Genomic DNA, 56076 nt, shown 5'->3' with positions numbered 1-56076 from the left:
CGATCCCCGGCGGGGCGCTGCGCACGGCGTCGGCGACGGCGGCGACCGCCGCGGCGAGGCTCGACCTCGAGTGGAGGTCGAGACCGGTGAGGGCCAGGCCGGTGGCCGTGGCGTGCACGTGCGCGTCCACGAACGCCGGGGTGAGCAGCGCACCCTCCCCCGCCAGCGCCCGGCCGGCGGTCGGGGCGTCGGCGGCGTCCCCGAGCCAGGCGATCCGGCCGCCGACGGCGTGCACCGCCCGGCCGCGGCGGTCCCCGACGGTGACGTCGGTGATCAGCAGGTCGGGCGCGGCGCTCATGCGGCGAGCATGACGGCGGCGCGTGAGGCCCCCGGCCCCGGGTAGGCAGCGACCGTGCCGGACGGTGACGGGCAGCTGCGCACCGCGCGGTTGCGCCTGCGCCCGTGGACCACCCGCCGCGACGACCTGGCGCGGCTCACCGACCTCTACGGCCGCGAGGAGGTCACCCGCTGGCTGGGCGGGCCCCCCTCGGTCGGCCCGGTGGAGCTGGTGGCCCGCTGGGCGCAGGTGTCCCGCGCCGACCCGCGCTGCGGCGTCTGGGCGGTCGAGCCGCGCGAGGACCCCACCCGGGTCGCCGGCACGCTGCTGCTCAAGCCGCTGCCCGGCGGCGTCGGCGAGGTCGAGGTCGGCTGGCACCTGCACCCCGACAGCTGGGGCCGCGGGTACGCCACCGAGGCCGCCCGGGCGGTCGTGCAGGAGGCCTTCGGCGGGGGCCTGCCGGAGGTCTACGCGGTGGTGCGGCCCGGCAACGAGGCGTCACTGGCGGTCTGCCGGCGGCTGGGCATGGCGCCCCTGGGGCGGCTGCGCCGCTGGTACGACGTCGAGCTCGAGGCCTTCCGGCTGATGGCGCCCGCCGTCGTCGACTAGGCCGCGCGCCCCCCCCGGCCCAGCCGGGCCCGCAGCCGCGCCCGGCGGGAGGTGCGCGCCCTGCGCCGCTGCCCGGCGGCGTCGGCGCGGTCGCGGGCCGCGGCCTCCTCGAGGGTGGGCGCGGTGCCGCCCAGGTGCAGCGGCAGCCACCACGTGTCCTCGGGTCCGGCGGGCTGCTGGGGGTAGGTGCGCTGCGCCTCGTCGAGCAGGGCCTCCATCGCCGTCCGGGTGCGGGCCAGCAGCGCCGCCGGCGTCTCCCCCGGCTGCGGCCAGAGCGGCTCGCCCAGCAGCACGGTCACCGCCTTGCCGCCCCGGAGGTCGACCGGGTGCTTCTTGGTGGCCACCCGGTGCCCGCCCCACACCGCCGCCGGCAGGATCGGCACCCCGGCGTCGATCGCCATCCGCGCGGCGCCGGCCTTGAGGTCCTTGAGGGTGAAGCTCTGGCTGATCGTCGCCTCGGGGAACACGCCCACGAGCTCGCCGTCCTTCAGCGCGCGGACGGCGGCGTCGAACGCCGCGGCGCCGGCCTTGCGTTCGACCGGGATGTGCCGCATGGCCCGCATGAACGGCCCGGCGAACCAGTGGCCGAACACCGCGGCCTTGGCCATGAACCGCACCAGGCGGTGCTGCGGCAGCGCGGCCAGACCGAGGAAGGTGAAGTCCAGGTAGCTCACGTGGTTGCTGCAGACCACCGCCCCTCCGGTCGCCGGCACGTGCTCGGAGCCCCGGACGTCGAAGCGCAGCCGCAGCAGGCGGAACACCACCAGGGCCAGCCGGACGACCAGCCGGTAGGGCCGGTCCCGCCGGTCGGGGCGGGAGCCGAACAGGTCGCGGCGGACGACGTCACGCCAGCTCGCGGTGTACACGGCGGGGACGATAACCGGCGCAGGCCGCTGTCACCCGCCGGGCGGTCCGCCGGTGAGCTCCACGGCCGCCCGCACGACGGCGGCCAGGTCGCCGGTCCCGGCAAACACGCGGCGCTGCAGGTCCGCGCCGGTGCCGCGGGCCAGGACCGCCGCCACACCGTCGGCCACCCGCGCCCCGTCCCCCGCGTCCGCCAGCGCCGGCCCGACGTGCTCGAGCAGCACGGCGACGACGTCCGCGGCGGGGGCCGGACGGCCGGTGAGCGGGTGCAGGAGGTCGCGGCCGGTGCCCGACCGCCCGGCCCGCCAGGCGGCCACCCGCAGCACGTCGGCGCGCACGTCGGGCGCCGGGACGCCGTCGCGCCACTCCCGCGCGGCGGTCTCCACCAGACCGCGCACCAGGCCGGCGTGGGTGACGGCGTCCTCGACGTGCAGGCAGACGTCGGCGGTGCGCACCTCGACGGTGGGCCAGGTCTGCGACAGGCGGGCGTCGAAGTAGACCATCCCGGCGTCGACGATCGTCCCGGTCGCCACCAGGTCGGCGACCACCCGGTGGTAGCCCGCGGCGTCCCCGAAGGGCTCCGTGGCACCCGAGGAGGGCCACCGGTTCCACGCCTGGGAGCGGAAGCTCGCGTAGCCGCTGTCGCGGCCCAGCCAGAACGGCGAGTTCACGGTCAGCGCGGTGAGCACCGGCAGCCACACCCGGATCCGGTCGAGGACGGCCACGCCCTCCTCGTCGTCGGCCACCGACACGTGCACGTGGCAGCCGCAGGTCAGCTGCTCCAGCGCGGTGAGGCCGAAGGTCCGCGCCATGAGCTCGTAGCGCTCCCCCGGCGTGGTCACCGGCTGCACCGACACCGGGGAGCTGGCCAGCGCCGCCACCCGGGCGCCCACGGCCCGCGCCGCGGCGTCGGCCCGGCCGCGCCAGTGGCGCAGCTCCCCGGTCACCTCGGCCAGGTCCGTGCACACCCGGGTGCCGAGCTCGAGCTGCTGCTGCATGAGCTCGGGTACCAGGTGGCCCGGCGATCCGGTGGGCCCGTCCTCGGCGCGGTCGTGCTCCTCCGGGGTCTCCCCCTCCCCACGCCGGGAGGCCACCTCGAGCGCCTCCGGACCCAGTGGCACGGGAACACCCGACGGGTCGACGACCAGCAGCTCCTCCTCGACCCCCACCGTGCGCACCGGGTCATCGTCGGCGCGACCGGGAGGCGCCGCACAGCGGAGGTCGGACCGGCCCGACACGGGGGTTGTGGTGTTGTTGTGTTCTTTTGCGATGTCTCCACTGGCTTTTCGTTGTACTGTTGGGGATAACGGGTAAGGTGGGTGCGTGGACAAGGGTTGGCAGCACCCCCTCCCGGAGATGCCGGCGCCCCCGGCGGCCCGGGCCTGGCAGCGCCTGACACCCCCGGAGGGCTACGCCGTCCAGTGGCGGCGGCTGGTCGACGCCGCGCTCGAACTGGGGCTCGGCCCCGAGGAACTCGCCGCCGGCGGGATGGACGACGTCGCCGCGGCCCGCGGCTGGAAGCCGGCCACCGTCACCCTCTACAGCAAGGTGGCCCGCTACGGCGGCGTCCCCCTGCCCGTGCCCCCCACCCCCGAGCCCGACCCGCGCACGCTGGACCTCCGGCCGCTGACCGAGGTCCGCAGCGAGGACCCCGAGCACCTGCGCACGGTCGTGTGGTGCGCCATCGCGCTCGCGTGGCCGGCGCCCGTGGGCACCTTCCGCGACCTGCGCCGCGAGCAGGTCCACCCCACCGCGCGCCGGCTGGTGGTGCACACCGACGACGGCGAGTGGTCGGTGCCCGGCGCCCTGCTGGCCTGGCACGCCTGGGAGGAGGTCCGCAGCCGCTTCCCCGCCCTCGCCGACAGCCCGTGGGTGCTACCGGCGCTCCGGCGCGGCCCCGGGTACACCTCGACGGTGGGCGGACGGCTGTCCAGCCAGGCACTGCAGGTCACCTTCACCAAGCACGCCGTCCGGACGGCGCTGCACCTGCGCGCCACCTCCACCGGGGCCCGGCGTGCCCGGGCCGAGGCCCTGGCGGCCGTGTACGAGACGCTGTCCTACGACTCCTACCGCCGCCTGGCCCTCGCGGGCGGCGTCGAGCCGGTGGCCGAGCGCGGCGCGGTGCGGGCCGAGCGCGCCGCCCGGGCCAACCGCGCGTCCGCCGCCCCGCCGGCCGGCTGAGCCCCTCCCCTCCCCCACCGGGTCACAGCAACACGAGCTGGTCGGGCGCGGCCTCCTCCCGCGCCGCCCGCGCACGGCCCCGCCGGGGCGCCGCGGCCGGCACGGGCGCACTGCCGGCCGGTGGGAGGCTGCCGGCCGGGAACGCCGCCTGGTCGTCGCCGGGGACGCCGGCGGGCGCCTCGCCGTCGACGCCGCGCGCGCCGCCGCCCCGCTGCGCGTCGAGACCGTGCCGGTGCAGCAGCGGCGTGACCCGCGCGGCCAGCCACGACCGGTACTCCGCCGTCACGTAGGCGCCGCCGCGGTAGAGCTGCCGGTACCGGCCGACGAGGGAGGGGTGTTCGCGCGCCAGCCAGGCGGAGAACCACTCCCGCGCACCCGGCCGCAGGTGCAGCGGGACGACGGTGACGCCGGTCGCGCCCGCGGCCGCGATGGCCTCCAGCGCCGTGTCGAGGTCGGCCAGCCGGTCGGTGAGGCCGGGCAGCACCGGGGCGAGGAAGACGCCGCACGGCAGGCCGGCGTCGGTCACCGCGCGCACGAGGTCGAGCCGCGCCCGCGGCGACGGGACACCGGACTCCAGGCTCGCGTGCAGCTCCTCGTCCCAGATCGCAAGCGAGACGCCGAAGCCGACCGGCACCTCCTGCGCGGCCGAGGCCAGCAGCGGGACGTCCCGCCGCGCGAGGTTGCCCTTGGTGAGGACGGAGAACGGCGTCCCCGAGTCGGCCAGCGCGCGGATGACGCCGGGCATCAGCCGGTAGCGGCCCTCGGCCCGCTGGTAGGGGTCGGTGTTCGTGCCCAGCGCCACGTTCTCGCGCCGCCACGAGGGCTTCGCCAGCTCGCGGCGCAGCACCTCGACGAGGTTGGTCTTGACCACGATCTGGGTGTCGAAGTCCCGCCCCGCGTCCAGGTCGAGGTACTCGTGCGTCGACCGGGCATAGCAGTAGAGGCAGGCGTGGAGGCAGCCCCGGTAGGGGTTGATCGTGTAGGAGAACGGGACCCGCGAACCGTCGGGCACCTTGTTGAGCGCCGAGCGGGCCAGCACCTCGTGCAGCGTCACACCCGGGAACTCGGGCACCTCGACGCTGCGCAGCAGGCCTCGAGCGCTCGGCATGCCGGGCAGCAGCGTCCCGTCGCCGTCGTCGAGCCGCTGGCCGTCCCACCGCACGGTGCCCATGCGAACACACGTTCGACCGCGTGTCCAGCCGCACCAGGCTGCGTCATTGCTCTCGTCGGTGGAGTGCCCACGAATCTTTGAAAGTTGAGTTGGGGATAACGGTCGGGTAGAGGGTGGGCCGGGGGTGCTCCCGCAGTGCGGGCGCTGCAGGACCGGCGACGGACGACGAACCCCGGCACCGCGGCCCGGGACGGCGGGCCTCCCGGGCCGCAGTGGTGGACCTCAGAGCGGCGGGCGGTCCTCGTAGAAGGTCGAGAGGACGACGGTCGTGCGGGTGTTCACGTTCGCCGTCGCCCGGATCTCGCGCAGCAGCGCCTCCAGGGCCTCCGGCGAGGCCACCCGCACCTTCAGCAGGTAGCTCTCCACCCCGGCCACCGAGTGGCAGGCCTCGATCGCGTCGAGGTGGGCGAGCTTGGCCGGGGCGTCGTCGGCCTCGGCCAGGTCCAGCGGGGTGATCGACACGAACGCCGTCATCCCGAGGCCGAGCTTGCGCGCGTCGACACTGGCCCGGTAGCCGATGATCAGCCCCCGCTGCTCGAGGCGCCGCACCCGCTGGTGCACCGCCGACACCGACAGGCCCACCCGCTCGGCGAGGTCGGTGTAGCTGGCGCGGCCGTCACGGGCCAGGGCGGCCAGCAGCGCCCGGTCGACGTCGAGGGCGGCCGCCCCCGGCTCAGCCGGGGAGGACGACGAGCTCACGGGGACCCCGGTTCAGCGCGCGCACGCCCTCGTCGGTGCAGACGACGATGTCCTCGATCCGCGCGCCGCAGCGCCCGGCCAGGTAGATGCCCGGCTCGACCGAGAAGGCCATCCCGGCCTCCAGTGGCAGGTCGTTGCCCGCGACGATGTAGGGCGCCTCGTGGGTGTCCAGGCCGATGCCGTGCCCGGTGCGGTGGATGAAGTGCTCGCCCCAACCGGCGGCGGCGATCCGGTCGCGCGCCACGGCGTCGACCTGCTCGGCGGTCACCCCGGGGCGGACGGCGGCCACCGCGGCCTCCTGCGCGTCCTGCAGGACGGCGTACCACTCGGCCACCTCCGCGCCCGGCTCGCTGCCGACGGCGTAGGTGCGGGTGCAGTCGGACCGGTAGCCCGTGGCGGTCTCCCCACCGATGTCGACGACGACGAGGTCGCCGGCCTGCACCACCCGGTCGGAGAGCTCGTGGTGCGGGCTGGCGCCGTTGGGCCCGGAGCCGACGATGGTGAAGTCCACCCCGACGTGCCCCTCGGCCAGGATCGCCGCGGCGATGTCGGCGCCGACCTCGGCCTCGGTGCGGCCCACCCGCAGCCACTCCCCCATCCGCGCGTGCACCCGGTCGATCGCCGCGCCGGCGGCCGCCAGCTCCTCGACCTCGGGCGCGGTCTTGACCATGCGCAGCCGGTCGACCACCGGGGTCGCCAGCTCCAGCGCGGAGCCCGGCAGCGCGCGGTGCACGCCGAGTGCGTGCTCGGCCCAGGTGCGGGCGCCGACCGCCACCCGGGTGGGCGCGGCGCCGAGCCGGGCGGTGACCTCCGCCGCGAGCAGCGCGAAGGGGTCGTCGGTCTCGTCCCAGGCGCGCAGCTCCAGGCCCAGCGCGCCGGCCGGGCCGGCGTCGACCATCGGCGCCTCCAGCCGCGGGACGACCAGCAGCGGGTCGCCGACGCGGGGCACGACCAGGGCGGTCAGCCGCTCCATCGCGTGGGCGTCGTAGCCGCACAGGTAGCGCAGGTCCGACCCCGGCGTGAGCACGAGGACGTCGACGCCGAGCTCCGCGGCGACGGCCCGCGCGGCGTGCACGCGGTCGATGCTGACGAGGGCCCCCGTGCTGTCTGCCACGCCCGGACCCTAGCCCCGGGCACCGACCGCACCCGCCGGGGTTTCCCGGACCGTTACCGTCCCCGCCCGTGACGACGATGCTGCTCGACGCCGCGAGCCTCTACTTCCGGGCCTTCTACGGCGTCCCGACCAGCGTGACCGCCCCCGACGGCCGGCCGGTCAACGCCGTCCGCGGGTTCCTCGACATGACCGCCCGGCTGCTCACCGCGCACACCCCCACCCGGCTGGTGGCCTGCTGGGACGACGACTGGCGTCCCGCCTTCCGGGTGGAGGCCCTGCCGTCGTACAAGGCGCACCGGCTCTCCCCCGACGGCGGGGAGGAGACGCCGGCGGAGCTCGGCCCGCAGGTGCCGGTGCTGGTCGACGTCCTGGCCGCGGCCGGCATCGCCCGGGTCGGGGCGCCGGGCTACGAGGCCGACGACGTCATCGGCACGCTGGCCACCCGCGCCCACGGCCCGGTCGACGTCGTCACCGGCGACCGCGACCTCTTCCAGCTGGTCGACGACGCGCGCGGCGTCCGGGTGCTCTACACCAACCGCGGCATCGCCGACATCGAGGTGGTCGACGAGGCGGCGGTGGCGGCGAGGTACGGCATCCCCGGGCGGGCCTACGCCGACTTCGCCGTGCTGCGCGGGGACCCGAGCGACGGGCTGCCGGGGGTGGCCGGCATCGGCGCCAAGACCGCGGCCGCGCTGGTCACCGAGTTCGGCGACCTGGCCGGGATCCGCGCGGCCGCGACGCGCACCGCGGTGCCGAGGGCGCCGCTGACGGCGGCGGTGCTCAAGCGGCTGCACGCGGGGGCGGACTACCTCGACGCCGCGCCGGTGGTGGTGGCCGTGGCACGCGACATCGACCTGCCGCCGGTCGAGGGGGCGCTGCCCTCCCGGCCGGCCGACGCCGGCGCGCTGGCCGCGCTGGCCGACGCGCACGGGCTGCGGTCGTCGCTGGGCCGGCTGGGCGCGGCGCTGGGCTGGCGGGCCGACGTCCTGGACCGGTGAGGCCCGGCCGGTCGGGTCAGACGATCTCCCAGGTGTAGGCGGCGGAGTCCGCGTCGGTGATCGCGACGCGGATCGTCACGTCCTCGTCGTCCTCGGTGGTGCCCGAGCACTCGTAGGTGGCCCCGTCCTCCACGACCATCTCCTGGTCGCAGGTGACGTCGATGCCGACGCCGAAGGTCTCCTCGAACTGCGTGGCGATGTCGGCCTCGGCCCGGTTGGCGTCCAGGACGTCCCGGCCGAGGAGCAGCGCCAGGAGGATCGCGACGCCGATGACGACCACCGCCAGCCCCGTGCCGATGAGCGGGCGGGTGCGCGACCTCCGCGGCGGCTGCCCGTAGGACCCGAACTGCTGGCCCGGCGCGCCGGGCTGCGGCGCGTGGGGGCCCGGCTGTCCGTACGGCCCGGGCTGTCCGTACGGCCCCGGCTGCTGGTAGCCGCCCGGCGGGCCCCACGGACCCGGCTGCCCGTACTGCCCGCCCGGCTGGCCGTACTGCCCCGGCTGCCCGTACTGCCCCGGCTGCCCGTACTGCCCCGGCTGGCCGTACTGCCCGCCCGGCTGGCCGAACGGGCCCGGCGGCCCGTAGGGACCCGGCTGCTGGCCGAACTGCTCCGGTTGCCCGGACCGCTCCGGCTGGCCACCCTGCGGCGGGTTGGTCATCGTCGCTCCCGTCCTCCCCGGCCCCTGCGGACCGTGCCGTGACACCGCGTCACACGAGCGGTGGCGATTGTCCCCCACGCAGGCCCACGGCCCGCTCCCCCGAGCGGCACCCTCAGCCGCTGACGGCGACCGCGACCACGCCCCGCCGCACCCGCTCGACCGCGGCGCGCGCGACCCGGGCGACCGGCTCGTCGGCGACCTTGGCCAGCTGGTCGAGCACGTCGACCAGCTGCCGCGCCCACCGCACGAAGTCGCCGCCGGAGAGCTCGGTGCCGGCCTGCTCCGCGCCGGCGAGCACCCGGTCCAGGCTCTGCCCGTCCGCCCAGCGGTAGGCCGCCCAGGCGAAGCCCAGGTCGAGGTCGCGGGTGGCCGGCAGGCCGCGGTCGAGCTCGACGTCCTGCAGCCGGGCGCGGATGCGGCGCATCTCGGCGATGGCGGTGGCGACCTGGCCCGCCGGCACCGCCGGCTGCCCCGGCATCTCGCGGCGCGCCTCGAACACCAGCGTGGAGACGGCGGCGGCCAGCTCGGCCGCGCCCAGCCCGCGCCACGCCCCGGCGCGCAGGCACTCGGCGATCAGCAGGTCGCCGTCGGACCAGATCCGCGCCAGCCGCCGTCCCTCGTCGGTGACCCGGGGGACGTCGTCGACCGGGACGTCCTCGGCGGTGTCGGCGGGCACCAGCGGCACCACCTCGGGCACCAGGTAGCCCAGCTCCTCGAGGACGTCGCAGGTGCGGTCGAACTGGCGGGTCAGCGACCCGGTGCGCTCGGCCATCCGCCGGTGGGTGGCCTCGGCCTCGGCGACCCCGCGCAGGTAGCGCTCGGCGGCCCGTACCCGGTCCTCCCGGTCGGGCAGCGCGTGCACCGGGTGGGCGCGCAGGGCGCGGCGCAGGTCGTGCAGCACCGGGTCGTCGGCGGCCGCGGAGCGCTGCCGGACCCGGCGGGCGCCCAGGTCGTTCTCCACCCGCGCGGCGCGCAGCGTCGAGGCCAGGTCGCGGCGGGCGTGCGGGCTGCGGTGGTTGAAGTTCCTCGGCACGCGGACGCGGGCCAGCGCGGAGACCGGCGTCGGGAAGTCGACGCTGCCCAGCCGGCCGGCCCACTTGTCCTCGGTGAGCACCAGCGGGCGCGGGTCGGCCAGGTCGGTGATCCCCGGGTCCAGGACGACGGCGAGCCCCTGCCGTCGTCCCGAGGGCACCCGGATGACGTCACCGGGCCGCAGCGCGGCCAGCGCGTCGGCGGCCTCCATCCGGCGCTTGGCCTGCGAGTCGCGGGACAGCTCCCGCTCGCGGTCGGCGATCTCCCGGCGCAGCCGCGCGTAGCCGGCGACGTCGCCGCCGTCGGAGTGCATCTCGGCGGCGGCCCGCTCCGCCTCCTGCTCGTGCCGGGCGGCCGCCCGGGCCAGGCCGACCACCGAGCGGTCGGCCTGGAACTGCGCGAAGGAGGAGGCCAGCAGCTCGCGGGCGCGGGCGCGGCCGAAGCTGCCCACCAGGTTGACCGCCATGTTGTAGCTGGGCCGGAACGACGAGCGCAGCGGATAGGTGCGGGTGCTGGCCAGCCCGGCCACCACCGAGGGGTCCATGCCCGGCGCCCAGACGACGACGGCGTGCCCCTCGACGTCGATGCCGCGCCGTCCGGCCCGGCCGGTGAGCTGGGTGTACTCCCCCGGCGTGACGTCGACGTGCGCCTCGCCGTTCCACTTCACCAGCCGCTCGAGGACGACGGTGCGCGCGGGCATGTTGATGCCCAGCGCCAGGGTCTCGGTGGCGAACACGGCCTTGACCAGGCCGCGGACGAAGCACTCCTCCACGGTCTCCTTGAACGCCGGCACCAGCCCGGCGTGGTGGGCGGCCAGCCCGGCGAGCAGGCCCTCGCGCCACTCCCAGAAGCCCAGCACGTGCAGGTCCTCGTCGGGCAGCGAGCCGGTGCGCTCGTCGATGATCCGGGCGATCTCGGCGCGCTCGGCCTCGTCGGTGAGGCGCAGGCCCGACTGCAGGCACTGGGCGACGGCGGCGTCGCAGCCGTTGCGGCTGAAGATGAACGTGATCGCCGGCAGCAGCCCGGCGCGGTCGAGCCGCTCGACCACCTCCGAGCGGGCCGGGGGCCGGTAGCGCGGCTTGTGCCAGTCGCGGTCGCGCCGGGCGCCGCCGGTGCCGCCGCCACCCCAGGTGTCCAGCCGGCGCTCGTACTCGCGGACGTAGCGCACCAGCTCCGGGTCGACCACGCTGCCGCCGCGGTCGCGCGTGGAGCGGCCGCGGGGGTCCTCCCCGTGCTCGGCGGCGTGCGCGGCCGGGCGCAGGCTGAACAGGTCGAACACCCGGCTGCCGACGAGCATGTGCTGCCACAGCGGGATGGGCCGCACCTCGCTGACGACCACCCGGGTGTGCCCGCGGACGGTGACCAGCCAGTCGGCGAACTCCTCGGCGTTGCTCACGGTCGCCGACAGCGACACCAGGGTCACCGACGCCGGGAGGTGGATGATCACCTCCTCCCACACCGCGCCGCGGAACCGGTCGGCGAGGTAGTGGACCTCGTCCATGACCACGTAACCGAGGCCGTCGATGGCCGGGGACTCCGCGTAGAGCATGTTGCGCAGCACCTCGGTGGTCATCACCACCACCGGGGCGTCGCCGTTGATCGCGTTGTCCCCGGTCAGCAGCCCGACCTCGGCCTCGCCGTAGCGGTCGACGAGGTCGTTGTACTTCTGGTTGGACAGCGCCTTGATCGGCGTCGTGTAGAAGGCCTTGCGGCCCTCGGCGAGCGCCTTGTGCACGGCGAACTCGCCGACGACGGTCTTGCCCGCGCCGGTGGGTGCGCAGACCAGCACGCCCGCGCCCTCGTCGAGCGCCTCGCACGCCTCGACCTGGAACGGGTCGAGCGAGAAGCCGAGCTCGGCGGTGAAGTCGGCGAGGGTGGGGTGCGCGCTGCGCCGCCGGGCAGCCGCGTACCGCTCGGCGGGGCTGGACATGGCTCCACGTTAGGCGCACCGGCGGCGGCTCTCAGATCGGCGGCGGGTGCCCCCGCGTCCTCGTGGCCCCTCCTCGTCCCGTCCCCACGGTCTGTCGGGCGACCAGTTGGGGATAACGGTCCGGTGTCCGGTGCTCACCGCCCACTCCGGGGGCGTCCTCCCCCACCGCAGCGCGTCCTCCCTCACCGCCCACCGTCAGGTCGGACGCGCGACGATCAGGTGACCTGATCGTCGCGGGGCGGCCGTGCGCTGCCCAACACGCGCAGGGCGCCGGGGACCGCCTCGGCGACGACGGGCAGCGCTGCCACCGGCTCGCCATCGGCCCAGGCGGTCAGCCCGGCCCCCGCCAGTTCGACCCGCGCGGCGCGGTGCACCGTCACCGCCGGGTGCCCGACGTGGGTGCCCGACGTCAGCCGCGGGCGGGTGCGCACCAGCTCGCGGCGCGACACCGGCCCGACGACGGTGACGTCGAGGTGCCCGTCGGCCGGGTCGGCGACCGGGCAGACCCGCAGGCCCCCGCCGTAGCAGGCGGTGTTGCCGACGGCGACCAGGGTGACCGGCAGCGTCCGCCGCACGCCGTCGAGGGTCAGCGTCACCTCGCGCGGCCGCAGCCGGGCCAGCTCGGCGAGGACGGCCACGTCGTAGCGCCGGGGACCGCGCGGCCAGCGCAGCCGGTTCGCCCGGTCGGTGACCGCCGAGTCGAACCCGCAGCACAGCACGGTGGCCCACCAGCGCCCCGCCGTCCGGCCGGCGTCGACCGTGCGGACGGCGCCCTCCCGCAGGTCGGCGGCCGCCGCGGCGGCGGCGGCCACCGGCTCCGGCGGCACCCCGAGGGCCAGGGCCAGGTCGTTGCCGGTGCCCGCGGGGACCACCGCCAGCGGCGTGGCGGTGCCGGCGACGGCCTGCAGCGCGGCGTGCGCGGCACCGTCTCCCCCGACGGCCACCACGGCCCCGGTGCCGGCGGCCACGGCGGCGGCCGCGGCCCGCTCCACCCCCGCGCGGTCGGCGGCGGGCAGCACGTGCGGCGTGAGGCCGCGGCGGCGCAGGACGTCGAGGACGGCGCCGGAGACGGCGCGCGCCCGTCCCCGCCCGGCGGCCGGGCTCACCAGCACCGCGACGTCGGTCATGGAGTCCCTCCCCGGTGCGGCCGGGCCCCGTGCGGGGACGTCGGCGCCGGCGGGCGCGTCACCCTACGGCGCGGCGGGGCCGGCGGGTCAGCCGCGGGAGGCGGTCCGCTCGTCGGCGGGGTCGCCGTCCAGGTGCGAGGGCGCGGTGTCCAGGTGCGCGGGCGCGCTGTCCAGGCGCGAGGGTGCGGCGTCCAGGGGCGAGGCCTCGTCGTCGGCGACGTCGTGGAAGTGCTCGCGGGCGTCGCGGCGGGCCCGCCGCCGGTCGACGAGCCGCGCCACCTGGATGGCCAGCTCGAACAGCAGGATCATCGGCCCGGCCATGAGCAGCATGGTGAACGGGTCCTGGGTGGGGGTGACGAAGGCGGCGAAGACGATGGTGAGGAAGAAGATCCAGCGCCGGCTGCGCCGCAGCGTCTCGTAGGAGAGCACGCCCACCGCGTTGAGCGCGACGGCCACCAGGGGCACCTCGAAGCTGACGCCGAAGGCGACCAACAGGGAGAGCACGAAGCCGATGTAGTCCTGCGCGGTCAGCGCGATGACCACGCCGTCGCCGGCCAGGCCCAGCAGCAGCTCCAGGCCCGCCGACAGCGACACGTAGGCCAGCACCGCGCCGAGGGCGAACAGCGTCGAGGAGACCAGCACGAAGGCGACGCCGTAGCGCTTCTCGTTGCGCTTGAGGCCCGGGGTGACGAACGCCCACAGCTGGTAGAGCCACACCGGCGCCGACAGCACCGCCCCGGCCAGCAGGCTCACCTTCAGCCGGATGAACACCCCGCCGAAGACGTCGGTGATCAACAGTCCGCAGCCGCCGTCGGCGTCGCCGCCGTAGCGCAGCTCGGGCTCCAGGCCGCAGTAGGGCGCCCGGATGAAGTCCCCCAGGCCGTGCTCGTACCACCAGAAGGCGACGGCGGAGGCCAGCAGGAGCGCCAGCAGTGCCGTGGCGACCCGGTTGCGCAGCTCGGTGAGGTGCGCGACGAGGGTCATCGTCGCGTCGGGGTCGCGCGGTGGCCGGCGACGCCGGCGGCGCGGGGCGGGCCCGCTCACGTCGGTGCTCCGGGGCAGGGTCAGCGCGGGTCGGCGGCGCCGGGCCGGCCGGCCCGCGCCCGCAGCTCCGCCGCGCGGGCCTCGGCGGCGGCCGCCTCGGCCTCGAGCTGGGACCGGCGGTCGGCGTCGGCCGCGTCGAGGACGGCGGGACCCGAGCGGCCCTTGTCGTCGTCCTTCATGCCCTTCATCTCGCCCTTGAAGATGCGCAGCGAGCGGCCCAGCGAGCGCGACGCGTCGGGCAGCTTCTTGTACCCGAACAGCAGCAGGATCGCGAGGACGATCAGGATGATCTCCGGCGCGCCGAGGTTCATGCGTCCTCCAGGTCGAGGGGCGACGGCGGCGATGCTACGCCGCCGGGCCGGGGATCCCCGTCCCCCGGAAGGCGGGGGCAGGGGTTCAGCCCTCGGTGCGGCGCTGTTCGATCGACGGCAACGCGGCCGCGCGGGCACCGGCGGCCTGCGCCTGCTCCAGGAGGGGCCGCACCTCGCGCTCGGCGGCCTGCAGCTCCCGGCCCAGCCGCTGCAGCGCACCAACCACGCCGTGCACCAGCGCGCCGAGCACCACCAGCGACAGCACGACGACGGCGATCCAGACCACGAGCAGCAGCACGGCGACGACCCTAGGCCCCGGCCTGCTCGCCGTAGCGCGCCAGGGCGGCCCGGGCGTCGGCGGCCACGGCCCCGGCGAGCTCGGCGGGCTCCTCCACCCCGGCCGCCCCGCCGAGGGAGGCGACCAGCCGGCGGGCCCACGCCAGGTCCCCGGTGCGCAGCGCCACGGCCAGGCCGCCGGGTGGGTCGTCGACCTCGCGGACGTCCTCGACCGGGTAGTACTCGGCCACCCAGCGGGCGGTGCGCGCCAGCCGCAGCCGCACCACCGGGGCACCGGGCTCGGGCTGGTAGATCCCGTTGTCCAGGTCGCGCAGGTGCACCCCCGGCGGCGGCGCGGCGGGCTCGTCGAGGACCTCGACGTCGTCGACCCGGTCCAGCCGGAACAGCCGCAGCCCCTCGGCGCGGCGGCACCACGCCTCCAGGTAGGAGCGGCCGTCGACCAGCAGCAGCCGCAGCGGGTCGACGGTGCGCTCGGTGCGCTCGTCGCGGGTGGGCACGTAGTAGTGCAGGTGCAGCGCCCGGCCCTGCTCCAGACCGCGGCGGACGACGGCGAGGGACTGCTCCCGGGCGTCCACCGACAGCGCCACCGGCGTGACCCGCTCCGCCGCGTGCCCGGCCGCGGCCGACACCTTGGCCAGCGCGCGGCTGACCGCCTCCTGCTCGGCCAGCCCCGGCAGCTCCAGCAGCGTGCGCAGCGCCACGACCAGCGCCACGGCCTCGTCGGTGGTCAGCCGCAGCGGGCGGACCATGCCGGCGGTGAAGGTGACCCGTACCCGGTCGCCCTCGAAGGCCAGGTCGATGAGGTCGCCGGGGCCGTAGCCGGGCAGCCCGCACATCCACAGCAGGTCCAGGTCGCGGCGCAGCTGCCGCTCCGGGACGCCGAAGTCGCGCGCGGCCTCGGCCAGCGGCACGCCCCCGGGCCGGGCGGTGAGGTACGGGACCAGGGACAGCAGCCGGGTCATCCGCTCGTTGGTGGCCGGACCGGTCATGCCTGCTCCCCCATCGCCGCCAGGCGGGTGAGCCGCTCGACGACGGCCGCGCGCACCGCCTGCGGCGACTCCACCACGACGTCGGGGCCGTAGGCGGCCAGCTGGTCGGCCAGCCGCCACGGTTCGGTGGTGCGCAGCTGCAGCCGGTCGTCGCCGTCGGGACCGGCCCCCAGCGGGGTGGCCCAGCGGCGCAGCCCGACCGCGGTGCCCGGGCGGGCGCGCACCACGACCAGGTGCTCCTCGCCGCCGGCCTGCCGGGCGACCAGCGCCGACAGGTCGACGTCGGCCGGCGGCTCGAACGCGCCCTCCGGCCCGCCGGCCCGCGGCGTGCCGACGACGCGGGAGAGCCGGAACACCCGCGGCGCCTGCCGGTCGAGGTCGAGGCCCACCAGGTACCAGCGGCCGTGCCAGGCCACCACGCCCCACGGCTGCACCCGCCGCCGGGCGGGGGCGTCCTCGTCGGGACGTCGGTAGTCGAAGGTCAGCACCCGGCGGTCGCGGGCCGCGGTGTAGCAGGGCTCGAAGGCCGGCTCGTCGGAGTCCAGCCGCGGCTGCACCGGCAGCGCCCGGGCCGGGTCGACGTCCACCCCGGCGGCGCGCAGCTTGACCAGCGCGCTCTGCGCCGCCCCGGCCAGCTGCGCGGACTCCCACAGCCGCAGCGCCAGGCCGACGGCGGCGGCCTCCTCACCGGTGAGGGTGATCTCGGGCAGCTCGTAGTCGGCGCGGGCGATGCGGTAGCCGTCCTCGGTGTCGAAGACGCTGGTGCGGCCGGTCTCCAGCGGCACGCCCATCTCGCGCAGCTCCGCCTTGTCCCGCTCGAACATCCGCTTGAACGCCTCGTCGGCGCGCGCGGTGCCGTCGTCGGGCTCGTAGCCGGGCACCGTGGCACGGATCCGCGCCGCGGTCACGTACTGCCGGGTGCCCAGCAGGGCGATGACCAGGTTCACCAGTCGCTCCGCCCGCTTCGCCGACACGCACCCCAGCCTAGACAGAGGACCTGCTGCCCCCCGCTGCTCGCACGCTCGCAGCGGGCCCCTGCAGGGGGCCACGAGGGGCGCGGGGGGCACCGGGGTCCTTACTCTCCCCTCGTGGGGGAACCGACGACGACGCACCGGATCCGCTGGCGACGCGGGCGGGTGACCGCGACCGGCCGCAGCTGGCGCGACGCCCTCGAGCTCACCGTGCAGGTGCCCGGCGACGGCGAGGTCCGGTCGCTGGCGCACCCCTCGCTGGTCGGCGTCCCCGAGGTCGGCGACGAGGTGCTGCTCAACACCACCGCCTGGGCACAGCGCCTGGGCACCGGCGGGTACGCCCTCGTCGTCGCCGTCCCCGACCGGCTGCCGCCCGACCCCGCCGGCCCCGGTCACCTGGTCAAGGCCCGCTACACCCCGATGCAGGTCAGCGTGCAGGGCGTCGACGAGCAGGACACCGAGCACCACGCCGCGATCGCCGAGGCCGACGACCTCGGCGGCATGCCGGTCGTCGTCGCCGACCTGCACTCCGCGCTGCCGGCGGCGCTGATCGGCGTCTTCGCCACCGACCCCGACCTCAGGGTCGCCTACGTCATGACCGACGGCGGGGCCCTGGTGGCCGGGTTCTCCCGCACCCTGCACACGCTGGCCCGGTCGCTGGCCGGCGTGGTCACCGTCGGCCAGGCCTTCGGCGGCGACCTCGAGGCCGTCACGCTGCACAGCGGCCTGCTCGCCGCGAAGCACGTGCTCGGCGCCGACGTCACGATCGTCACCCAGGGGCCGGGCAACCTGGGCACCGGGACGCCGTGGGGCTTCTCCGGGGTGGCCGCCGGCGAGGCGTGCAACGCGGTGTCGGTGCTCGGCGGGGAGCCGATCGGCGCGCTGCGCATCTCCGACGCCGACCCGCGCCCGCGCCACCGCGGCGTGTCCCACCACTCGCTGACCGCCTTCGGCCGCGTCGCGCTGGCCGGGGTGACGCTGGTCGCGCCGCGCGGACTGGGCTCGGAGCTGGGCAGCCAGGTCGACGAGGACCTCGCCTCCCAGCCCGAGCGCAACGAGGTCGTGTGGGTCGACACCGAGGGCCTCGACGAGGCGCTGCAGCTGTCCCCGGTGACGCTGTCGACGATGGGCCGCGGCTGGCCCGAGGAGCGCGCCTACTTCCTGGCCGCCGCGGCCGCCGGTCGCTACGCCGCCGTCCAGGTGCCGCTGCCCGACGAGACCTGACCGCGCACCCCGCGGCGGTCACATCGAGGCGATCAGCTTCTCCACGCGCTCGTCGACGCTCTTGAACGGGTCCTTGCACAGCACGGTGCGCTGGGCCTGGTCGTTGAGCTTGAGGTGCACCCAGTCGACGGTGAAGTCCCGCCGCTTCTCCTGAGCCTTGCGGATGAACTCGCCGCGCAGCTTGGCGCGGGTCGTCTGCGGCGGCACGTTCTTGGCCTCGAACACCCGCGGCTCGTGCGCCACCCGCTCCACCTGCCCGCGCCGCTCCAGCAGGTAGTACAGCCCCCGACGGCGGCTGATGTCGTGGTAGGCGAGGTCCATCTGCGCCACCCGCGGCGAGGACAGCGACAGGTCGTGCTTGGCCCGGTAGCGCTCGATGAGCGAGAGCTTGGTGGCCCAGTCGATCTCCCGGTCGATGAGCGAGAGGTCGCCGGAGTCGACCGCCTTGAGCACCCGCCCCCACAGCTCGAGCATCTGCCGGTGCACCGGCCCGAAGCCCTCGCGGTCGACGAACTCCGCGGCCCGGGCGTGGTACTCGGCCTGGATCTCCAGCGCCGACATCTCCTTGCCGTTGGCCAGGCGCACCTTGCGGCGGCCGGTGATGTCGTGGCTGATCTCGCGGATGGCGCGGATCGGGTTCTCCAGCGCCATGTCCCGGATCGGCACCCCGGCCTCGATCATCCGCAGCACCAGGTCGGTGACGGTGACCTTGAGCAGCGTCGTCGTCTCGTTCATGTTCGAGTCGCCGACGATGACGTGCAGCCGGCGGTAGCGCTCGGCGTCGGCGTGCGGCTCGTCGCGGGTGTTGATGATCGGCCGCGAGCGGGTGGTCGCCGAGGACACGCCCTCCCAGATGTGCTCGGCGCGCTGGCTCACGCAGTAGATCGCCCCGCGCGGGGTCTGCAGCACCTTGCCCGCCCCGACCACCAGCTGCCGGCTGACCAGGAACGGGATGAGCACGTCGGCCAGCCGGCTGAACTCCCCGTGCCGGCCGACCAGGTAGTTCTCGTGGCAGCCGTAGCTGTTGCCCGCCGAGTCGGTGTTGTTCTTGAACAGGTAGATGTCCCCGGTGACACCCTCCTCGGCCAGCCGCTGCTCGGCGTCGACCAGCAGGCCCTCGAGGATCCGCTCACCGGCCTTGTCGTGGACGACGAGCTCGGTGAGGTCGTCGCACTCGGCGGTGGCGTACTCGGGGTGGCTGCCGACGTCGAGGTAGAGCCGCGAGCCGTTGCGCAGGAACACGTTGGAGCTGCGCCCCCACGAGACCACCCGGCGGAACAGGTAGCGCGCGACCTCGTCCGGGGACAGTCGCCGCTGTCCCCGGAAGGTGCACGTGACGCCGTACTCGGTCTCGATCCCGAAGATCCGTCGGTCCACGGACCGAGCCTAGGCGCCGGATGCGACTCCGGCCGGATCCCGGCGCGGCCCGCCGCTCAGGACGACGTCGCGCCCTCGGTGCCGCCGTCGGTGCCCCCGTCGGTGCCCCCGTCGGTGCCACCGCCCACACCGTCGGCCGGGCCGGTCTGCGGGCCGCTGCCCTCACCCGAGCCGGCCGTGCCGCCGGCGGTGTCCGGCGCCGCCGGGTCCCCCAGGCCCGCCGGCGTGCCCGGCTGCGGCGCGCTCGGCGTGTGCGCGTGCGTGGCGCCCCCGGCCGCCTCCCCGGCAGTGCCGTCCCCGGCGGACCGGTCGCCGAGCAGGCTCCCCAGCGCGGCGCCCACGACCCGGCGGAAGGCCCGCTTGGGCCGGCGCCGGTCGAGGACGGCGACCTCGAGCTGGCTCGCCGGCAGCAGGCCGTCGCCGCCGCCGTTCGCGGTGGCGTTGCTGCTGCCCGACATCGCCGGGCTCGACGCCGACAGGGCGCGGACGCCGACCATCAGCGCCTCGCGCAGGTCCAGGCCCGACCGGAAGTCCTCCCGCAGGCGCGCGGTGACGGCGTCGGCCTGCCCGCCCATGACGATGAAGTCCGGCTCGTCGACGACCGAGCCGTCGAAGGTCAGCCGGTACAGCTGGTCGCCCTCGGCGACCTCGCCCACCTCGGCGACGCACAGCTCGACCTCGAAGGGCTTGGTCTGCTGGGTGAAGATCTCGCCGAGGGTCTGCGCGTAGGCGTTCGCGATGACCCGGCCGGTGACGTCACGGCGGTTGTAGGAGTAGCCGCGGACGTCGGCCAGCCGCACGCCGGCCACCCGCAGGCTCTCGAACTCGCTGTAGCGGCCCACCGCGGCGAAGCCGATCCGGTCGTAGATCTCGCCGACCTTGTGCAGCGTGGAGCTGGGGTTCTCGGCGATGAACAGGACGCCGTCGGCGTAGGTGAGGACGGCGACGCTGCGGCCGCGGGAGATGCCCTTGCGGGCGTACTCCGAGCGGTCGCGCATCAGCTGCTCGGGCGAGGCGTAGTACGGCATGGTCATGGCGGTCAGCCCTGCCCCTCGGCGGCGGCCCGCTCGTCGGTGATGGTCCCGGCGACGGCGGCGACGTCGTCGTCGGTCAGGCGGACCGCGCCCTCGGCGTCGACCCGGTAGACGATCGGGTACAGCCGGCGCACCGGGTCGGGGCCGCCGGTGGCGGAGTCGTCGTCGGCGGCGTCGTAGAGCGCCTCGACCAGGCTGCGGGTGGCCGTGTCGCCGTCGAGACCGGGCCGCCAGGTCTTCTTCAGCGAGTTGCGGGCGAACAGCGAGCCCGAGCCCACCGCGGAGTAGCCACGCTCCTCGTAGTTCCCGCCGGTGACGTCGTAGCTGAAGATCCGGCCCGGGGTGGTGCCGGGCGCGGCGTCGAGGTCGTAGCCGGCGAACAGCGGGACGACGGCCAGGCCCTGCAGCGCGGCACCGAGGTTGCCGCGGATCATCTGCGCCAGCCGGTTGGCCTTGCCGTCGAGGCTGAGGGTCAGGCCCTCGATCTTCTCGTAGTGCTCGAGCTCGACCTGGTAGAGCTTCACCATCTCGATGGCGATGCCCGCCGCGCCGGCGATGCCGATCACCGACCAGCTGTCGGCCGGGTACACCTTCTCGATGTCGCGGCTGGAGATCAGGTTGCCCATCGTCGCGCGCCGGTCGCCGCCCATGAGGACGCCGCCGTCGTAGGTGACCGCGACGATCGTCGTGCCGTGCGGGGTGAGGTCACCGACCGGGATCTGCGGCACCGGCCGGCGGCCGGGCAGCAGGTCGGGGGCGGTGACGCCGAGGAAGTCGGTGAAGGACGAACCCACCCGGTCCAGGTAGGCGGGCGGGAAGCCGCTCCGGCCGGTGTGCGACTGGGTCAACCCGTCCACCTCTCCGCCCCGCTCGGGGGTGCTGATCGACGTGCCGCGGGGACCCGCAGCGCCTGTCGTCGACCCTACCGGCGTGGCTGACGGCCCACCCGGGACGCCAGGGGACGCGGTGGAGGGTGCTGGCTGTGGCCTCGCGGCGGCGGCGTCGCTCGCCGTCCTCCTCGGCGTTGCCGCGGGGGACGGGCCGGGGTCACTCGGCGGCCGGCCGATCCAGGGAGGCGATCAGGGCCGCGACCCGGGCGCGCACCTCGTCGTGCACGGAGCACCCGGCGGCCCGGCGACGGACGGCCAGTCCACTGGGTCCGGCTGACCATTGCCTCGACCGGGGTGTGCGCTCGTGGGCCCCCTGATCGTCCGCCCGAGCCGGTGCAGCGCGGTGCCGCTCGACGTATCGGGCGGCGGCGCGCAGCACCGTGGGGTCGTCCTTGAACTGACCCAGGCCGCCGTTGCACCCGAAGCACAGCAACTGGCGCACTCGGCCGGTGTCGTGGTCGTGGTCGACGTGCGCGGCCGGCTGGACCTCACAGATGGCGCAGGCACCGCCCTGAGCCTCGAGCATCACGTCCGCTTCCTCTGCGGTGATGCCATACCGACGACTGAGGTGATATGACCGAGAACCGCCGACCTTCTCACGCGAGACGCGACCTCGCGTGTTGTGGCAGGGCTTGCAGTAAGCGTGGTAGCCACTTGCTGTTCGCGTGGTGCGCACGAAATCCTCCAGTGGGAGAACGCGGTCACAATCGGCGCACCACTTCGACCCGTCAGGGATCTCCAGTCCGGGTGGCGGCCGCCGGTAGACGCGAGGCGTGGTCCGCCGCGCCTCGCGACTCCGGGCTGACCGCTCAGCAGCATGCTGTCTGCAGTAGAAGGCGAGACCGTCGCGGGATCGCGCGTTCTTGGCGAACTCCGCGACGGGTCTGTGCGCCCTGCAGTCCTTGCAGAACTTCGTCTCCGACATTTTGTCGGAGATTACTCACTCGCCGCCTTTTTGTACGTAACTACGCACGAACTCCTCGGCGTTCTCCTCGAGGACGTCGTCGATCTCATCGAGGATGGCGTCGACGTCCTCGGACATCTCCTTGTGCCGCTCGGCGACCTCGGTGTCGACCGAGGCCTCGACCTCGTCGGTCTCCTCGCGCGTCCGCGTCGCCTTCTGCTGCCCGCCGGTGTCCCTGGTGGCCACGTGCCCTCCCCTGGTGCGCGCCGAGTGCGTGCTGCTGCTGAAGCTACCCGCTGGTACCGACATCCGTCGGCCGCCGACGCGGCGACGGGTCAGCGCGGCGGGGGTGCGGCGCCGAGGCGGTCGAGCAGCGCGGCCCGGATCGCCGGCCGGGTGCCGAACACCAGCAGGAACAGCGCCTCCCGCAGCGTCCGCTCGGCGTCGCTGCCCGAGCGCACCGCGCCGCTGCCCGTGGCCACCGCGAGCGCCCCGGCCGCCCGGTGCGCGAGCGCCGCGGCCTCGGCCCGGGCGGCGGGCAGGTCGTCGGGGCCCGCGGCGCCGAGGCGGGCCCGCACGGCGGCCACCTCGCCGTCCAGCGGCGAGGGACCCACCAGCCGGGTGCAGCGGCGCACCAGGCCCAGGGCCAGCGAGCCGTTGACCCGCAGCGTCGCCGCGTCCGACGCCAGCACCTCGGCGAACGGGCGGCGCCGCACCAGGCGGTCGGCCGGCACCCGGTGGCCGGCCAGCTGCAGTTCCACCGTCGCGCTGGCCTGCACGGCCACCAGCGGCTGCGCCTCCACCGCCAGGGTGGGCCCCTCGGCGGCGTCGACCAGCACGAAGGCCACGTCCGCGCCGTCGCGGGCGGCGACCAGCAGCACGTCGACGGCGCCCCAGCCGGTCACCCAGGGCACCGCGCCGTCGAGCACCAGGTCGCCGTCGTCGGCCCGCACCCTCATCGCCGGCGGGCCCGGCCGGGTGGCCGCCTGCAGCGCCACCCCGGCGCGCCGCCGGCCGGCGCACAGGTCGGCCAGCAGGTCCGCGTGGGTGCCCGCGGCGGCCAGCCTGGCGACCACGCCCAGGTGCTGCAGCCAGACGAACGTCGTCGCCAGATCACCGGCGGCGAGCTCCTCGACGACGGCGGCGACGGTGACCGCGTCGACGCCGAGTCCGCCGGCCGGGCGCGGTCCGGTCAGCCCGTAGAGCCCGGCGCCGGCCAGTGCGTCGAGGTGCCCGCGCGGCACGGTCCCGGCCGCCTCCACCGCGGCGGCCGACGGCGCCAGCAGGTCCGCGGCCAGCTGTCGCGCCGTGGCGACGAGGTCGGCCACCTAGCCGCCGGTGATCGTGTCGACCAGCTCCTGCGCCGTCGACGTCGACTCGAACAGCAGGCCGACGTGCTCGCGGGTGCCGCGCAGCGGCTCCATCGTCGGGATCCGCACCAGGTTCTCCCGGCCCAGGTCGAACACCACCGAGTCCCAGGAGGCCGCGGCCACCTGCGCGGGGAAGCGCCGCAGGCACTCGCCGCGGAAGAACGCGCGGGTGTCGACCGGCGGGCTGACCACGGCGCGGGCGACCTCCTCGTCGGTGAGCAGCCGCCGCATCGAGCCGCGCGCCACGAGCCGGTGGTAGAGCCCCTTCTCCGGGCGCACGTCGGAGTACTGCAGGTCGACCAGCTGCAGCCGCGAGTCGCCCCACTCCAGCCCGTCGCGGGAACGGTAGCCCTCGAGCAGCCGCAGCTTGGCCGGCCAGTCCAGGCGGTCGGCCAGCCGCAGGGGGTCGGTGGCGAGGTCGTCGAGCACCTCGGCCCAGCGGCGCAGCACGTCGGTGGTCTGCTCGTCGGCCTGGCCGCCGCGGTCGACGAAGCGCTCGGCCTGGTCGAGGTAGGCGCGCTGCACGTCGAGCGCGGTCATCCGGCGGCCGTCGCGCAGCCGCAGGACGTGGGTGAGGGAGGGGTCGTGGCTGACCGCCTGCAGCGCGGCGACCGGCTCCTCGACGGTGAGGTCCTGCGACAGCGCCCGCGCCTCGATCATGGCCAGCACCAGCGACGTCGTCCCGACTTTGAGGTAGGTGGACAGCTCCGCGAGGTTGGCGTCGCCGATGATGACGTGCAGCCGGCGGTACTCGTCGGGGTTGGCGTGCGGCTCGTCGCGGGTGTTGATGATCGGCCGCTTGAGCGTGGTCTCCAGGCCCACCTCGACCTCGAAGAAGTCGGCGCGCGAGGAGATCTGGAAGCCCTTGGTGCGGCCCTCGGTGCCGATGCCGACGCGGCCGGCGCCGGCGAAGACCTGCCGGGTGACGAAGAACGGGACGAGCCCGCGGATGATGTCGATGAACGGCGTCCGGCGGTCCATCAGGTAGTTCTCGTGCGCGCCGTAGCTGGCGCCCTTGCCGTCGGTGTTGTTCTTGTAGAGCTGGATGGCAGTGGTGCCGGGGATCCGCGCGGCCCGCCGGGCGGCCTCGGCCATGACCCGTTCCCCGGCCTTGTCCCACAGCACGACGTCGCGCGGGTTGGTGACCTCCGGCGTCGAGTACTCCGGGTGGGCGTGGTCGACGTAGAGGCGCGCGCCGTTGGTGAGGATGACGTTGGCCATCCCCGAGTCCTCGTCGAGGTCGGTGTGGTCGAGCGCCTGCGCCGGCGAGAGGTCGAACCCGCGGGCATCGCGCAGCGGCGACTCCTCCTCGAAGTCCCAGCGCGGACGGCGGCGGGTCGGGGCGTCGGCCACCGCCCAGGCGTTCACCACCTGGCTGGAGAGGGTGGTCGGGTTGGCCGTGGGCTGCCCGGGGACCGAGATGCCGTACTCGACCTCGGTCCCCATCACCCGCCGAACGCTCATGCGACCGAGACTAGGCGTCACCGGCGCGGCGCCCGCGGCGGCACGGGCCCCCGGCGGCACGGGGCCGGGCCGGCGCAGCCGTCCACCAGGGACCGGCGGGTCGGCTCGTCGGGGTGGGGCGCGTCCTCGGGCGGGTCGGCGACCTCGGTGCCCACCGGCTCGGCCTCGTGGGGGCGCGGAGCGCGGCACGGGTGGTCGCCGGCCGGCGCCCCGGCGGAGCGGGCGCAGCAGCGCCGTCCGGGGTGGGACGCCGTCCGGGCACCCCGCGCGGGGTGCCCGGACGGGACCTCAGAGGTACTGGCCGGTGTTGGTGGCCGTGTCGATGGCCCGGCCGGACTCGCTGCCCTTGCCGCTGATGAGCGTGCGGATGTAGACGATCCGCTCGCCCTTCTTACCCGAGATCCGCGCCCAGTCGTCGGGGTTGGTGGTGTTGGGCAGGTCCTCGTTCTCCTTGAACTCGTCGACGCAGGCCTGCATGAGGTGGCCGACCCGCAGGCCCGCCGTCCCGGTCTCCAGGTTCTCCTTGATGGCCATCTTCTTCGCGCGGTCGACGATGTTCTGCAGCATCGCGCCGGAGTTGAAGTCCTTGAAGTAGAGGACCTCCTTGTCACCGTTGGCGTAGGTGACCTCCAGGAAGCGGTTCTCCTCGCTCTCGGTGTACATCCGCTCGACGGTGCGCTGGATCATCGCCTGGATGGTGGCCTCGGCGCTGCCGTAGTTCTCGGCCAGGTCGTCGGCGTGGATGGGCAGCGTCGGCGTCAGGTACTTGCTGAAGATGTCGCGCGCGGCCTCGGCGTCCGGGCGCTCGATCTTGATCTTCACGTCGAGCCGGCCGGGGCGCAGGATCGCGGGGTCGATCATGTCCTCGCGGTTGGAGGCGCCGATGACGATCACGTTCTCCAGGCCCTCGACGCCGTCGATCTCGCTGAGCAGCTGCGGCACGATCGTCGACTCGACGTCGGAGGACACGCCCGACCCTCGGGTGCGGAAGATCGAGTCCATCTCGTCGAAGAACACGATGACCGGCGTGCCCTCGCTGGCCTTCTCCCGGGCGCGCTGGAACACCAGCCGGATGTGCCGCTCGGTCTCGCCGACGTACTTGTTGAGCAGCTCCGGGCCCTTGATGTTGAGGAAGTAGGACTTCGCCTGCCCCTCCCCCTTCACCGCGGAGACCTTCTTGGCCAGCGAGTTGGCCACCGCCTTGGCGATCAGCGTCTTGCCGCAGCCGGGCGGGCCGTAGAGCAGGATGCCCTTGGGCGGGCGCAGCTCGTACTCGCGGAACAGGTCGGCGTGCAGGAACGGCAGCTCCACGGCGTCGCGGATCTGCTCGATCTGCCGGGACAGCCCGCCGATGTCGGAGTAGTCGATGTCGGGGACCTCCTCGAGGACGAGCTCCTCGACCTCGCTCTTGGGGATCCGCTCGTACACGTAGCCCGACCGCGTCTCCAGCAGCAGCGAGTCGCCCACCCGCAGGGGCTGGTCGGTGAGCGAGTCGGCGAGGAAGACCACCCGCTCCTCGTCGGTGTGGCCGATGACCAGCGCCCGCGGGGTGAGGCCGTCGACCGGCTCGAGCAGCTCCTTGAGCATGACGACGTCGCCCTGCTTCTCGAAGCCGCGCGCCTCGACGACGTTCATCGCCTCGTTGAGCATGACCTCCTGGCCGGGCCGCAGCTGCTCGCCCTCGACGGCCGGGGAGACCGACACCCGCAGCTTGCGGCCGCCGGTGAACACGTCGACCGTGCCGTCGTCGAACCGGGTCAGGAAGACGCCGTAGCCCGACGGCGGCTGCCCGAGCCGGTCGACCTCCTCCTTGAGCGTGACCAGCTGCTCGCGCGCGTCGCGCAGGGTGCCGGCCAGCTTGTCGTTGCGCTCGGAGAGGAAGGCCGCCCGGCCCTCCGCCTCGGCGATCCGCTCCTCCAGGGCGCGCACCTGCCGGGGGCTGTCGGCCACCTTGCGACGCAGGAGACCGATCTCCTCCTCGAGGTAGGAGATCTGGGCGAGCAGCGCGGACACGTCCCGTTCACGCCGCGCCCGGAACTCGTCGGGACCACTTCCAAGGCCGGAGCCCATCGCGCACCTCCGCACACATCGGGGGGAGCCAGGAGGCAAATCTATACACGCGGACCGACAGCCCGCCGGGGGCTCGCGCAGTCCGTGACGCCCTCGTCACGTTCCCCCGACGCGGTGATCCGGCCCCGGTGCGGGGCCCCGCGCCGGGCTCGCGAGGCGTGGGGGCACCGGGGTCCTCCTACTTCGCGGCGCGGCGCTGGCGGGTCGGGGCGACGACGCCCTCGGCCAGCCGCCGGGCGGTCACCAGGAAGGCGGTGTGCGCCACCATCCGGTGCTCGGGGCGCACCGCCAGGCCCACGGCGTGCCACGGGCGCACCAGCGACTCCCAGGCGTAGGGCTCGGTCCACCCGCCCTGCGCGCGCAGCGCCTCGACGTAGGTGGACAGCTGGGTGACGGTGGCGACGTAGCCGACGAGCACGCCACCGGGGCGCAGGGCCGCGGCCACGGTGGGCAGCACCGCCCAGGGCTCGAGCATGTCGAGCACGACGCGGTCGACGACCTCCTCGGCGGGGTGGTCGGCGAGGTCGCCGAGGCGCAGGTCCCAGGTGTCGGGGACGCCGCCGAAGAAGGCGCTCACGTTGCCGCGGGCGACGTCGGCGAAGTCCTCCCGCCGCTCGTAGCTGGTGACCCGGCCGTGCTCGCCGACGGCGCGCAGCAGCGAGCAGGTCAGCGCGCCGGACCCGGCACCGGCCTCCAGCACGCGCATGCCCGGGCCGATGTCACCGCTGCCGACGATCTGGGCGGCGTCCTTGGGGTAGATCACCTGCGCGCCGCGGGGCATGGACAGCACGAAGTCGGCCAGCAGGGGGCGCAGCGCCAGGTAGCCGGTGTTCGCGGTGGAGTGCACGACCGAGCCCTCGGGGGCGCCGATGAGGTCGTCGTGGGCGATGGCGCCGCGGTGGGTGTGGAACTGCTTGCCGGGCGTGAGGACGACGGTGTGCAACCGGCCCTTGGGGTCGGTGAGCTGCACCCGGTCGCCGGCGGCGAACGCCCCGGGCGCCGGCTCGACCGTGCCCGGCCGCTCCTCGGCCGCCGGCAGGGGCCCGGCAGCCGGCGCCGGCTCGGGCTGGGGGGCGTCGGTCGGCTCGGGCTGCGGGTCCACGGGCGGCCAGCCTAGGCGAGGGCGGTCGGCGGGCTCCCCGGCGCGGGTGCCGCGGAACTGTCGGTGGCCCGGCCTAGCCTCGGGTGCGTGACTGCAGTGTTCTCCTCCGACACGGCGTCCGGCGGCGAGCGGTCCCCCGAGGGGGAGCGGGCACCGCGGCGGCCGTCGCTGTCGCCGAGCCGCGCGGCGGACTTCAAGACCTGCCCGCTGCTCTACCGCTTCCGCACCATCGACCGGCTGCCGGAGAAGAAGAGCGCGGCCGCGGTGCGCGGCACGCTGGTGCACGCCGTCCTCGAGCGGCTCTACGACCTGCCCGCCGCCGAGCGCACCGTCGACGCCGCGCGCGGCCTGGTCGGCCCGGCGTGGGAGGAGCTGCGCACCGACCCCGAGGTCGCCGCGCTGTTCACCGCCGGCGACGAGGGCATCGAGCCGCCGTCGCTGGAGACGTGGCTGGCCTCGGCCGGGAAGCTGGTGGAGACCTACTTCACCCTCGAGGACCCGACCCGCATCCAGCCCGAGGGCCGCGAGGAGCTGGTCGAGGTCACGCTGCCCGACGGGTTGCTGCTGCGCGGGTACGTCGACCGGCTCGACGTCGCCCGCAACGGCGCGCTGCGGGTGGTCGACTACAAGACCGGCTCGATGCCGCGGGAGGCGTTCGAGTCCAAGGCGCTGTTCCAGATGAAGTTCTACGCGCTGGTGCTGTGGCGCACCCGCGGCGTGGTGGCCAGCCAGCTCAAGCTCATCTACCTCGGCGACGGCGACGCGCTGACCTACGCCCCCGAGGAGGGCGAGCTGGTGCGCTTCGAGCGCACGCTGCTGGCCATCTGGGCGGCGATCGAGCGGGCGGTGTCCACCGGCGACTTCCGGCCCAACCGCACCCGGCTGTGCGACTGGTGCGACCACCAGGCGCTGTGCCCCTCCTTCGGCGGCACTCCCCCGCCGTTCCCCGCCGAGGCCGCCGCCGCGGCCGGCTGGCCGACGCTGCCCGTCGTCGAGCGGGACTGACCCCCGCTCTGCCCCGCCGTCTCACGGTCCCCCCTGTGCGAGGTGACCGGGGCCTGGACGGCTACAAGTTGGGGATAACGGTCGTCTCCCCGACCGCGGCCGCCGCACCGGAACGCGCCGGGTCCCGTCGACCCGCCGGCGGCGTGCGGCCTAGCGTCGGCGCGTCCGCCACCACCCACCGAGGGAGCCGGGATGCGGGGTTACCGCGCCGACCGCGCCTTCGACGGCGAGCGGGTGGTGCCCGGCGGCGCGCTGGTGCTGGTGGAGGGCGGCCACATCGTCGGCGTCGAGCCGGCCGGCGCGGCGGTCCCCGACGGCGTCCCGGTCACCGCCCCGCCCGGCGCCACGCTGCTGCCCGGGCTGGTCGACACCCACGTGCACCTGTGCGGCGACAGCGGCCCGCGCGCGCTCGACCAGCTGCCGGAGCTGGCTCCCGAGCAGCTCGACGCGATCGTGGCCGCCGCGCTGCAGCAGCAGCTGGCCGCCGGGGTCACCGCGGTGCGCGACCTGGGCGACGTCCGGTGGGCGGTCGTGGAGCGGGCGCCGCTCACCGGGCCGACGGTCGTCGCCGCCGGACCGCCGATCACCTCTCCCCGGGGGCACTGCTGGTCGATGGGCGGGGAGGCCGCCGGCGTGCCGGCGCTGCGCGCGGCGGTGCGGGAGCGGGCCGAGCGCGGCGCCGGCGTGGTCAAGGTCATGGCCAGCGGCGGCGCGATGACCGCGGGCACCGACCTGGCGGCCTGCCAGTTCACCGCCGCCGAGGTGCGCGCCGTGGTGGCGGAGGCGCACCGGCTGGGCCTGCCGGTGACCGTGCACGCGCACGCGCTGGCCGCCGTCCGGCAGGCCCTCGACGCGGGTGCCGACGGGATCGAGCACTGCTCGGGCCTGACCGCCACCGGGTGGGGCGTACCGCCGGCGCTGGCCGGGCAGCTGGCCCGCGCCGGCACCGTCGTCTGCCCCACCCTCGGCCTCGCGCCCGGCGTGCAGCCCCCGCCGCGGGTCCAGGAGCTCATCGACCGGCTGGGCATGACCGAGCCGGCGCGGGCCGAGGAGGCCGCCCGGCTGCACGCCGCCGGGGTGGCCGTCGTCAGCGGCGTCGACAGCGGGATCGGCCCGGGCAAGCCGCACGGCCTGCTCCCCCACGCGATCGCCTCCCTGGTCGCCGGCGGCGTGCCGCCGGCCGAGGCGCTGGCCTCGGCGACCGGCCGCGCCGCCCAGGCGTGCGGCCTCGGCGGGCGCACCGGGCGGCTGGCGGCCGGGCTGGACGCCGACCTGCTGCTCGTCGACGGCGACCCGGCCGTCGACGTCACCGCGCTGCAGCGGGTCCGGCTCGTGGTCTCCCGCGGCCGGGAGGTCGGGCCGGCGGCCTGAGCCTCAGGGGCAGCTGGCGGCCGGCTCCCGGGCGGCGAGGACGCCGGCGAGCTCGGCGAGGCCGACGCCGGTGAGGGTGTCGCGCAGCACCAGCCCGGGCGCGGGGGTCAGCGGCTGCAGCGACGGGACGCCGAGCACCGCGGCGCCGGCGGCCAGGCCCGCGGTCACGCCGGCGGCGGAGTCCTCCACGACCACGCAGCAGGACGGGTCGACGCCGAGCGCCGAAGCGGCCTGCAGGTAGGGCGAGGGGTCGGGCTTGCGGGCGGGTACCTCGTCGCCGCAGACGGTCAGGTCGAAGGGCGGGACGTCGGGGAAGGCGCGCTCGACCTGGGCGAGCACGAGGTCGGCCAGCCGGCGCGGCGTCGTCGTCACCAGGGCGGTGGGGACCGCGGCGGCGCGCAGTTCGGCGATCAGCTCGCGCGCGCCCGGCCGCCAGTGCACGTCGGTGGCCAGGAGCCCGGCGACGGCGTCCTCGACCCAGGCGGCGTCGTCCTGCCAGTGGTCCTCGCGGTCGAGGCCGAGGTCGGCGTGCAGGACCCGCATCGAGGAGCGCATCGAGGTGCCCACGGTGGCCTCGCGGGCGGGTGGGCTCAGCTCGCCGCCCAGCCGGCGGGCGAGGGCGGCCAGCGCCGTCCCCCAGTGCTGCTCGGTCTCGACGAGGGTGCCGTCCATGTCGAACAGGACGGCGGCGGGAGTGGTGGGCATCTGACCTGCGGTCTTCCTCGGTGGCTCGACCCTCCGGGTGCCCGACGGGCACACCCCGGAGCGGTCCCGGACAGGATCGCGGCCCTCACCGCACGCGCCGTGAGCTCGTCGTCGGGCTCACGAGGGGCGCACACGCGGTCGGCGGCCTCGGAGGCCAGTGTCCCAGCCGACGCGGGACGGCGACCGCTCGGCTCAGCGGGGACCGGCCCGGCCGCGCGCCCCACCCGGGTGCGCGCCGAGGGCGCCGTGGACGACCGCCCGCGCGAACTGCCGGACGGCGTCGGGTGGGACGGCTCCCGGTCCGGCGACGAGCACGAACAGCGCTCCCCCGCAGAGGGTCGTGAGGCTGCCGACCGCCTCGGGCGGGACGCGCAGGCCCAGCGCGGCGTGCCCGTCGGCGGTGGAGGCGGCCGCCACGGGCTCCAGGTGGGCCAGGGCGGCGGCCGGCGCCGGGCGCCGTCTCGCCTCGAGCTGCAGCTCGAAGATCGCCAGGTACCGGTCGTGCGACACGGTGGCGGCGTCGACGAGTGACGCGGCGAGCAACTCGGTCAGGGGGTCGGACGCCCCGCCGACGTCGACCGCGCGGTCGGTGCGCCCCGCGTCGGCCGGGTACAGGGACACGACCCGCTCGGCCGTGGCCACCAGCAGCTCCTCGCGGCTGCGGAAGTCGTTCACCGCCGTCCCCGCCGGCAGACCCGCCGCCCGCTCGACCGCGCGGTGGGTCAGGCCGGGGACGCCCTCGGCGGCCAGCAGGCCGATGCCCGCGTCGCTCGCTCGGTGGCATCCCGTCGTCAGGCGCCCTCGACCGACGTCTCCGGGCGGTCGAGCTCCTGGTCAGGCCGACGTCTCCGGCCGGGCCGGTGCCGGCGGCGGAGGGTGGCCGGCCGGTCCCCCGGATCCGGCCGGGTACTCGCGCAGCGGCACCTCGCCGGCGGCCCACGCGGCCAGCACCGGCTCGACGATGCGCCAGCTCTCCTCTGCCTCGACGTCGCTGATCGACGGGGTGGTGTCACCGTCGAGCAGCTCGCGCAGCAGCAGGGCGTAGGCGGGCAGGTCGTGCGGTGCCATCCGCGCCGCGAGCACCTCGCGCTCGAGGTCGAACGGGTCCCCGGTGCCGTTGAGGTCGACCTCCAGCGCGATGGCGTCGGGGGACAGCGAGAGCCGCAGCACGTCCGGTTCGGGCTCCGCGTCCAGGAACGGCAGGTGGGGCACCGGCCGGAACCGCACGACGATCTCCTGGCGGGCAGCACCCAGGGCCTTGCCGCTCCGCAGGCGGAACGGCACGCCGGCCCATCGCCAGTTGTCCACCGTCACGGTGAGTTCCGCGTAGGTCTCGGTCTGCCGGGCGGGGTCGACGCCGTCCTCGTCGGTGTAGGCCGGCACCGCGCGGCCGGCCACGGTGCCCGCGGTGTAACGGCCGCGCACGCTGGCGGCCCGCACGTCGGCGGGCGGCCGGACGGCCCGGAGCACGTCGGCCTTGCGGGCCGGCAGGGAGGAGGCGTCCACGGTGAGCGGGGGTTCCATGGCCACGACGGCGAGCAGTTGCAGCAGGTGGTTCTGCACCATGTCCCGCAGGGCGCCGGCCCGGTCGTAGTAGCCGGCCCGCCCCTCCAGGCCGAGGGTCTCGTCGGCGACGATGTCCACCCGCTCGACGTGGGCGGCGTTCCACACCGGCTCGAAGACCCGGTTGGCGAAGCGCAGGCCGAGGACGTCGAGCACGGTCTGCTTGGCCAGGAAGTGGTCGACGCGGAAGACCGCCTCCTCGGGCAGGAGCCGGTGCAGCAGCTCGTTGAGCACCCGCGCGTCGGCCCGGTCGGTGCCGAAGGGCTTCTCGACGACCACGCGGGCACCCTCCGGCAGCCCGACCTCGGCCAGGGCCGTCAGCGTGGGACGGAACAGCGTGTGCGGCAGGGCCAGGTAGACCACCGGCTCGCCGTCCACCCGGGACAGCGCGGCCCGCAGGTCGTCGGGGTCGGTCACGTCCCGGGCTGCGAAGTCCAGCCGGCCGACGAGCCGGTCACGGGTGGCCTCCGGCAGCTCTCCGGCGTGCGCGGCCAGCCGGCCGCGTGCCCACTCCCGGTAGGCCCGCCGGTCCCACTCGTCCCGGGCCACGGCGAGCAGGCCGCTCTCGTCGCCGAGGACGCCGGTCTCGTGCAGCCGGGCCAGCGAGGGCAGGAGCAGCCGCCCGGTGAGGTCACCGGTGCCGCCCAGCACGACGAACGAGCGGCTCACCGCGCCCGCCCCCGGGCCGCCTCGGCCCGCGCCAGCTTCGCCCCGCTGGCGATCAGCCCGAGGTGGCTGAACGCCTGCGGGAAGTTGCCCAGGAACGCGCCGGTGCCCGGGTCGATCTCCTCCGGCAGCAGGCCCAGGTGGTTGGCCCGGGCGCACAGCGAGTCGAACACGTCGTGGGCCTCCTCCAGGCGCCCCTGCCCCGTCAGGTTGTCGGCCAGCCAGGAGCTGCAGAGCAGGAACGCGCCCTCCCCGCCCGGCAGCCCGTCGTCGGACTCCTCGTGCAGGTAGCGGTAGAGCAGTCCGTCGCCGGCATCCAGGTGCCGACTCACCGCCGCGACCGTGGCCACCATCCGCGGGTCGTCGAAGGGCAGCAGACCGCGCAGGGGCAGGGTGAGCAGCGAGGCGTCCAGGCCGCCGCGCCGGCCGCCGTCGTCGTCGGCGAGCTGCTCGGTGAACGTCTCGCGCTCGGGGTCCCAGGCCCGCTCGAGCACCGCGGAGCGGATGCGGTCGAGCTCGGCCCGCCACCGGTCGCGCGGGTGGTCCAGCCCCCGCGCGTCGGCGATCCGCAGCGCCCGCTCGACGGCGACCGCGCACAGCGCCACCGAGTAGGTGAACGGCCGCCCGGGACTGCGGACCTCCCAGATGCCGTGGTCGGGGGTGGTCCAGTTCTCGATGGCGGCCTCGGTGAGGTCGCACAGCGCCGTCCACAGGTGGTCGTCGACCCGGCCTCCGGACCTGACCCATCCCCAGGCGACGTCGAGCAGCTCCCCGTGCACGTCGTGCTGGGTCTGCCCGGCCGCGTCGTTGCCCCACCGCACCGGCGCCGACCCGCGGTAGCCCGAGAGCGCGGCGTCCTCCTGCTCCGGCGGCGGCTGACCGCCGTCGAGGGCGTACATCAGGTGCGGTCGCCCGTCCCGCTCGACGTTGGTCAGCGTCCAGGCGAGGAAGGCCCGGGACTCGCCGGGCATCCCCACCTGCCGCAGGGCGTAGGTGGAGAACGCGGCGTCGCGCACCCACGTGTAGCGGTAGTCCCAGTTGCGCACGCCGCCGATCTCCTCCGGCAGGGACGACGTCGCCGCCGCCATGATCGCCCCGCTCGGTACGTGGTCGAGCATCTTCAGCGCCAGCGCCGAGCGCAGGACCAGGCCGCGCTGGGGGCCCTCGTAGTCCAGCTTCCCGGCCCACGACCGCCAGACCTGGGCGGTCTGGTGCACCAGCCGGGCCGGGTCGGCGCGGTCGAGCAGCCGCGTGGTGCCCGACCAGTGCAGGGAGGCGGTCAGCCGTTCCCCGGCGCGCAGCTGCACCGTGCCCCCGATCGACCCGTCCGGAGCGACCTCCAGGTCGTGGGAGCACCACAGCACCAGGACCAGCTCGGGACGGGCGGGCCAGTGGATGCGCCAGGCACCGCTCTCGCGGGTGACGCGCACGTCGTCGCGCGGGGCGAGTCGCACCTCCAGCTCGGCGGCGCCCGAGACGACCCTCGCGACCCGCAGCAGCTCGCTGCGGCCGGCCGGGACGAGCTCGCCCAGATCGGCTCCGGAGCGCAGCGCCAGGCAGTCGGTGAGCTCCACGACGCCGTCCGGACCGGTCAGCTCGGTGACGAGCACGTTGCTCTCGTCGAGGTAGCGCTGCCCACCGGCCCGCAGTCCGCGCGGGGCGAGGGTGAAGGCACCGCCGCGGTCGGCGTCGAGCAGGCCGGCCAGGAACGGCGGGCCGTCGAACTCGGGCAGGCACATCCACGGGATCGACCCGTCGCGGGCGACCAGGGCGCAGGTGGCGCCGTCCCCGATCAGCCCGTGGTCCTCGATGGGCAGGTACCCGTCCACACGGGACAGCGACGTCGTCAGCACGGCGGTGGTCAGCGGATGCGGCTGCGCCGGCCGGTCACGGCGACGTAGACGCCGAGCACGATGACCGCCCCGACGACGGAGCCGATCCAGCCGGCCGTGCCGAACTCGAGACCCCGGCCGCTGAGGAGCCCGCCGAGCAGGTTGCCGACGAAGGAGCCGACGATCCCCAGCACGATGGTGGCGACGATGCTCAGGTCCTGCTTGCCGGGAATGACGGCCCGGGCGATCACGCCGGCCACCAGGCCGATGACGAGCAGGACGATCAGGTCCCAGATCACGATGCCTCCTGTGTGGCGCTGTGAGCTCCCCGTCCGCGGCCGCGGACGGGGGTGGTCCTCCGGACCGCGCGGGCGCACGGACCGGGTGGTCGTGGACCACCGGCCTCGCCGCGCGGACACCTCCCTGGTCGCGCCTGGGACGGCACCGCTGAGCGCCTCCCGCGCCTCGGGGAGCCGGAGGGCATCAGGGCCGGCCGGGCCGGTGGGCGGAGCCCGCCCGGGACGACACCGCCCGCCAGGCGACGAGCCCCACCAGCGCGGAGCCGACGACCAGGAGCACGAGGGCCCACAGCGCCACCTCCAGCAGGGTGCCGAGGACGCCGGCAGCCAGGGCCAGCAGCAGGACGAGCGCGATCCAGAGCACGGGGACCTCCTCAGGGGGAACGGGACGGGCACCTGCGGTCTGCCCCCTGCGGCCCCTCCCCTCCGGTGCACTGTCGGCACGGAAGGCGCACCGGCGCCTGCCGGGACCGGGCACCGGCCGGTACCCCGGTCCCGGGCCCGACGGCCGACTCCTCGGTGAGTCGGCCGGTGGTCGCGGTGACGCGGGGGGCGTCGCCGGGCAGGCAACCGACCGGTGGGACGCGGAGCAGCGAGGCGTCCAGGGCCGGGTCGGCGTGCACCCCGGTGGAGGGCCCGGCGCGGCGCCGGGCCGCCCGTCACCGGTCGACGGGGCCGTCGTCGTCCCCGAGGTGCTCGCCGAGCCGGCTCCACGTCCCGGCCCGGCAGGCGGTCCCTCCTCCCGTGCCGCACCGCGGCAACGGACGCGGGCCCGGCGCGGCGGCCCCGGGCCTCCCCGGTGCGCGGTGTCGGCAACCTGGCCGGCCGGTTGTTCGCCGGGCGCCGTCCTGCCCCCGGGCCGGTGCCCCCTCCTAGCGTCCGGTCCGCAGCCGCAGCACCGCCGGACCCGCGCTGGTGCGACGACGCTCCGACCCGTCAGGAGGCCGGGATGACCACCCTCACGCCACGACCGACGGACCGCACGACCCGGCCGCCCGCGCCGTGGCAGCCACCGACCCAGCTGCGCGAGCTGGGGCGCACCGGCCCCGTGGCCTCCGTCTACCTCGGGACGCGCGGCGGCGTCCGCGACGGCGCCGACCGGGTGCTCGCGCGCTGGCAGGCGATGCGACGCCGGCTGCGGGACGAGGGCGCGACCGAGTCGCTGCTGGAGACGCTCGACGAGTGCGTGCGCCAGGCGCCGCCGAGCGGGCCGACCGTGGACGGGCAGACGGTGGCCGCCTTCGCCGGCGCCGACGGCCGCGGCCACGTCGAGCACCTGTCCCGGACGGTGGCCGAGCAGGCCTCCCTCGGTCCCTACCCGCACCTGTCCCCTCTGCTCGCGGCACGGCACCGGGAGGTCCCGGTGGTCGTCGTGCTCACCGAGCGGCGGGGCGCCGACCTGCTCCTCGTCGAGCCCGGGGCCCCGGACCTCCTCTGCCAGGTCGTCGGCGAGGACCTGCTCATCCGGGGCTCGGCCCCCGACGAGCTGCTCGCCCGGGCCGAGGAGCAGTGGACGTCCGACGCGCGGGCCGTCGGCGAGGCCCTGACCTGGCTGGTGGACTGCAGCCGGGCCCGGCTGGTCGTCACCGGCGGCCAGGCCGGGACGACGCCGCTCCTGCGCGCCCGGCTCGAGCCCCGGACGCGGTCGCTGCTCGTCCCCGTCCGGTCGGCCCCCGACGCCCGGTCGCTGACCGCCCGGGCGCGGCTGATGGCAGCCGACGCCGCCGCGGTCGAGGAGGCCGCCGTCGTCGACGAGGTGCTCGGCGGCCTCTCCGACGGCCGGGCCTGCGTCGGGGTCTCGGCGACGCTGCGGGCGGTCGTGCACGGCCAGGCCGAGGAGGTGCTCATCGCGCCGGACGCGGCCGACCACCACCGCGTGCGGCGGCTGGTGCTCGACCGCCCGGCCGCCCTCGGCGGGCGCCGCCGCGCCGCACCGCCGGTCGAGCGCTCCGTCCGCCTGTCCGACGTCCTCGTGCACGCGGCAGGCGCCACGTCCGCCGTCGTCCGCACCGTCCGGGACGGACGACGGCTCGACGGAGGGGTGGGCGCCCTCCTGCGCGCTCCCGTCGACGTGTCCCGACCCCCGAGGAGGCGAGTGCTGTCATGAGCTCCCCCGATCCGATCCGACCGGCCCGCGAGGGCGCACCGGCGACGGGCACCGAGCCGGCCACCGTGGCCGGCTGCCTGCGCCTGGCCGCCGGCCTCACCCAGCAGGAGCGCCAGGTCCTGGTGCGCATGCTCGCCCGCCTGGACGCCCAGCTGGCCCGCCACCCGGCGCGCGACGTGGAGCTCGAGGTCTCCCTCAAGGGCCGCGGGAGCCCGGGCCAGCGGCTCACCCTCGAGTGCTGGATCCCCGGGCGACCCCGCCTGGTGGCCAGCTCGGCGCAGCGCCACCTCGACGAGGCGGTCAGGAGGGTGTGCGAGGGCCTGCGGCGGCAGCTGGACGACACGGCCACCCGCCGGGAACCGCGCAGCAACCGGCGGCTGCGGCGCACGCTCACCGCTGCACCGGCCATCACACCGGCCATCACACCGGCCGTCGCACCTGCCGGTGCCGGCGCCGCGGACGGCGCCCCCGTCCCCACGGCGGGGAGGAGGGTCCGGTGACCGCGGTCCTGGGCGGCGCTCCGGTCCGCCGGGCAGGGCGGGCCCTCCTGCACCTGGGCACGCTGGCGGTCGGCGCGTGCTGCGTGGGCGCGGCGCTCCTCGGTGCGCTGTACGCCGGCCCCCGGGTCCTCCCCGTGGCCCTGGTGTCCGGGGCCGCCGCCTGGGCCCTGGCCCGGTCGATCCGGCGCCTGGCCGACGCGGCCAGGCCGGCCGGCGTCGCCGCGCCGCCCCCGTCCAACGGCGTGCTGGTGGCGACCGCCGCCGCGCTGGTCGTCCCGTTCGGCACCGGCATCCAGGTGCTGGGGGCCGCGGGAGCCCACCTCCTGCTGGTGGCGGTCGGCCTGCTGTCGGTCCACGGCACGGTGTGGATCCACCGGCTGGACCCGGGAGCGGTCCCGGCCGGCCGGGGAGGTCCCGCACCGCTGCGCGAGGACCCCGCCGACACCTGTCCCCCGCCCGAGCTGCTCCGGACGCTCCCCCTCGAGGACCTGGTCGCCGAGTGGCACGCCTCGGGCGATCAGGTGCACCGGTCCTCGGCCGCCCGCCGGCACGCCGTCGTCCAGTGGCGGGAGGCCGTCCTCGAGGAGATCCGGCGGCGCGACCCGGAGGGGTTCGACCACTGGCTGTGCACCGGCGCGGCGGGTGCACCGGAACGCCACCTCCGTGCGGTCGCGGACGACACGGCGCCGCGACCGGACGAGTCGGCCTGCTGACCGCCCGCCACCACCCGCACCGCAGGAGGTGCTGGTGACACGCACGCCGGTGCTCCGCGCCGTCCGGCCGCCGTCGGACCCGCGGACCGGCAGCCTGCGCGGTCGCTGCACCGGCGGCACCGTCGACGGCCGGGACCTGCCCGACTCCGCCGCCGAGGACGGCGCCGGCCCCGGCCGCGGCACCGGGACCCGCACGGAGCTCACGGTGACCGTCGACAGCTGGCGCTGGGCGGGCGTGTCGTTCCGGCTGCGCACCGGCGAGGCGCTGGGCACCGGACGCCAGGAGGCCGACCTCGACGGCAGCGGCGCCCCGTCGGGGCTGGAGCGTCACCCCCTCGGGCCGTTCCTCGCCGCGTGGCGGGCCGGCGACGTCCCCTGCTGCACCACCCGGCGAGGTCGGACGGTCCCGTCGCGCCGTGGGGGCGGATCCGGCCAGCGGCGCTCCGGACCACTCTGCCGGTCCGCGGCAGGTCCGGTACGGCCGGCTTGCCGGGACCACGCGGTGAGCCCCGGCGGCCGACCGGTATCCGATCCCCGATCCCCGTCGTCCGACCCCGGAGGCTCGCCGTCGTGACGTCCAGCGGAGTGCTCGCGTGCGGGTGAGCGGCCGGCACGCCGGTCCCGGACGGCGCTGATGCCCGCCGTCGCCCTGGTGGTCATGGCCGTGCTGGCCGCGGCCGCCCCCCTGCTCCACCGGCGCCTGGGGCGGAACACCGGCTACGTGCTCGCCGCCGGGTTCGCCGTCACCGGCGCGCTGCTGGCCACCGGGGCGCCGACCGTGCTCGACGGCGGTGCGGTGACCGCCTCCTGGTCCTGGCTGCCCTCGCTGCAGGTGTCGTTCGCCCTGCGCCTGGACGGCCTGGCCGCGCTCTTCTGCCTGATCGTCCTCGGCGTGGGCACGCTGATCATGGCCTACTGCCCGCGGTACGTGGGCGACGGCGGCCGCACCGGGACCGTCTACGGCCTGCTCACCGCCTTCGCCGGGGCCATGCTCGGGCTCGTCCTGGCCGCCGACCTGGTGCTGCTGTACGTGTTCTGGGAGCTGACGACCGTCTGCTCGTTCTTCCTCCTGGCGACGGCGGGCCGGGTGGCGGTGGCACCGGCCCGGCGGGCGCTGCTGATCACCGCGGCCGGCGGGCTGGCGCTGCTCGTCGCGGTCGTCGCGCTGTCGGTGGTCGTCGGCAGCACCGACCTGTCCACCGTCCTCGCCGCCCGCGACGAGGTGCTCGCCTCGCCGCTGGCCTGGCCGATCGGCGCGCTGATCGCCTTCGCCGCGTTCACCAAGTCCGCCCAGGTGCCACTGCACTCCTGGCTGCCCGGCGCCATGGTCGCCATGACCCCGGTGAGCGCCTACCTGCACGCGGCGACCATGGTCAAGGCCGGCATCTACCTGCTCATGCGGACCACGCCGCTGTTCGCCGGGCAGCCGGCCTGGTCGGCGCTGCTGGTCACCGTGGGACTGGCGTCGGCGGTCACCGGCGCCTTCCTGGCGCTGCGCGAGCACGACCTCAAGGCGATCCTGGCCCAGTCGACGGTCAGCCAACTGGGCCTGCTCGTCGCGGTGATCGGCGTCGGCACCCCCACCGCGCTGGCCGCGGCCATGCTGCACACCTTCGCCCACGCCCTGTTCAAGGCGACGCTGTTCATGCTCGTGGGGGTCGTCGACAAGGAGACCGGCAGCCGCGACATCCGGGAGCTGTCGGGCCTGCGCCGGGTCATGCCGGTCACCGCGACCGTCACCGCCCTGGCCGCGCTGTCGATGGCCGGCGTCCCCCCGATGCTGGGCTTCGTCAGCAAGGAGTACCTGTTCCAGTCGCTGGTCCAGGCCGACGTCGCGCCGTGGGCCGGACCGGTCGCCGGCGCCCTCGCCGTCGCGGCGTCGGCGCTGACCTTCGCCTACGGCGTGCGGATCGTCCACGGCGCCTTCGGCGGGCCGGTCCGCCAGCCCGACCTCTACGAGCCCTCCCCCGCGTTCCTGGCCCCGGCCGTGGTCGCGGCCTCGGCGGGGCTGCTGCTGGGGCCGGGGATCGCCTGGGTGCGGCCGGTGGTCACCCGCGCGGCGGCCGACGTCGTGCCCGCCGGCGAGGTGCCGCAGTTCGAGTTCTGGCACGGCCTGAGCCCCGAGGTGGTCATGTCGGCGATCACCATCGCCGTCGGCACCGCCCTGTTCCTGCGGCGCGACCCGGTCGACCGGGCACTGCAGCGGCTGCGGCTCCCCGACGGCGCGGCGGTGTTCGACCGCGCCCACGACGCGGTGCTCGACCTCGGCTCCGCCGTGGGGCGGCCCGACCGCAGCCGCGACCTGGCTCCCCACCTGGCCCGCCCGCTCGTGGCGCTGGGAGTGCTCGGCGCCGTGGGCGTGGCCGCGGTCGGCGGGCTGCCGGAGCGCGGGCCCACCGACCGGGCGCTGGACTGGCCGGTGCTCGCGCTGCTCGTCCTCACCGTCGCCGGCACGGTGCTGGCCCGGTCGGCGCTGGCCGCCCTGGGGCTGGTCGGCGTCGTCGGCCTCGTCGTCGCGGTGTGGTTCCTGCTGGCCGGCGCCGTCGACGTGGCCCTCACCCTGCTGCTGGTGGAGGTCCTCACCGCGGTCGTCGCCGTCCTGGTGCTGCGGTCCCGGCCACCGCGGCTGCCGGGCTCGGACCGCCCGCGCACCGTGCTGGCCGCCGGCCTCGCCGTCGCCGCCGGGACCGGTGCGGCGGCCGCGGTGTACGCGCTCACCGGCCGCCGCGGGATCTCCGGGGCCGGGGCGTGGTTCCTGGACAACGCCGAGCCGCAGACCGGCGGCACCAACGTCGTCAACACCGTGCTCGTCGACTTCCGCGGCATGGACACCCTGGGTGAGGCGATCGTGCTGGGTGCCGCCGCGCTCGGGCTGCTCGTGGTCGTGGCACGGCGGGCCCCCGAGGCGGCGCCGGACCGGGCGGCACGGGGCCGGCCGGACGGGACCGGCGGCGGCCTCGTGCTGCAGGTCGCCGCCCGGGTGCTCGTGCCGGGGATGGCCGCTCTCTCGCTGTGGCTGCTGTGGCGGGGTCACGACGAGCCCGGCGGCGGCTTCATCTCCGCGCTCGTCGCCGGGACCGCCGTCGGCCTGCACCAGACCGCGCACGCCTTCCCGGGCCTGCCGCGCCTGCTGCGCCCCACCTCGCTGGTCGGTGGCGGCCTGCTGCTCGCCCTCGGCACGGGCCTGTTCGCCGTCGTCCGGGGTGAGCCCCTCCTCACCCCGGTCGAGGTGCCGCTGCTGGGCGCCCTCGGCATCGGCTCGGCGCTGCTGTTCGACCTCGGGGTCTACCTGCTGGTGCTGGCCCTGCTGGTCACGGCGTTCGACCGGCTCGGCGGCGGACCGGTCCCGGCGGTCCCCGGCCCGTCCTCCGGTGACCACCGGGAGGTCGCCGCCACTCCCGACGTCCCGAGCCGACAGGGGGCACCATGACCGCAGCCGTCGCCGTCGGCGTCCTCGTCGCCGGGGGCGTCTTCCTCGTCCTGCAGCGCGGCCTGCTGCGGGTGGTCCTCGGCTTCGTGCTGCTCGGGCACGCGGTCAACGTCCTCGTGCTCTCCGCCGGGGGCATGCAGCGGCGGGACCTGCCGCTGATCGGCCAGGGCGACCCCGCCGCGGCCGCCGACCCGCTGCCCCAGGCCTTCGTGCTCACCGCGATCGTCATCACCTTCGGCATCACCGTCTACCTGCTGGCCCTGGTCCGGGCCGGGGACGGGGACGAGGACGCCGGCGGGGACGCCGGCGGGGACGCCGGCGGGGACACCGGTGGCGACGGGGAGCCCGACGTCGCCGGCCGCGTGCCGGCCGACCGCACCCGGGGCGCCCGGTGAACGGCGGCCTGCTGGCCGTCCCGGTGGTGGCCCCGCTGGCCGCCGCCGGGCTGCTCGTGCTGTTCGACCCCCCCGGACGGAGCCGGTCCCCGCTGCTGCGCCGGGCGGTCGGGACGACGGTGAGCGCCGGGGTCCTCACCGTCGCCGCGGTGCTGCTCGCCGGCACGCTCGACGGCGACCGGCCGGTGCTCCGGCTCGGCGGCTGGCCGGCGGGCATCGCCGTCACGCTGACCGGCGACGTGCTCAGCGCCCTGGTGCTGGCCGTCACCGCGCTGCTGGTGCTGGTCTCCCTCGCCTTCGCCGCGGCCACCGGGGAGGACGAGGCGCCCTTCTTCGTGCCCCTCGCCCTCGTCCTGTCCGCGGGTGTGTACGGCGCCCTGCTCACCGCCGACCTGTTCAACCTCTTCGTGTTCGTCGAGGTGATGCTGGTCCCGAGCTACGTGCTGCTGACCGCCGCCGGCGGGGGACGGCGGCTGGCCGCCGGCCGCCTGTACGTGACGGTCAACCTGCTGGCCTCCACGGTCTTCCTGGGCGGCGTGGGCCTGCTCTACGGCGTGACGGGGACGGTGGACCTCGGCGAGCTGGTCGGCGCGGCCGCGGCGAGCCCGGCCGTCGCGGTCGCGGGCGCCGTGGTGCTGCTGGCGATGGCGGTGAAGTCCGCCGTCGTCCCGCTGCACAGCTGGCTGCCGGCGACGTACTCGGCCACCGGCCCGGCCGTGACCGTGCTGTTCTCCGGGCTGCTCACCAAGGTGGGCGTCTACGCCCTGATCCGGATCCACACCGTGCTCTTCGACGGCGACCGGCGCTTCCTCTGGGTGGTCCTGGCCGCGGCGCTGCTGACGATGGTGGTCGGCGTGCTCGGCGCGGTCGGCGAGAAGGCGATGCGCCCGGTGCTGACCGCGCACATGGTCAGCCAGATCGGGTACGTGGTGCTGGGGCTGGCGCTGTCCACCCCCGCCGGGCTGGCCGCGGCCGTCTTCTTCCTCGTGCAGTACGTCCTGGTCAAGGCGGCGCTGCTGGTGTGCGCCGGCGCGGTGCGCGTGGGCCACGGCACCGAGGACCTCGCCCGGCTGGGCGGCCTGGGCCGCCGCGAGCCGGCGCTGGCCCTCGCCTTCGGCGTCTCGGCGCTGGCCCTGGTGGGCATCCCGCCGCTGTCGGGCTTCGTGGCCAAGCTGGGGCTGACGACGGCCGCCGTGGCCGAGGGGCAGTACCTGGCCGCCGCGGTCGTCGTCGGGGTCAGCCTGCTGACGCTCACCTCGATGCTCAAGGTCTGGAACACCGTGTTCTGGCAGGCGCCGCCGGAGGACGCCGGGGCCGGCGGGCACCCCCGCGACGGCGACCGGCGCGACGACGGGGGGCGGGGCACCGCCACCGCGGCGCGCACCCGGCTGCGGCCGGCCCTGACCGCCCCGGCGCTGGTGCTGGCCGGCCTGGCGGTGGTGCTCGGCGTGTGGGCCGAGCCGCTGCTCGCGGCCGCCGACGCCGCGGCCGCCGGCCTGCTGGACACCGGGGCCTACGCCGAGGCGGTGACCGGGCCGTGAGCGTCGCCGGTCCCCCGCCGCTGCCGCGCCGCGCCCTCCTGCGCGCCCGCCGCGTGGCCGCCTTCGCCGCGGCGTACGCGCTGCGGTTCCTGCGGGCCAACTACGCGGTGGCGCGCGAGATCGTCACCCCCGGGGAGGGCCTGGCCCCCGCCGTGGTGGAGGTGCCGCTGCGGTCCCGGACCCGCGTCGAGGTGGCCTCCTACGCGAGCCTGGTCACCCTCACCCCGGGGACGATGGTGCTGGCGATCAGCGAGGACCACTCGCGGCTGACCGTGCACGGCATGCACGCCGGCGACCTCGACGCCTTCCGCGCGGACCTGCGCGCCCTCGAGGACCAGATGCTGTCGGCCTGGCGGCCGGTGGGATCCGAGGACGGGGGATCCGAGGACCCCGGCGCCGGCCCCGACCTCAGGAGGAGAACGACGTGATCCTGCTGGACGCCGCCCTCGTCGTCCTGGCCCTGGCGCTGGGGGCGGCGACCCTGCGGCTGGTCGCCGGACCCACGGACGCCGACCGGGCGCTGGCCGTGGACCTCGGCTTCGCGGTGGTCGTCGCGGCGATCGCCCTGCTGGCCGTGCGGCTGGACCGCCCGGCGCTGCTGGACCTGGTCCTCGTGGCCACGCTCGTCGGCTTCCTGTCGACGGTCGCCTTCGCCCGGCTGGTCGCCGCGAGGTCGTCGTCGTGACACCGCAGACGCTGGTCGGGGACGTGTTCGTGGGACTCGGCGTGCTGCTGATCGGCATCGCCGCCGTGGGCCTGCTGCGCCTGCCCGACGTGTACAACCGGGCGAACGCCGTGGCGAAGGCGGCCAGCCTGGGCCTGGTGTCGGTGCTGCTCGGCGTCGTGGTGCTCGCACCGAGCGGCACCGCGGTGGTGGTGCTGCTGGTCGCCGCCGCCCTGCAGCTGTTCACCGTGCCGATCGCCGGCTACGCCATCGGCGAGGCGGCCTGGCTGTCGCGGGCGCCGCTGGTCCCGGGGACCCACCGCGACCGGCCGGACGGAGGCGGCGGCACGGGCGCCTGACCCGTGCCCTGGCCCCTGCGGGTCAGGGACGGGCGCCGGGCGGGGCGGCCAGCAGCACCGGGCGGCCCGCCCGGCTGCTCAGCGTCGTCGCCGCGCTGCCCAGGACGGTGCGGGACAGCCCCCGGCCGCGCCGCCCGACGACGACGAGGTCGACGTCCTCGTCCTCGGCCAGCTGCAGCAGGCAGGGACCCGGCTGCCCGGCGACGACCTCGGTCTCCACGGTCGCCGCGGTGGCCGACAGCGCTCGCGCCGACTCCTCGAGGAGCTCGCGGGCGCGCCTGCGCTGCTCCTCCCCACCGTCGCGGGCCTCGGTCACGTCGGGGTCCACCACGGTCACCAGGAGCAGCCGGCCGACGGCGGGGGCCACCAGCCGGGCGGCGTCCCGGACGGCCTGCTCGGACTCCGGGGACCCGTCCACGCCGACGAGGACGCACAACCGGTCGTCACGGGCCGGCGCCGGATCCGCGGCCCGGGCGACGCGCCGTTCCAGGCGCCGGCCGGTGCGTGCCGCGCGCTCGAGCGCGATCGGCACCACCAGGGGACCCAGGACGGCCCCGATCAGCAGCCAGGAGCCCTCGCGGTGTCCCCGCCGGTGGAGGAGCAGGACGACGGCCGTGGCGCCCGTGGCCACCCAGGCGAGCAGCAGCAGCGTCCAGGAGAGGGTGCCCATGGTCAGCGGCGGCCACCCGGCAGCGCCTGCCGGCGGGCCGTCCAGCGGTTGTGGGCCAGCAGCACCAGGACGGCGCCGGTCACCGACCCGATCAGGCCGGCCGGACCGAAGCCGCGGTCGCGCAGGCCGCCGGTGAGCAGGCCGAGCAGGAGGCCGCCGACCAGGGATCCGCTCACCCCCAGCACGAGGGTGGCCAGCAGGCTCATCGAGTCCTTGCCGGGGACGAGGGCACGTGCGAGCAGGCCGGCGACGAGGCCGACGACCAGCAGCCAGAGCAGTGAGAGCACGGGGTCCTCCGAGGTGGGTGTGTGGGCGGCCGGTCCTGGCCGACCGGTCCGGTGGGTGTGGCGGTGGGGACCGGGCGACCTGCGCGGTGCGCCGGCCTCACCGGGGCAGCGCCGGGCGCAGGGCGGGCCGACGCCGGTGCGGCCGTGCCCGCGGGGAACGGTCCCTGCCTCCTGACGGCACGGGGACGGGCACGGGCCGGGACGGTCCGGCACCGACGGCGAGGCCGAGGAGCCGCAGCAGCCGCTGGACCTGGGGTGAGGTCCGCCGGATCACCACACCGGCGCGCAGGAGGGGTGCCAGGCCGTGGGTGTCGGCGTACGCGACGCCGGTCAGGTCGACGGCCACCGGCCGGCCGTACACGGCCGCGGCGTGGTCCACCATGGCGGTGACCAGCGGCGCACAGCCGAGGTCCAGGTCGCCGTCGATCCGCAGGACCGGCCCGGGTCCCTCGCGGCGGACGGTCACCTCGAGGTCCCAACCCGAGGCGGCGGTGGTCTCACGCGTCTTCCGGTGGCTCATGTTGGGGAACGTAGGCACGCCGCCCGCAGCGGCCCACCGCCGGAACCGGACGACTGTCCCACCGCCTGGCTGCCCGGACCCTGCAACTCCGCGTCCGGACCGGCGACCGGCCGTCGCGCCGCCGGGCCAGGTGCCGGGGGGTCACCCGGTGACCAGGGCCCGCCGCGGCCAGTCGAGCAGCCGTGCACCGGTCACCGCCACCAGCAGCGAGAGGCGGTCGGAGGGATCCCCCGCCGCGTAGCCGGTGAGCTCCTGGACGCGCTGGAGCCGGTAGGTCACGGCCCGGACGCTGAGGTGCAGCCGGCGTGCCGCCTCGGTGGCGTTGCCGCCCGCGGCGAAGTAGGCGTCCAGGGTCTCGATGAGCGGTTCGGCTCCCCCGCGGGCGTGCGTCAGCGGGCCCAGGACGGCGCCGACCAGCTCGGCGAGCGCCGTCTCGTCGCGGCCCAGGACGCGGTACACCAGGAGGTCCGCGGCGTGGACGACGCGCTGGGGCAGCGCGAGGCGGGCGGCGGTGTCCAGCGCACCCAGTGCCTCCTGGTAGGAGCGCTGGACGCCGAGCGGTCCGGCGTGGGGCCGGCCGACCCCCACGCGCCAGCCCCGGCCGCCGACGGTCCGTGCCGTGAGCGGGCCGGCCAGCTGGGCCACCTGCGTGCCGAGGTGCTCGGTGCTGCCGGACTCGGGCGAGCGCGCGGCCACGCAGACCACCCGGCCCTCCTTCGCCGCCACGAGCAGGCCCCGGTTCCCGAGGTGGGTCCGGGCGGCGTCCTCCACGATCCTGCGGATCCCGCTGCCGGCGTTCACCGCGCGGTCGCACTCGACGACGACCACGACGTGGCGGCCGGCGGCCAGCTGCAGGCCGAAGTGCTCCCCCCGCTCGATCGATGCGGCGACGCCGGAGCGGCCGGTCAGCAGGTCGTCGACGAACTCCCGCCACTCCTCCTCCTCCTGCCGGACGACCGACTGCTGCGCCTCGAGGTAGCCCGCCGTCACTGCGCCCAGCGCGGCGTCGGCAGCCCGCCACACCGCCTCGCCGATGCCGAGCAGCTCGCCGCCGCGCACCGCCCGCCCGCGCGAGGCACCGAGGAGCTCGGGCAGCCGGGACCACAGCCGCCGCGACGCCTGCATGTGCAGGTCGACCATCGTCGGGAGGCCCACGCCCATCCCCACCGCCTGCTCCCCGAGACGGCGGCAGCTGGCCTGCTCCTCGAGGCTGAGCCGGCGCCCGGTCCGCGCGACCGCCAGGAGGGCCTCCGGGTAGCCGTCGAGGAGGGCGGCGGGGACGCCGAGCCGGGCGGCGACGGCCTCCGACAACTCGGCCAGCGCCCGCTCGGCGTCGGGGGGTGCCGTCCGCTGCACGACTGTGGTCATGGCTCGATCAGTCCCGTCTTGATGGCGTAGCGCGTGAGCTGCGTGCGGTCCTGCATCCTGAGCTTCTGCAGGACGTTCTCCCGGTGGCGCTCGACGGTCTTGACGCTGATGACCAGGAGCGCCGCGATCTCCCTCGACGACCGTCCCTCGGCGATGAGCTTCACGACCTCGGCCTCGCGGGGGGTGAGGAGGCCGGTCGGCTGCTGCTCGCCGCGGTCCGCGCGCGCGACGTACTCCCTCATCAGGGAACCCAGCGCATCGGAGTAGATGAAGGGTTCGCCGCGGACCGCGGCGCGGCAGGCCCCGACCAGGTCCCGGTCGGCGACGGACTTGAGGACGTAGCCGGAGGCGCCCGCCTTGAGCGCCGCGAAGAAGTACTGGTCGTTGTCGTACATCGACAGCATCAGGATGTGCATCGCCGGCCACCGCCTGGACATCTCGGTCGCCGCCTGCAGGCCGGTCATCCGGGGCATGGCCACGTCGAGCACCGCCAGGTCCACCGGGACGTCCCGGGCCAGGGCGAGGGCCTCCGCACCGTCGCGGGCCTCCGCGACGATCGTGAAGTCCGGTTCGCCGTCGAGGAGGCTGCGCACACCGTGTCGGACGATGCCGTGGTCGTCGGCGACCAGGATCCGCGTCGGCCGCCCGGCGCTCACGGTGTCACCGGCCCCGGGACGAGCGGGATCTGCAGCCGCACGTCCGTCCCGCGGATCCCGTTCGTCGAGAAGGACAGGTCGGCGCCCACGAGCAGCGCGCGTTCCCGCATCCCGCGCAGGCCCGCTCCCTCGGGCTCCCCGTCCATCCCCCGTCCGTCGTCGGCTATCCGCAGCAGCAACGCCGCTCCCTCTCCCGTCTCGGTCAGTTCCAGCTCGACGCAGCCGGCACCCGCGTGCCGCGCCACGTTCGTCAGCGCCTCCTGGGCCACCCGGTAGACCACCAGCTCCACCCGGTCGTCGAGGTCCGGGAGCGACGGGCTGAAGCGGCGGTGCACCCGGGCGCCGGTGAGGCGCGCGTGCTCGCCGGCCAGCGACGTCAGGGCGCTGACCAGCCCGAGGTCGTCGAGGACGCCCGGGCGGAGACGCCGCACCACGTGACGGACCTCGTCGAGGCTGGCGCGCGCGGTCTCCTGCACGGCGAGGACCTCCGGCGCCAGGTCGGGGGGGACCCGGTCGGCCACCGCCCGCAGGCCGAGCAGCACGGCGGTGAGGCTCTGCCCGACCTCGTCGTGCAGCTCCTGCGCCACCCGGCGCCGCTCGCCCTCCTGGGCCGCGAGCGCCCGGCCGGCGCTGGTGGCCCGCTCCGCCTCCAGGCGGGTGAGCATGGCGTTGAAGCTGCCGACCAGCGCCGAGGTCGGGCCGTTCCCCTCCTCGGGGAGACGCTGCCCGGGCCGCAGCAGGTCGACGTCGCCCATCAGCTGCCGGAGCCGGTCCAGCGGGGACAGCACCACCCGCAGGAGCATCGCGTTGGCCGCCACGATGAGGGCGAGCCAGCCGGCCAGCAGGAACACCTCGCTCGCCTCGACCGGCGAGGAGATGGTGGCCGGCGTCGCCGCCAGCAGGACGACGCCCACGAGGAAGACGGCCGTGTTGATCAGGCAGACCCGCCAGAAGAGGGACAGCCCGACCTGCCGGGACATGTGATCGCTCCTCCGTCGTCCGTCCCTCGGTGGGACGGTCCGTCCGCCTGCCTCCAGCGTCGTGCACGCTCCGCCTGCCGACCAGGCACGCGACCGAAGATGGGGTCCAGACCCCATCCGGACGGAGTCGCCCCTGCCGCTCGCCCCGGCTTCCGGCTCCCGGCAACCTGCGCCGCCGGTGGGGTTCCGAGCGCCTCCCTGACCACGGCCCGGCCGCAGACGTACGGTCGCCCACCTGACCACGCCCATGCCGACGGCGATGCCGACGCCGATGCCGATGCCGCCAGGAGGTCGGATGCCCTCGCGTCCCCGGCGCTCGCCGCAGCGCCGTCCCCGCCGCACCCCTCCCCTCGACCGGCCGCCGACGTGAGCGGTCCGCCGGGACGCCCCGGGTCGACGACCGGTGCGGAGCGCGGGTCGTCGCGGGTCCTGCTGGCCCTGAACCGCGTGGCCATCCGGGTCCTGGGCACGGTCTTCGTGCTGGTGGCGCTGCTCGGTGTGCTCGCCGCCGGGACACCGCTGCTGCTCGTCACGGTGCTCCTCGGCGGGGCAGCCGGTGCCGGGCTCGCCCAGCTCGTCCACTGGGCCCTCGAGCCCGGGGGCCGGGCGCCGCTGCAGAGCCGCCTGACCGCGGCCACCGCCACCGGCCTGTTCTTCCCCTTCATCAGCGGGACCGAGGCCCTGGGCCCGGGCGGGAGCTCCCTGTCCGTGGTCGTCATCCTGCTGACGACGCTCTGCGGACTCCACTGGATCGCGCAGGTCTCCCGCGAGACCCTCCCGACGGGCGTGCCCGCACGGGCGTCGCCGTGTCCCGACCCGTCCTCGCTGCAGCCCCTGCTCCGGCGACTGCCACTCGACGAACTGCTGGACGAGTGGCGGTGCAGCAGCGCGGGCCTCCACGTCGACGGACACGCGGCGGTCCGGGTGCGGGAGCTGCTGCTCGAGGAGATCCGACGCCGGGACCCGGAGGGCTTCCGCCGCTGGCTCGGGGAGGGACCCGGCGAGGACCCGCGGCCCTACGTCCGGGACGCCGGCCCCGCGCTGCCGACGGCGGAGCGACCCGACGAGCCGACCTCCGGGCGCTGAGGACCGCCGGTCCTGCTCGGCGCCCGGCGCGCCGCGTCGAGCTCCCCGGACCGCGGGGCGGGGTCAGTCCTCGACGCGGAAGCCGATCTTCAGCGTCACCTGGAAGTACGCGACGTCGCCGTCGGCCACCTGGCCGCGGACCTCCTGGACCTCGAACCACTCGAGGTTGCGGACCGTCTCGGCCGCCTTGCGCACGGCGGTGCGGATGGCGTCGTCCACGCTGGTCGGGCTGCTGCCCACGACCTCGCTGAGCCGGTACACGTGGTTGCTCACGGGGGTCTCCTCTCGGGCCGGGGAGCGCCGGTGCCCCTAGCATCGGGCGGTGCCCGACCGCTCGCACGCCCAGGTCGTCCTCGGCCAGCAGCTCTACCCCGTCCTCGAGCAGTGCCGCAAGCCCGAGGTGCTGTGGGCCAAGCTGGCCACCGGCAACTACGACTGGCTCGGCGTCCGGCGCAACGGCAGGTACGTGCTGGGCCGGCCGCGGCTGTCCGCCGTCGTCCCGGAGGAGCCCGGCCCGCCGCCGGACGACGGGCGGGATCCGCACCGCATCGAGTCGCTGGCGCCCCTGCAGCGGGTGCCGCGGTGGGAGTCCTACCCGACGGCCGAGGAGGCCCGCGACACCTTTGCCCGCCTGGTGCAGGGCGACCCGATCACCCCCCTGCGCACCTCCGGGGTGTGGCGGGCGCGGTTGGTCGTCGACGGCCGGCCGGTCGAGGAGCGGCTGGTCGTCCGCCCGCTGCCGCGGCTGCTCTGACGCAGGACGCGGCGGTGCCCGCCGCCCCGGGCGGGGTGGCGGGCACCGTCGGACGGGCGGGTCAGCCGCCGTGGACGCCGACCGGGGCCTCGCGGACCTCGGCCGGGTGGTGGGTCCGGAAGTCGTCCTCGAGCTCCTCGAGCGAACGCCCCCGGGTCTCCGGCGCGAACTTCGTGACGAACGTGAGCGAGCCGACGTTGACCAGCGCGAACAGCCCGAAGGTCAGGGTCGCGCCGAGGGTCGCCACGAGCGGCGGGAACGCGAAGGAGATGGCCGCGTTCACCGTCCACAGCACGAAGACGGCGATGCCCATGGCGAACCCGCGGATCGTCATCGGGAAGATCTCCGACAGCAGCAGCCACACCAGCGTGCCGATGAACGTCTGCACGAAGAAGACGACGAAGAGCATCGCGGCGAGGATGAGGTAGCTGCGGAAGGCGGTCTCGGGCAGCAGGAAGGACAGCGCCAGGACCGCGTGCCCGGCGGCGACCCCGGTGAACCCGGTGAGCAGCAGCGGCCGGCGGTTGACCCGCCCGATCAGCCAGATCCCGAAGACCGTGCCGATGATGGCCACCACGCCGACGGTGATGGTCAGGATCAGCGAGGCGCTGGCGCCCAGCCCGGTCGACCGGAGGATGGTCGGGGCGTAGTAGTTCACCGTGTTGATGCCGGTGGCCTGCTGCACCGTGGCCAGGCCGCAGCCGATCCACAGGATCCGGCGCATCCACGGGAAGGCCCGCAGGTCGCGCATGGCCGCGCCCTTGTCCTCGCTGACGTCGCGCTTGGCGTGCTCGGCGATGACGTTGTACTCCTCGGCCGCCTCGGCCGGGCCCCGCCCGAGGGAGAGGACCCGCCGGGTGTCCTGCAGCCGGCCGCGGACGGCGTACCAGCGCGGCGAGTCCGGCAGGAAGAACATGCCGACGAACAGCGCGATCGCGGGCACCGTGGCCACGCCGAGCATCCAGCGCCAGACGTGCGGGTCCTTGATGAGGGCGTCGAGCAGGGCGTTCATGGCGAACGCCAGGAACTGGCCGGTCACGATCATCAGCTCGTTGATGGTGACCATCCGGCCCCGCCGGTCGGCCGGGGCCATCTCGGCGAGGTAGAGCGGGCAGGTCACCGCGGCGGCGCCGACGCCGAAGCCCAGCAGGATCCGGCCGGCGGTCATGACCGGCACGTTGGGCGCGAGCGCGCAGATGAGCGCACCGAAGAGGAACAGCCCGGCGCAGACGAGCAGGCTGCCCTTGCGGCCGAGGACGTCGGCGAGCTTGCCGCCGAGCAGTGCGCCGAACGCCGCGCCGGGGAACAGCAGCGAGCTGACCACGACGGCCTCGGTGACGGTGGTGAGCTGCAGGTCGTCCTGCATGTACAGGAGCGCACCGGAGATGACCCCGGTGTCGTAGCCGAACAGCAGACCTCCGAGCGTGGAGATCACCGTCAGCTTGATCAGGAACCGGTTGTTCGCCGGCGAGCGCTGCGCGCCGGAGGACGTCCCGGCGGACGAGTGGATCGACATGGGCCGCTCTTTCGGGTGGAGGGCGTCATGGCCCCGGGTGGGAGGAACGGGCGGGTCGGGCGGTGGGGTGGGCGGGGTGGGCCGGCGCGGCGGAGGGGTCGCGGCCGCGGGGCCGGCCGCACGGGGCGCGCCGGCGGAACACCGCTCGCGGCCGGCGGGCCGGGACGCGACGGGCGGGTGGTGCGCAGGGGACGGCGCGGGGGCGCACCGGTCGGCGCGCCGGGTGCCGGTGCCGGGCGGGGTCGCGGAGGATGAGGTCGTGGCTCCCTGGCGCCGGAGCGGGCGGGGGCCCGTCCGCGGACTCGTCGCGGGCGCCGTGCAGCTGGTGCGCCGTCGCGGCCGGACCGCGGCGTTCCGCGCGCTGCGGCTGACCGGGGCGACCGTCGCCGCCTTCGTCGTCGCCCAGCTCGCCGGGCTGCACGACCCGCCGCCGCTGATCGCCGCGCTCACCGCGCTGCTGGTCGTGCAGGCGACGCTCACCAGCACGCTGGTCAACGGGGTGCAACGGGTGCTCAGCGTGGTCGCCGGCGTCGCCCTGGCGGTCGGGTTCGTCGCCGTCGTCGGGCTCACCTGGTGGAGCCTGGCGGCGCTGGTCGCGGCCGCGATCGTCGTCGGCCAGCTGCTGCGGCTGGGGCCGCACCTGGTCGAGGTGCCGATCAGCGCGATGCTGGTGCTCGGCGTCGGCGCCTCCGGGGCGGAGACCGTGGGCGGCGACCGGGTCCTGGAGACCCTGCTCGGCGCGGCCGTCGGCATGCTCGTCAACGTGGTGTTCCCGCCGGCCGTGCAGACCCGGTACGCGGTCCGCTCGGTCGAGCGGTTCGCCGGCGAGATCGCCGCGCTGCTCGACGACGCCGCGGGCACCCTCCTCGCCGGCCCGGTGACCGCGGAGGAGTCCGCCCGCTGGCTGCAGGACGCCCGCCGGCTCAACCGGCACGTGCCCCGCCTGGACCGGGCGCTCGCCCACGCCGAGGAGAGCCGCCGGCTCAACGTCCGCGCCCTGCGGTCGCCGTGGGCCGCGACCGCCGGCGTGCGGACCGGGCTCGACGCGCTGGAGTACACCTCGGTCTCGCTGCGGACGCTGTTCCGCGCCGTCGACGACGCCACCCGGGAGCGCACCGGCGTCCGCGACGACGCCGAGTACGCCGACACCGTCCGGCGCACCACGGCCAGCCTGCTCGAGCGCATGGGCACCGTCGTCCGGGAGTTCGGCCGGGTGCTGACGGCGGGGCCCGGGGACGCCCGGCGCGCCGCGGAGGAGCGCCTGGCGTCGTCCCTCACGGCGCTGGGCAGCGGCCGGGCGCTCGTCGCGGACCTGCTCATCGGCGACCCGCGCAGCCGGACGGGGCTGTGGGAGCTGAACTCCGCCCTGCTCACCACCGTCGACCGCATGCTCGACGAGCTGGGCCCCGGGCCCGCCGACGACGCCGCGGCGCTGCCGGTCCCCCGCGCCGCGCTGCTCGCCGCGCACCGGCTGCGCCTGGGCCGCCGCCCGTCCTGAGGCCGGCCGGGACGCCGGCAGGTGCCCCGCGGCGGTGGGGCCGCCGGCGAGGACCGGGTGTCGTGCGGACACGTCGTCCCTCCTCGGGGGTCGGGGGCGGGTGGGGGCGCCGGGGTCAGGGGCGCCCGGCCAGGGGACCGGGTCAGGGGTCGCCGGGTCAGGGGTGTCGGGTCAGGGGTGCCGGGTCAGAGGTCGCCGTCGAGGAACTGGGCCCGGCCCAGCCCGAAGGACCAGTCGGCGCGGGTGTTGCCGACGACGGACACGACGAGGTCACCCGGGGCCAGCCCGGTGGCCTCCCCGAGGCGCTGGCACAGCCCGGCGTACAGCGCCCGCTTCTGCTCGTCGGAGCGCCCCTGCTGGAAGACCTGGAGCACGACCAGGTCGTCGGTGCGCTCGATGCCCAGCCCGGTGTCCTCGCAGATGAGCTGCCCGGGCCGGTGCTCGGTGAGCACCTGGTAGCGGTCCCGGGGCGGCGCGGCGAAGACGTCGAGCAGGACCTCCTGGACGGTGTCGGCCAGCAGGCGGAGCTGCTCGGCGCTGCGTCGTCCCTCGACGACGTCGATGCGGACCAGGGGCACGGGGCCTCCCTCGACGTGGGGTCGACCGGCGTGACGCCGGCCACACGCTGAAGGACTATGTCAGGACATTAGGACTTTGTATAGACCCATTCGTCAGATCCCGGGCGCAGCACGGCCCGACACGCCGCCGGGCGGGCGCGGCGAGGGGCGACGGGCGGGAACGGGAGGGCGCGCCTCAGCGGCCGACGAGCGTCGTCTCGAAGTCGTAGCGGGAGGCGCGGTAGACGTGCCGGCCGTGCTCCACGGCGGCGCCCTTGTCGTCGAAGGCGGTGCGCTGCATGGTCAGCAGCGCCGACCGCGGCGGCTCGTCGAGCAGCCGCGCCTCGTCGGCCCGGGCCAGTCGCGCACCGATGCGCTGGTGCGCCACGCGCAGGTGGACGCCCTGCCCGCGCAGGTACTGGTAGAGCCCGCGCTCGGCGAGCTGGGCCGACGTCGGCTCGAACCGCCCGGGCAGGTAGTTGGTCAGGATCGCCAGCGGTTCGCCGCGGGTCCGGCGCAGCCGCCGCAGGGCCACGACCTCCTCACCCGCCGGCAGGTCGAGCTCCAGGGCGACGTCGGCCGGTGCCGGGACCCGCTCCAGGGAGAGCACCTCGGTCGTGGGCGCCTCGCCGCCGCGCGTGAGGTCGTCGTAGAGGCTGGTCAGCTCGACCGACCGGTGGACGTGCGGCGCGATGACCTGGGTGCCCACCCCGCGCTTGCGCACGAGCAACCCCTTGTCGACGAGCTCCTGGACGGCGCGGCGGACGGTGGGCCGCGACAGCCCGTAGTGCTGGGCGAGGAGGAGCTCGTTCGCCAGCTTCGAGCCCGCGGGCAGGCTGCCCTCCGTGATGGCCCGCTCGAGGGCCTGCGACAGCTGGAAGTACAGCGGCGTCGGGCTCGAGCGGTCGATGTCGAAGGTCGGCGTGACGGCCACCTGGTCCTCCTCCCGCGCACGCCGGCGGGACGGCTCCGGCGGGGCGCCCCCGGATGATCGCACCCGCCGCCGCACCGCCACCTCCCCACGTCGGGGCATGCCGACGTCCGCACGTCCTGCTGTGCTTATGTCCTGACAAAGTCTTGACGAGCCCCTGTGCGGTGGAGCACAGTCCCTGTCACCGCAGGACGACGTACCGGGACGGAGCTCACCGTGCAGAACGCACCCGACGTGGTGGTCATGGGCCGCAGCGGCGTCGACGTCTACCCGCTGCAGGTGGGCGTCGGTCTCGAGGACGTCGAGACCTTCGGCAAGTACCTGGGCGGCAGCGCCGCGAACGTCGCGGTGGCCGCCGCCCGTCTCGGCGAGACCGTCGCGCTGGTCACCGGGGTC

At 76.0% G+C, this 56076-nt stretch carries 59 protein-coding genes (2 of these 59 cut by a window edge); 20 read left to right on the top strand and 39 right to left on the bottom strand.

Features of this window, described 5'->3' with window-relative positions; translation table 11 throughout:
* Positions 1 to 298, bottom strand: partial view of an amidohydrolase gene (locus BMZ33_RS02645; RefSeq protein WP_091107444.1) — the 5' portion only. 1220 nt of this gene lie to the left of the window's left edge; the window shows 298 of its 1518 coding nt (coding positions 1-298); the start codon lies at positions 296 to 298; its stop codon lies beyond the left edge, outside the window.
* Positions 299 to 352: 54 nt separating this feature from the next.
* On the opposite strand from BMZ33_RS02645, the gene BMZ33_RS02640 reads away from it, so the two are divergent.
* Positions 353 to 886: a GNAT family N-acetyltransferase gene (locus BMZ33_RS02640; protein ID WP_091107442.1), complete on the top strand. Its 534-nt coding sequence runs from the start codon at positions 353 to 355 to the stop codon at positions 884 to 886.
* Here the strand turns inward: BMZ33_RS02640 and BMZ33_RS02635 are convergent.
* Positions 883 to 1752, bottom strand: coding sequence for a lysophospholipid acyltransferase family protein (locus BMZ33_RS02635; RefSeq protein ID WP_091107440.1), 870 nt, complete (start codon positions 1750 to 1752; stop codon positions 883 to 885). The two genes, BMZ33_RS02640 and BMZ33_RS02635, sit on opposite strands and share 4 nt — an antisense overlap.
* A 30-nt stretch (positions 1753 to 1782) precedes the next feature.
* Complete coding sequence (locus tag BMZ33_RS02630; RefSeq protein ID WP_091107437.1) at positions 1783 to 2928, bottom strand: glutamate--cysteine ligase; 1146 nt, start codon at positions 2926 to 2928, stop codon at positions 1783 to 1785.
* Positions 2929 to 3073: 145 nt separating this feature from the next.
* Between BMZ33_RS02630 and BMZ33_RS02625 the strand changes: the two genes are divergently transcribed.
* Positions 3074 to 3931, top strand: a complete 858-nt coding sequence (locus BMZ33_RS02625; protein ID WP_091107434.1) for a hypothetical protein — start codon at positions 3074 to 3076, stop codon at positions 3929 to 3931.
* A gap of 22 nt (positions 3932 to 3953) precedes the next feature.
* On the opposite strand, the gene BMZ33_RS02620 is transcribed toward BMZ33_RS02625, so the two are convergent.
* From BMZ33_RS02620 to BMZ33_RS02610, 3 genes are all read right to left on the bottom strand, one after another.
* Entirely contained in the window at positions 3954 to 5102 is a 1149-nt protein-coding gene (locus BMZ33_RS02620) for an Rv2578c family radical SAM protein (RefSeq protein ID WP_169063793.1), read from the bottom strand.
* A 222-nt stretch (positions 5103 to 5324) separates the two neighbouring features.
* Positions 5325 to 5801 (bottom strand): Lrp/AsnC family transcriptional regulator, encoded by a 477-nt coding sequence (locus BMZ33_RS02615; protein ID WP_091107431.1) that lies wholly within the window; start codon positions 5799 to 5801, stop codon positions 5325 to 5327.
* Positions 5776 to 6915: a M24 family metallopeptidase gene (locus BMZ33_RS02610; protein ID WP_091107429.1), complete on the bottom strand. Its 1140-nt coding sequence runs from the start codon at positions 6913 to 6915 to the stop codon at positions 5776 to 5778. Before BMZ33_RS02610 ends, BMZ33_RS02615 begins: the two co-directional genes overlap by 26 nt.
* 77 nt (positions 6916 to 6992) lie before the next feature.
* On the opposite strand from BMZ33_RS02610, the gene BMZ33_RS02605 reads away from it, so the two are divergent.
* Positions 6993 to 7913 (top strand): 5'-3' exonuclease, encoded by a 921-nt coding sequence (locus tag BMZ33_RS02605; RefSeq protein ID WP_091107426.1) that lies wholly within the window; start codon positions 6993 to 6995, stop codon positions 7911 to 7913.
* Positions 7914 to 7929: 16 nt separating this feature from the next.
* Here the strand turns inward: BMZ33_RS02605 and BMZ33_RS02600 are convergent, their stop codons facing one another.
* From BMZ33_RS02600 to BMZ33_RS02565, 8 genes are all read right to left on the bottom strand, one after another.
* A complete protein-coding gene (locus BMZ33_RS02600; protein WP_091107424.1) occupies positions 7930 to 8571 on the bottom strand; it encodes a DUF4333 domain-containing protein in 642 nt (213 codons plus the stop codon).
* Between the two features lie 112 nt (positions 8572 to 8683).
* Positions 8684 to 11533 carry a DEAD/DEAH box helicase gene (locus tag BMZ33_RS02595; RefSeq protein ID WP_091107423.1) on the bottom strand — a complete coding sequence of 950 codons (2850 nt, stop codon included), beginning with the start codon at positions 11531 to 11533 and terminating at the stop codon, positions 8684 to 8686.
* A 215-nt stretch (positions 11534 to 11748) separates the two neighbouring features.
* Positions 11749 to 12660, bottom strand: a complete 912-nt coding sequence (locus BMZ33_RS02590) for a diacylglycerol kinase family protein (protein ID WP_091107420.1) — start codon at positions 12658 to 12660, stop codon at positions 11749 to 11751.
* Between the two features lie 87 nt (positions 12661 to 12747).
* The gene (gene tatC, locus BMZ33_RS02585) at positions 12748 to 13704 is read right to left on the bottom strand and encodes a twin-arginine translocase subunit TatC (protein WP_169063791.1); all 957 of its coding nucleotides are present in this window, start codon (positions 13702 to 13704) and stop codon (positions 12748 to 12750) included.
* 20 nt (positions 13705 to 13724) lie between these two features.
* The gene (gene tatA, locus BMZ33_RS02580) at positions 13725 to 14015 is read right to left on the bottom strand and encodes a Sec-independent protein translocase subunit TatA (protein ID WP_091107416.1); all 291 of its coding nucleotides are present in this window, start codon (positions 14013 to 14015) and stop codon (positions 13725 to 13727) included.
* A gap of 85 nt (positions 14016 to 14100) precedes the next feature.
* Positions 14101 to 14313: a hypothetical protein gene (locus tag BMZ33_RS02575; protein ID WP_091107414.1), complete on the bottom strand. Its 213-nt coding sequence runs from the start codon at positions 14311 to 14313 to the stop codon at positions 14101 to 14103.
* A gap of 10 nt (positions 14314 to 14323) precedes the next feature.
* Complete coding sequence (locus tag BMZ33_RS02570; RefSeq protein ID WP_091107412.1) at positions 14324 to 15301, bottom strand: helix-turn-helix transcriptional regulator; 978 nt, start codon at positions 15299 to 15301, stop codon at positions 14324 to 14326.
* Positions 15298 to 16275, bottom strand: a complete 978-nt coding sequence (locus BMZ33_RS02565; protein ID WP_091107410.1) for a helix-turn-helix transcriptional regulator — start codon at positions 16273 to 16275, stop codon at positions 15298 to 15300. The genes BMZ33_RS02570 and BMZ33_RS02565 overlap by 4 nt, the downstream gene beginning before the upstream one ends.
* A 162-nt stretch (positions 16276 to 16437) precedes the next feature.
* On the opposite strand from BMZ33_RS02565, the gene BMZ33_RS02560 reads away from it, so the two are divergent.
* Positions 16438 to 17496: a DUF3866 family protein gene (locus BMZ33_RS02560; RefSeq protein ID WP_169063790.1), complete on the top strand. Its 1059-nt coding sequence runs from the start codon at positions 16438 to 16440 to the stop codon at positions 17494 to 17496.
* An 18-nt stretch (positions 17497 to 17514) separates the two neighbouring features.
* Here BMZ33_RS02560 and pafA read toward each other — a convergent pair whose 3' ends face one another.
* From pafA to BMZ33_RS02515, 9 genes are all read right to left on the bottom strand, one after another.
* A complete protein-coding gene (pafA, locus tag BMZ33_RS02555) occupies positions 17515 to 18873 on the bottom strand; it encodes a Pup--protein ligase (RefSeq protein ID WP_091107407.1) in 1359 nt (452 codons plus the stop codon).
* Between the two features lie 56 nt (positions 18874 to 18929).
* Positions 18930 to 19907 (bottom strand): proteasome subunit alpha, encoded by a 978-nt coding sequence (gene prcA, locus BMZ33_RS02550; protein ID WP_091107405.1) that lies wholly within the window; start codon positions 19905 to 19907, stop codon positions 18930 to 18932.
* Between the two features lie 5 nt (positions 19908 to 19912).
* Positions 19913 to 20755 (bottom strand): proteasome subunit beta, encoded by an 843-nt coding sequence (prcB, locus tag BMZ33_RS02545; protein WP_091107403.1) that lies wholly within the window; start codon positions 20753 to 20755, stop codon positions 19913 to 19915.
* Between the two features lie 199 nt (positions 20756 to 20954).
* Positions 20955 to 21323: an endonuclease VII domain-containing protein gene (locus BMZ33_RS23905; RefSeq protein ID WP_244524233.1), complete on the bottom strand. Its 369-nt coding sequence runs from the start codon at positions 21321 to 21323 to the stop codon at positions 20955 to 20957.
* A 414-nt stretch (positions 21324 to 21737) separates the two neighbouring features.
* A complete protein-coding gene (locus BMZ33_RS02535) occupies positions 21738 to 21947 on the bottom strand; it encodes a ubiquitin-like protein Pup (protein ID WP_091107399.1) in 210 nt (69 codons plus the stop codon).
* Between the two features lie 89 nt (positions 21948 to 22036).
* Positions 22037 to 23029: an acyl-CoA dehydrogenase family protein gene (locus BMZ33_RS02530; protein ID WP_091107395.1), complete on the bottom strand. Its 993-nt coding sequence runs from the start codon at positions 23027 to 23029 to the stop codon at positions 22037 to 22039.
* Positions 23030 to 24535: a depupylase/deamidase Dop gene (dop, locus tag BMZ33_RS02525; protein ID WP_091107394.1), complete on the bottom strand. Its 1506-nt coding sequence runs from the start codon at positions 24533 to 24535 to the stop codon at positions 23030 to 23032.
* Between the two features lie 288 nt (positions 24536 to 24823).
* On the bottom strand, positions 24824 to 26548 hold the full coding sequence (arc, locus tag BMZ33_RS02520) for a proteasome ATPase (protein ID WP_169063788.1): 1725 nt from the start codon (positions 26546 to 26548) through the stop codon (positions 24824 to 24826).
* Positions 26549 to 26783: 235 nt separating this feature from the next.
* Positions 26784 to 27707, bottom strand: coding sequence for a tRNA (adenine-N1)-methyltransferase (locus BMZ33_RS02515; protein WP_169063787.1), 924 nt, complete (start codon positions 27705 to 27707; stop codon positions 26784 to 26786).
* An 87-nt stretch (positions 27708 to 27794) separates the two neighbouring features.
* On the opposite strand from BMZ33_RS02515, the gene BMZ33_RS02510 reads away from it, so the two are divergent.
* Both BMZ33_RS02510 and BMZ33_RS02505 read left to right on the top strand, forming a co-directional pair.
* Entirely contained in the window at positions 27795 to 28712 is a 918-nt protein-coding gene (locus BMZ33_RS02510; RefSeq protein ID WP_091107390.1) for a RecB family exonuclease, read from the top strand.
* Between the two features lie 192 nt (positions 28713 to 28904).
* The gene (locus BMZ33_RS02505; protein WP_091107388.1) at positions 28905 to 30083 is read left to right on the top strand and encodes an amidohydrolase family protein; all 1179 of its coding nucleotides are present in this window, start codon (positions 28905 to 28907) and stop codon (positions 30081 to 30083) included.
* 3 nt (positions 30084 to 30086) lie between these two features.
* Here the strand turns inward: BMZ33_RS02505 and BMZ33_RS02500 are convergent, their stop codons facing one another.
* From BMZ33_RS02500 to BMZ33_RS02475, 6 genes are all read right to left on the bottom strand, one after another.
* A complete protein-coding gene (locus BMZ33_RS02500) occupies positions 30087 to 30788 on the bottom strand; it encodes an HAD family hydrolase (protein WP_169063786.1) in 702 nt (233 codons plus the stop codon).
* Positions 30789 to 30980: 192 nt separating this feature from the next.
* Positions 30981 to 31463: a TetR/AcrR family transcriptional regulator gene (locus BMZ33_RS02495; protein ID WP_169063785.1), complete on the bottom strand. Its 483-nt coding sequence runs from the start codon at positions 31461 to 31463 to the stop codon at positions 30981 to 30983.
* Positions 31464 to 31622: 159 nt separating this feature from the next.
* Positions 31623 to 33020, bottom strand: a complete 1398-nt coding sequence (locus BMZ33_RS02490) for a glucose-6-phosphate dehydrogenase (protein WP_091107385.1) — start codon at positions 33018 to 33020, stop codon at positions 31623 to 31625.
* Positions 33017 to 34870 carry a glycoside hydrolase family 15 protein gene (locus BMZ33_RS02485; RefSeq protein WP_091107383.1) on the bottom strand — a complete coding sequence of 618 codons (1854 nt, stop codon included), beginning with the start codon at positions 34868 to 34870 and terminating at the stop codon, positions 33017 to 33019. The genes BMZ33_RS02490 and BMZ33_RS02485 overlap by 4 nt, the downstream gene beginning before the upstream one ends.
* A gap of 8 nt (positions 34871 to 34878) precedes the next feature.
* Positions 34879 to 35148, bottom strand: coding sequence for a GlsB/YeaQ/YmgE family stress response membrane protein (locus BMZ33_RS02480; protein WP_091107380.1), 270 nt, complete (start codon positions 35146 to 35148; stop codon positions 34879 to 34881).
* A gap of 184 nt (positions 35149 to 35332) precedes the next feature.
* The gene (locus BMZ33_RS02475; RefSeq protein WP_091107379.1) at positions 35333 to 35512 is read right to left on the bottom strand and encodes a hypothetical protein; all 180 of its coding nucleotides are present in this window, start codon (positions 35510 to 35512) and stop codon (positions 35333 to 35335) included.
* 585 nt (positions 35513 to 36097) lie between these two features.
* On the opposite strand from BMZ33_RS02475, the gene BMZ33_RS22965 reads away from it, so the two are divergent.
* Genes BMZ33_RS22965 through BMZ33_RS02425 form a run of 10 tightly spaced genes read left to right on the top strand, consistent with a single transcriptional unit; the run spans position 36098 to position 44857 of the window.
* Entirely contained in the window at positions 36098 to 37255 is a 1158-nt protein-coding gene (locus BMZ33_RS22965; protein ID WP_091107377.1) for a baeRF2 domain-containing protein, read from the top strand.
* Positions 37252 to 37755: a hypothetical protein gene (locus tag BMZ33_RS02465; RefSeq protein WP_091107375.1), complete on the top strand. Its 504-nt coding sequence runs from the start codon at positions 37252 to 37254 to the stop codon at positions 37753 to 37755. The genes BMZ33_RS22965 and BMZ33_RS02465 overlap by 4 nt, the downstream gene beginning before the upstream one ends.
* Positions 37752 to 38468 carry a hypothetical protein gene (locus BMZ33_RS23900; protein ID WP_091107373.1) on the top strand — a complete coding sequence of 239 codons (717 nt, stop codon included), beginning with the start codon at positions 37752 to 37754 and terminating at the stop codon, positions 38466 to 38468. The genes BMZ33_RS02465 and BMZ33_RS23900 overlap by 4 nt, the downstream gene beginning before the upstream one ends.
* Complete coding sequence (locus BMZ33_RS23895; protein ID WP_342027941.1) at positions 38398 to 39042, top strand: hypothetical protein; 645 nt, start codon at positions 38398 to 38400, stop codon at positions 39040 to 39042. The genes BMZ33_RS23900 and BMZ33_RS23895 overlap by 71 nt, the downstream gene beginning before the upstream one ends.
* A 60-nt stretch (positions 39043 to 39102) precedes the next feature.
* Complete coding sequence (gene mbhE / locus BMZ33_RS02450) at positions 39103 to 41898, top strand: hydrogen gas-evolving membrane-bound hydrogenase subunit E (protein WP_169063783.1); 2796 nt, start codon at positions 39103 to 39105, stop codon at positions 41896 to 41898.
* Positions 41895 to 42293 (top strand): sodium:proton antiporter, encoded by a 399-nt coding sequence (locus tag BMZ33_RS02445; RefSeq protein ID WP_091107369.1) that lies wholly within the window; start codon positions 41895 to 41897, stop codon positions 42291 to 42293. Before mbhE ends, BMZ33_RS02445 begins: the two co-directional genes overlap by 4 nt.
* Positions 42290 to 43834, top strand: a complete 1545-nt coding sequence (locus tag BMZ33_RS02440; protein ID WP_091107366.1) for a monovalent cation/H+ antiporter subunit D family protein — start codon at positions 42290 to 42292, stop codon at positions 43832 to 43834. Before BMZ33_RS02445 ends, BMZ33_RS02440 begins: the two co-directional genes overlap by 4 nt.
* Positions 43831 to 44262 carry a Na+/H+ antiporter subunit E gene (locus tag BMZ33_RS02435; protein WP_169063782.1) on the top strand — a complete coding sequence of 144 codons (432 nt, stop codon included), beginning with the start codon at positions 43831 to 43833 and terminating at the stop codon, positions 44260 to 44262. Before BMZ33_RS02440 ends, BMZ33_RS02435 begins: the two co-directional genes overlap by 4 nt.
* Positions 44259 to 44519, top strand: coding sequence for an MrpF/PhaF family protein (locus tag BMZ33_RS02430; protein WP_091107364.1), 261 nt, complete (start codon positions 44259 to 44261; stop codon positions 44517 to 44519). Before BMZ33_RS02435 ends, BMZ33_RS02430 begins: the two co-directional genes overlap by 4 nt.
* Positions 44516 to 44857: a cation:proton antiporter gene (locus BMZ33_RS02425; protein WP_091107362.1), complete on the top strand. Its 342-nt coding sequence runs from the start codon at positions 44516 to 44518 to the stop codon at positions 44855 to 44857. The genes BMZ33_RS02430 and BMZ33_RS02425 overlap by 4 nt, the downstream gene beginning before the upstream one ends.
* Before the next feature lie 22 nt (positions 44858 to 44879).
* On the opposite strand, the gene BMZ33_RS02420 is transcribed toward BMZ33_RS02425, so the two are convergent.
* From BMZ33_RS02420 to BMZ33_RS02395, 6 genes are all read right to left on the bottom strand, one after another.
* Positions 44880 to 45527: a universal stress protein gene (locus BMZ33_RS02420; protein WP_091107360.1), complete on the bottom strand. Its 648-nt coding sequence runs from the start codon at positions 45525 to 45527 to the stop codon at positions 44880 to 44882.
* Positions 45528 to 45529: 2 nt separating this feature from the next.
* Positions 45530 to 45814: a GlsB/YeaQ/YmgE family stress response membrane protein gene (locus BMZ33_RS02415; RefSeq protein WP_091107358.1), complete on the bottom strand. Its 285-nt coding sequence runs from the start codon at positions 45812 to 45814 to the stop codon at positions 45530 to 45532.
* A gap of 97 nt (positions 45815 to 45911) precedes the next feature.
* The gene (locus tag BMZ33_RS02410) at positions 45912 to 46334 is read right to left on the bottom strand and encodes an STAS domain-containing protein (protein WP_091107356.1); all 423 of its coding nucleotides are present in this window, start codon (positions 46332 to 46334) and stop codon (positions 45912 to 45914) included.
* 141 nt (positions 46335 to 46475) lie between these two features.
* Positions 46476 to 47702 (bottom strand): PucR family transcriptional regulator, encoded by a 1227-nt coding sequence (locus BMZ33_RS02405; protein ID WP_091107354.1) that lies wholly within the window; start codon positions 47700 to 47702, stop codon positions 46476 to 46478.
* Positions 47699 to 48358, bottom strand: a complete 660-nt coding sequence (locus tag BMZ33_RS02400; protein WP_091107352.1) for a response regulator — start codon at positions 48356 to 48358, stop codon at positions 47699 to 47701. Before BMZ33_RS02400 ends, BMZ33_RS02405 begins: the two co-directional genes overlap by 4 nt.
* Positions 48355 to 49338, bottom strand: a complete 984-nt coding sequence (locus tag BMZ33_RS02395) for a HAMP domain-containing sensor histidine kinase (RefSeq protein ID WP_169063781.1) — start codon at positions 49336 to 49338, stop codon at positions 48355 to 48357. Before BMZ33_RS02395 ends, BMZ33_RS02400 begins: the two co-directional genes overlap by 4 nt.
* 447 nt (positions 49339 to 49785) lie before the next feature.
* Between BMZ33_RS02395 and BMZ33_RS02390 the strand changes: the two genes are divergently transcribed.
* Positions 49786 to 50424 carry a hypothetical protein gene (locus BMZ33_RS02390; RefSeq protein ID WP_136697178.1) on the top strand — a complete coding sequence of 213 codons (639 nt, stop codon included), beginning with the start codon at positions 49786 to 49788 and terminating at the stop codon, positions 50422 to 50424.
* 63 nt (positions 50425 to 50487) lie between these two features.
* Here BMZ33_RS02390 and BMZ33_RS02385 read toward each other — a convergent pair whose 3' ends face one another.
* Positions 50488 to 50697: a dodecin gene (locus BMZ33_RS02385; RefSeq protein ID WP_091107348.1), complete on the bottom strand. Its 210-nt coding sequence runs from the start codon at positions 50695 to 50697 to the stop codon at positions 50488 to 50490.
* Between the two features lie 49 nt (positions 50698 to 50746).
* On the opposite strand from BMZ33_RS02385, the gene BMZ33_RS02380 reads away from it, so the two are divergent.
* Complete coding sequence (locus BMZ33_RS02380; RefSeq protein WP_091107346.1) at positions 50747 to 51178, top strand: hypothetical protein; 432 nt, start codon at positions 50747 to 50749, stop codon at positions 51176 to 51178.
* A gap of 61 nt (positions 51179 to 51239) precedes the next feature.
* Here BMZ33_RS02380 and BMZ33_RS02375 read toward each other — a convergent pair whose 3' ends face one another.
* A complete protein-coding gene (locus BMZ33_RS02375; protein ID WP_091107344.1) occupies positions 51240 to 52694 on the bottom strand; it encodes a sugar porter family MFS transporter in 1455 nt (484 codons plus the stop codon).
* 259 nt (positions 52695 to 52953) lie between these two features.
* Here BMZ33_RS02375 and BMZ33_RS02370 point away from each other — a divergent pair, with 259 nt between their 5' ends.
* Positions 52954 to 54192 (top strand): FUSC family protein, encoded by a 1239-nt coding sequence (locus BMZ33_RS02370; RefSeq protein ID WP_169063780.1) that lies wholly within the window; start codon positions 52954 to 52956, stop codon positions 54190 to 54192.
* 185 nt (positions 54193 to 54377) lie between these two features.
* Here the strand turns inward: BMZ33_RS02370 and BMZ33_RS02365 are convergent, their stop codons facing one another.
* Both BMZ33_RS02365 and BMZ33_RS02360 read right to left on the bottom strand, forming a co-directional pair.
* On the bottom strand, positions 54378 to 54770 hold the full coding sequence (locus BMZ33_RS02365) for a tautomerase family protein (protein ID WP_091107340.1): 393 nt from the start codon (positions 54768 to 54770) through the stop codon (positions 54378 to 54380).
* 175 nt (positions 54771 to 54945) lie between these two features.
* On the bottom strand, positions 54946 to 55683 hold the full coding sequence (locus tag BMZ33_RS02360; protein ID WP_169063779.1) for a GntR family transcriptional regulator: 738 nt from the start codon (positions 55681 to 55683) through the stop codon (positions 54946 to 54948).
* A 213-nt stretch (positions 55684 to 55896) separates the two neighbouring features.
* On the opposite strand from BMZ33_RS02360, the gene iolC reads away from it, so the two are divergent.
* Positions 55897 to 56076, top strand: the 5' portion of a protein-coding gene (gene iolC, locus BMZ33_RS02355) for a 5-dehydro-2-deoxygluconokinase (RefSeq protein ID WP_169063778.1). Its footprint extends 798 nt past the window's final position; 180 of the gene's 978 nt are visible here — the first part of the coding sequence; the start codon lies at positions 55897 to 55899; the stop codon falls past the right edge of the window.

The sequence above is a fragment of the Geodermatophilus dictyosporus genome, assembly GCF_900115505.1.
Taxonomy (GTDB): Bacteria; Actinomycetota; Actinomycetes; order Mycobacteriales; family Geodermatophilaceae; genus Geodermatophilus; species Geodermatophilus dictyosporus.
The sequence above is the reverse complement of the archived record's forward strand: the minus strand, read 5'-3'. Positions and strand labels throughout refer to the sequence as shown.

Excerpts from the sequence above, each read along its gene's own strand:
- mbhE (WP_169063783.1), top strand. The coding sequence starts at position 39,103 with ATGCCCGCCGTCGCCCTGGTGGTCATGGCCGTGCTGGCCGCGGCCGCC.
- BMZ33_RS02505 (WP_091107388.1), top strand. The coding sequence starts at position 28,905 with ATGCGGGGTTACCGCGCCGACCGCGCCTTCGACGGCGAGCGGGTGGTG.
- BMZ33_RS02405 (WP_091107354.1), bottom strand. The coding sequence starts at position 47,702 with ATGACCACAGTCGTGCAGCGGACGGCACCCCCCGACGCCGAGCGGGCG.
- BMZ33_RS02395 (WP_169063781.1), bottom strand. The coding sequence starts at position 49,338 with ATGTCCCGGCAGGTCGGGCTGTCCCTCTTCTGGCGGGTCTGCCTGATC.
- BMZ33_RS02375 (WP_091107344.1), bottom strand. The coding sequence starts at position 52,694 with ATGTCGATCCACTCGTCCGCCGGGACGTCCTCCGGCGCGCAGCGCTCG.
- BMZ33_RS02590 (WP_091107420.1), bottom strand. The coding sequence starts at position 12,660 with ATGACCGACGTCGCGGTGCTGGTGAGCCCGGCCGCCGGGCGGGGACGG.
- dop (WP_091107394.1), bottom strand. The coding sequence starts at position 24,535 with ATGAGCGTTCGGCGGGTGATGGGGACCGAGGTCGAGTACGGCATCTCG.
- BMZ33_RS02620 (WP_169063793.1), bottom strand. The coding sequence starts at position 5,102 with ATGGGCACCGTGCGGTGGGACGGCCAGCGGCTCGACGACGGCGACGGG.
- BMZ33_RS22965 (WP_091107377.1), top strand. The coding sequence starts at position 36,098 with ATGACCACCCTCACGCCACGACCGACGGACCGCACGACCCGGCCGCCC.
- BMZ33_RS02410 (WP_091107356.1), bottom strand. The coding sequence starts at position 46,334 with ATGAGCCACCGGAAGACGCGTGAGACCACCGCCGCCTCGGGTTGGGAC.
- BMZ33_RS02570 (WP_091107412.1), bottom strand. The coding sequence starts at position 15,301 with ATGACCGGTCCGGCCACCAACGAGCGGATGACCCGGCTGCTGTCCCTG.
- prcA (WP_091107405.1), bottom strand. The coding sequence starts at position 19,907 with ATGACCATGCCGTACTACGCCTCGCCCGAGCAGCTGATGCGCGACCGC.
- tatA (WP_091107416.1), bottom strand. The coding sequence starts at position 14,015 with ATGAACCTCGGCGCGCCGGAGATCATCCTGATCGTCCTCGCGATCCTG.
- BMZ33_RS02605 (WP_091107426.1), top strand. The coding sequence starts at position 6,993 with ATGCTGCTCGACGCCGCGAGCCTCTACTTCCGGGCCTTCTACGGCGTC.
- BMZ33_RS02465 (WP_091107375.1), top strand. The coding sequence starts at position 37,252 with ATGAGCTCCCCCGATCCGATCCGACCGGCCCGCGAGGGCGCACCGGCG.
- BMZ33_RS02500 (WP_169063786.1), bottom strand. The coding sequence starts at position 30,788 with ATGCCCACCACTCCCGCCGCCGTCCTGTTCGACATGGACGGCACCCTC.
- BMZ33_RS02595 (WP_091107423.1), bottom strand. The coding sequence starts at position 11,533 with ATGTCCAGCCCCGCCGAGCGGTACGCGGCTGCCCGGCGGCGCAGCGCG.
- BMZ33_RS23905 (WP_244524233.1), bottom strand. The coding sequence starts at position 21,323 with ATGCTCGAGGCTCAGGGCGGTGCCTGCGCCATCTGTGAGGTCCAGCCG.
- BMZ33_RS02445 (WP_091107369.1), top strand. The coding sequence starts at position 41,895 with ATGACCGCAGCCGTCGCCGTCGGCGTCCTCGTCGCCGGGGGCGTCTTC.
- BMZ33_RS02600 (WP_091107424.1), bottom strand. The coding sequence starts at position 8,571 with ATGACCAACCCGCCGCAGGGTGGCCAGCCGGAGCGGTCCGGGCAACCG.
- BMZ33_RS02420 (WP_091107360.1), bottom strand. The coding sequence starts at position 45,527 with ATGGGCACCCTCTCCTGGACGCTGCTGCTGCTCGCCTGGGTGGCCACG.